Below are 56904 nucleotides of genomic sequence, written 5' to 3' on the forward strand. Positions count from 1 at the left end.
TCTGCCGTCTTCTTGTCGCTCATGTCGAAAAGTGTCGCCCCTGCCACGCTGTCCTCATGTTTGTTTCACACTCTGCCCGGCCGGGCAATCAGCGCGCCGGTGTTCACGAGTTGTTCCAATCTGGCCCCATCCGCCGGAATTTGCAAGCACCGACGTCACTCAGGGCCGGGGCAAAGGATCAGCCAAAATCGTTAAGAAACCGTTTCCCGCGGAACGAGATCTTCTTGACGCGTCGTGCAAACGCTTGCATAAAGCGCATCAAGAGCAGAGGAGAGCACTCATGGATTTCAGCGGATCGCCGGTTGTGCGCTCGGTACGTGTCGTGCCCGTGGCCGGGCGGGACAGCATGTTGCTTAACCTGTCAGGGGCGCATGGTCCGTGGTTCACGCGCAATATCGTCATCCTGACCGATAGCGCGGGCAATACCGGCATCGGCGAGGTGCCGGGGGGCGCGGCAATCCAGCGCACTCTGGAAGAGGCCGCCGAATTGGTGATCGGCCAGCAGCTTGGCGATTACCGCCGCGTGCTGCGCAATGTCCGCACCGCCTTTGCCGATCGCGATGCGGGCGGGCGCGGGCTCCAGACATTTGATCTGCGCACCACGATCCATGTCGCGGCGGCGCTGGAATGCGCGATGCTCGATCTGCTCGGCAAGCATCTGGGCCTGCCGATCTGCGCACTTCTCGCCGAGGGCCAGCAGCGCGACGAGGTCGAGATGCTCGGTTATCTGTTTTTTGTCGGAGATCGCGGCCAGACCCCGCTGGACTACCGCGCCGAGGGCGGCAGCGACGACTGGCTGCGGTTGCGCGACGAAAAGGCGCTGGACGCGGCTTCGGTCGTGCGTCTCGCGCAGGCGGCGCAGGATCGCTATGGCTTCCTTGACTTCAAGCTCAAGGGCGGCGTGCTGCATGGCGAGGAAGAGGCGGCCATCATCGCCGATCTCGCCGCTGCATTCCCCGATGCGCGCGTGACCTTGGACCCCAATGGCGCATGGCTGGTCGAGGATGCGATCCGCTATCTTTCACCGCTGAAAGGCGTTCTGGCCTATGCCGAGGACCCCTGCGGCCCCGAGCCGGGCTATTCCGGGCGCGAGACCATGGCCGAATTCAAGCGCGCCACGGGCCTGCCGACCGCGACCAATATGATCGCCACGGATTGGCGCGAGATGGGTCATGCGATCCGCGCCGGTGCCGTTGATATCCCGCTGGCTGATCCGCATTTCTGGACCATGCAGGGCTCGGTCGAGGTGGCGCAGCTCTGCGACCGCTGGGGCCTGACCTGGGGCTCGCATTCGAACAACCATTTCGATGTCTCGCTGATGATGTTCACGCAGGTTGCGGCGGCGGCTCCGGGCAAGATCACCGCGCTCGACACGCATTGGATCTGGCAGGACGGGCAGCGCATCACCAAGGAACCGCCGTTGATCCGGGGCGGCAAGGTCAAGGTGCCGGACGCGCCGGGCCTTGGCGTCGAAATCGACGAGGCGGCGCTGGAAGCCGCGCATCAGAACCACAAGCGCCTGCCGGCTTCGGCCCGCAATGACGCCGCCGCGATGCAGTTCCTGATCAAGGACTGGCAGTTCAACTCGAAAATGCCCGCTCTGGTGCGCGGCTGAGTTTGCGCCGCAGCAGCATCGCCGCTGCGGCCGGAAGATCCGGGCAGGGAGGAGCCCGTCCCGGAAAACGTGCAAACGATTGCACGATTCAACAAAATGGCAGGTGAGGCTGCCAAGGGGAGGACATATGCTCAAGTCACTTCACGCCCTCGCGGGCGGCGTCGCGCTGCTTTGCGCAACCGCCATGCCGATTGTCGCGCAGGATTATCCGTCGAAGCCGGTGACGGTCATCGTGCCCTTCGCGCCGGGCGGGGCGAGCGACACGATCGCGCGGCTGACGACGCAGATCATGCAGCCGAATTTCGCGCAGCCGCTGGTCATCGAGAACAAGCCGGGCGCAACCGGCGCGGTCGGGGCAGGCGAGGTCGCACGTTCCAAGCCGGATGGCTACACCTTGATGCAGGCCTCGATCGGCACCTATTCGACGAACCTGACGCTTCAGCCCGATGCGACCTATGATGCCCGCAAGGATCTGGACATGCTGACCATCGCGGTCCGCACGCCGAACGCGCTGGTCACCCGCCCCGATTTCCCGGCGAATAACGTCGAGGAGTTTGTCGCCGAACTGAAGAAGAAGCCCGATGCGCTGCTTTTCGCCTCGTCCGGCGCGGGGTCCTCGGATCACCTGACGGCGGAATTGTTCTGGCAATTGACCGGCACCACCGCGATCCATGTTCCCTATAAAGGCGGCGCGCCGGCCCAGACTGATGTCATGGGCGGCCATGCCGATGCCTCTTTCCAGAATGTCGGTGCGATCGCCAATTTCGTGAAGGAAGGCAAGATGAAGATCCTGGCCGTGACGGGCGAGACCCGCTCGCCGGCCTTCCCTGACGTACCGACCTTCAAGGAACTGGGGATCGAGGGCCTGGACGTCTATAGCTGGCAGGCATTCTCGGGTCCGAAAGGGCTTCCTGCCGACATCCGGACCAAGCTGGAAAAGGGCCTGACCGAGGCGCTGAACTCGCCCGACCTGAAACCCAAGCTCGAAGCCATGGGCTATGAGATCGTCGCTAATGACGGTGCGGCTGCCGATGCCTTCGTCGCGCAGGAAATCGACCGCTGGGCCAAGGTCATCAAGGACGGCAACATCAAGCTCGAGAACTGAGTTCCAGCCATTCAAGGGGGCGCGCACCTGTCGCGCCCCCAACTCACTTTCGGAAGGCGATCAAAATGCAGGGCTACCGAACCAAGGATTTCTGGGCGGGCGCAGTCTATGTCGCGCTGGGTCTGACGGCTTTTCTGCTCGGCAAGGGATACTCTCTGGGAAGCGCTGCCCGCATGGGACCGGGATATTTCCCGATGGTGCTGAGCGGGCTTCTGGTCCTGATCGGCCTGATCTCGATCGCGCGCGGGTTCCTTTCCGGCGGAGAGGCCGTGCCGCGCATCCATATCCGACCGGCGGTTCTGGTGATCGGCGCGACCTTCTTCTTTGCCGCGACGATTGAACTTCTGGGCGCGGCCATCGCGCTGCCTGCGGCGCTGATCATGGCGGCCATGGCCAGCCGTCTGTTCCGGATTTCGCCCTTTGCCATGCTTGGGGCTGCCGCTTTCACCATCTTTTGCCTCGCCGTTTTCGTCAAAGGCCTCGGGGTGCCCATGCCGATGTTCGGCGCGCTGTTCGGGGGCTGATACGCCATGGAAATTCTTGCCAATCTCGGGCTGGGCTTCGAGACCGCCTTTTCTTTCTGGAACCTCGTCTATTGCCTTGCCGGGGTGTTTCTCGGCACCGCCATCGGCGTGCTGCCGGGTCTGGGGCCGACCGCGACCATCGCGATGCTTCTGCCGGTAACCTTCGGCCTGCCGCCGGAAACCGCGCTGATCATGCTCGCCGGCATCTTCTACGGTGCGCAATATGGCGGATCGACCACCGCCATCCTCGTCAACCTGCCGGGGGAATCCTCGAGCGTGGTGACCGCGCTTGATGGCTACCAGATGGCGCGCAAGGGCGAGGCCGGAAAGGCACTCGCGACCGCCGCCATCGGCTCGTTTGCTGCCGGAACCGTCTCGACCATCCTGATCGCCTTTTTCGCACCTGCGCTGGCCAGCGTCGCGCTGTCCTTCGGCCCGCATGAATATTTCTCGCTCATGGTTCTGGGGCTGATCGCTTCCGTCGTGCTGGCCAGCGGCTCTCTGCTGCATGCACTCGGCATGATCGTCGCGGGGCTGATTTTCGGTCTGATCGGCACGGATGTGAATACCGGAACCCTGCGCTACACGATGGGCATGCCCGAGCTTGCGGATGGGATCAGCTTCGTGGTTCTTGCCATGGGGATCTTTGGTCTGGGCGAAATTCTGGTCAATCTGGAGCATGAGGGCCAGCGCAGCACCGCCCTGAAGAAGATCACCGGGCTCATGCCGAGCCGCGCGGATCTGAAGCAGATCGTCGCTCCGGTCACCCGCGGAACTGCCCTTGGATCGGTGCTGGGCATCCTGCCGGGCGGCGGGGCGATGCTGGCCTCTTTCGCGGCCTATGCGCTGGAGAAGAAGGCGTCGAAAACGCCCGAGCGTTTCGGCCATGGCGCGATCGAGGGCGTCGCCGCCCCGGAGGCAGCGAATAACGCGGGCGCGCAAACCTCGTTCATCCCGATGCTGACGCTGGGCCTGCCCTCGAACCCGGTCATGGCGCTGATGATCGGCGCGATGATCATGCAGGGCATCCAGCCCGGACCCTCGGTCATCGAGGACCAGCCGGTGCTGTTCTGGGGCCTGATCGTTTCGATGTGGGTCGGCAATCTCATGCTCTTGGTCCTGAACCTGCCGATGATCGGGCTTTGGGTCAGGATGATCTCGATCCCCTATCACTATCTCTTTCCCTGCATCGTGGCTTTTTGCGCCATCGGCGTCTTCAGCCTCGCGAACCAGACCTTCGAGATCTGGCTGATGGGGATCTTCGGGCTCTTGGGTTACGTCCTGCGCAAGCTCGATTGCGAACCCGCGCCGCTGCTGCTGGGCTTCATCCTCGGCCCCATGCTCGAGGAACATCTGCGCCGCGCCATGCTGGTGTCGCGCGGGGATGCGACGACCTTCCTGACCCGGCCGATCAGCGCCGTTCTGATCATCGTCTCGGTGCTGCTTCTGGTCAGCATCCTTGCCCCGGCGGTGCGCAGCAAGCGCGAAGAGGCTTTCGTCGAGGATTGATCCCGGCGAGACCGCTTGGCATATGCGGCAAGATTGCGCTATTCGGCCCCTGGCCCGCAAGGTCCGGTTCCCCAAGACAAAAGGCGCGACATGACGGCGAAGCAGGGCAAGAAAAAGGCGCAACCCGTCACCATGGCAACGATCGCCCGCATCGCGGGCGTCACCCCCTCGACCGTCTCGCGCGCCTTCAACCATCCCGAACTGATCTCGCCCGAGACGGTCGAGCGGATCATGGAGGCGGTGCGTCTGACCGGCTATGTGCCCAATCTTGTCGCTGGCGGGCTTGCCTCGAACCGGTCGCGCAGCCTTGCCGCGATCGTGCCCTCGATCACCAATATCATCTACGCGGCCTTCGTGCAGAATTTCGTCGTGAATGTGCGCGAGCGCGGCTATCAGGTGATGCTGATGGAAAGCGGTTTTTCCCGCCAGACCGAGCAGGAACTGGTCGCCACCGCCCTAGGCCGCCGCCCCGAGGGATTTCTTCTGACCGGGGTCAATCACTCGAACGCCTGCCGCAGGCAGCTTCTTGCCGCGGATGTGCCGGTCATCGAGGCATGGGATCTGACCGAAAGCCCGATCGACATCTGCGTCGGCTTTTCCCATGCCGGTGCAGCCAAGGCCGCGGCGCGCCATCTGGTCGGGCGCGGCTATCGCTCGGTCGCGATTGCGACGATGGATGACGAGCGCGCCCTGCGCCGCCGCGATGCCTTCCTGGCCGAGTTGCGGGCCGCGGGCATCGCCCATCCGCGCGAGGTGACCCTGCCCGGAGGCCCGACGCTGGGAAAGGGTCGCCAGGCGCTTGCGCGGCTGCTTGCCGAGCAAGCGGATGACACCGCCGATACCGCGATATTCTGCAGTTCGGACGTGATCGCCCATGGCATCATGATCGAGGCGCAGAGCCGGGGCCTGAGCGTGCCCGGCGATCTGGGCGTGATGGGATTTGGGGATCAGGAGTTCGCAGCCGATCTCAATCCCGCTCTGACCACCATCCGCATCGACCGGGCGGCGCTTGGCGCGCGGGCGGCCGAGGCGATGATGGCGCGAATAGATGGCCGCGAAGATGTCGAACGGCGCATTGATATCGGCTTCGAGGTCATCGACCGCGCCTCGCTTCTGGCCCGGTGACAAGCGGTCAAATCGGGGCGCGATCCTTCGGAACCCTTGGACAGTCCAAAGGTTGACTCGCTGCACAAGCGGGGCGGCTGGACATGGCACCACGGGCCAACTGGAAGGGCATTCTGAAAATCGCCGAGCTGAGCTGCCCGGTGGCGCTTTACACCGCCGCGTCGACCTCGGACCGGATCTCCTTTCACATGGTCAATCGCGCGACCGGCAATCGCATGCGGCGCGAATTCGTCGATGCGGAAAGCGGCAAGCCCGTCCCGCGCGATGATCAGGTCAAGGGCTATGACACGGGGGGCGGCGAAACCGTCATCCTCGAACCGGACGAGATCGCCGCCGCCCTTCCCGAAAGCGACAAGACGCTTGCCGTGTCGGATTTTCTCGATTGCGGCCAGATCGACAGGCTCTATTTCGACAAGCCCTATTATCTGGCCTCGGCCGATCGCAGCGGGGACGAGGCATTTGCACTGATCCGCGAGGGGATGCGCAAGACAAGCGTCGCGGCCATCGCCCAGACCGTGCTGTTCCGGCGGATGCGAACGCTTCTGATCCGCGCGCATGGCGACGGCCTGATCGCGACCACGCTGAATTTCGACTATGAGGTCCGCGCCCCCGCCGAGGCCTTTGCCGATATTCCTGCCCGCAAGATCAAGGGCGAGATGCTGGACCTGGCCAAGCATATCATCAAGACCAAGACTGGCCGCTTCGATCCCGCTGCATTTGACGACCGTTACGAGGCCGCGCTGGCCGAACTGGTCAAGGCCAAGGCGGCGGGCAAGAAGATCAAGCCTGCGGCGCGGCGCGACAAGGCCAAGGTGGTGGATCTGATGGCCGCCTTGCGCGAAAGCGCCGAGCTTGCGCAGAAGCCCTCCCGGGCTGCCCGGAAAAAGGCGGGCTGAGCCGTGGCGCTGGAGACCTATCGCAAGAAACGAGACTTTTCCGCCACGCCCGAGCCCAAGGGTTCCAAGGCCGCAAAGGCCGGGGATTCCTTTGTCGTTCAGAAACATGCCGCGCGTCGGCTGCATTACGATTTCCGGCTGGAACTGGGGGGCGTGCTGAAAAGCTGGGCGGTCACCCGCGGCCCGAGCCTCGATCCCGGCGAAAAGCGTCTTGCCGTCCATGTCGAGGATCATCCGCTCGATTACGGCGGGTTCGAGGGGGTCATTCCCAAGGGGCAATATGGCGGGGGCTCGGTGATCCTGTGGGATCGCGGCCGGTGGAAACCCATCGGCGATCCCGACAAGGCCTATGCCAAGGGACATATGGAATTCACCTTGCATGGCGAGAAGCTGCAAGGGCGCTGGCATCTCGTGAAGATGCAGAACCGACGCGGCGAAAAGCGGGAAAACTGGCTCCTGATCAAGGGCGATGACGATTTCGCCCGGACTGACGGAGGGTCCGACATCCTCGAGGAGATGCCCCGCTCGGTCGCGTCGGGCAAGCTGGTCGAGGAGCTGGACGCGCCGCCCGTTTCGGCGCGGCCAAAGCCCAAGGCGCGCGGCAAGAAAGTCGCGATGCCCGAATTCGTCGAGCCAATGCTCGCCACCCTGACCACATCCGCCCCGACCGGCGAAAACTGGCTGCACGAGATCAAATTCGACGGCTACCGGCTGCAGGCCCGGATCGAAAGCGGCCGGGTCGCGCTTCTGACCCGCAGCGGTCTGGACTGGACCGCGAAATTTGGCCGCCCCGTGGTCGAGGCCTTGCAGGGGCTCGCCGTGGAAAGCGCCATTCTGGATGCGGAACTGGTCGTCGAGGGCCATGGCGGTGCCTCGGATTTCTCGGCCCTGCAGGCGGATCTCAGCGCGGGGCGCGAAGATCGCTTTCGGCTCTACGTCTTTGACCTGATCTATCTTGACGGACGCGACCTGCGCGGCAAGCGGCTTTGCGACCGCAAGGACATGCTCGCCGGATTGGTCGCCGGACTGCCCGGGGGCGACGAGGGCCTGATCCGGTTCAGCAGCCATTTCGACGACGAGGGCGATATGGTGCTGCGCCATGCCTGCCGCTTGAGCCTTGAGGGGATCGTCTCGAAACAGCGCAACTCGACCTACCGTTCGGGGCGCGGACGGTCCTGGCTCAAGTCCAAATGCTCGGCGCGGCAGGAATTTGTGATCGGCGGCTTCACGCCCTCGACGACCTCGGCAAGCGCGATCGGCTCGCTGGTCCTGGGCGTGCATGAAGATGGAAAACTGCGCCATGTCGGTCGGGTCGGGACCGGGTTCAGCCGCAAGCTCGCGAGCGATCTTTTCGCGCGGCTATATGCCATCTCGATCAAGGCAAGCCCTTTCGCGGGCAAGCTTTCGGCGGATGCGGCCCGGCAGGTCGTTTTCGTGCGGCCCGAACTGGTGGCCGAGGTCGAGTTTCGCGCCTGGACCGCCGACGGGCATCTGCGCCATGCCTCGTTCAGGGGCCTGCGAGAGGACAAGGCTCCCCGCGAAATCATCCGCGAGGCATCGGCGAAAGCCCCGCCCGCACAGCGCCGGACCGTGAAGCTGACCCATCCCGACCGGGTCTATTGGCCCGAGGCGGGCGTGACGAAAGAGGGGCTCGCCGATTACTATGCCGAGGCCTGGCGCCATATCGCGCCCTTCGTCACCGGCCGGCCGCTTGCGCTTCTGCGCTGCCCGAGCGGGATCACGGGGCAGAAATTCTTTCAAAAACACGCCTGGAAGGGGATGAACCCCAAGATCTCGCAAGTCACGGATCCCAAGGACAAGTCCGGCGCGCCGCTGATCAGCATCGGCGATCTGGACGGGCTGATCGGTCTGGTGCAATCCGCCGCGCTCGAGATCCACCCCTGGGGCGCGACGCTCGCGGATTGGGAAAAGCCGGATCTGATCGTGATGGACCTTGACCCCGGCGCGGGTGTCGCATGGAGCGATGTGATCGCCGCCGCGGGCGAGGTGCGTGCGCGACTTGAGGCAGCGGGGCTTGCCGCCTTTGTCAAGACATCGGGCGGCAAGGGCCTGCACGTGGTCTCGCCGCTCAAACCCAAGGCCGACTGGAAGGCCGTCAAGGCATTTACCAAAGCCATGGCCGAGTCCATGTCGCGCGATGAACCCGACCGTTTCGTCGCGACCATCACCAAATCCAAGCGCCGCGGGCGCATCCTGATCGACTATCTGCGCAACCAGCGCGGAGCTACGGCGGTCGCGCCCTATTCGACGCGGGCCCGCGAGGGCGCGCCGGTCTCGGCCCCTCTGGAATGGGATGAGCTTGGGCCCGAGATCGGCCCCGCGCATTTCACCGTCGCCAATATGCCTGCCCGACTCGCGGCGCTGACCCGCGATCCCTGGGACGGGTTCCGCGCGGCGGCCGTGCCGTTGCCGAAGCTCTAGCAGCGTGTCCGGGGGCAGAGATGGTTGAGCTTGCAGGCGAAAGTAATCTTCCCCACCATCTGCCGCCCGCCCCGCCCGAGGTCATTCCCGGCCCCAGTTTCCGCGAGATCGCCCTGCCGTTCTGGACCGGTTCGGCGCGGCGCATGGCATGGTCGCTGACCATCGGCGTCGTCATTGTCGTTTCGGCCAATGTCGCCGTGCTCTTCGCCATCAATCGCTGGAGCAAGGGTTTTTTCGACACGCTCGACAGCCGCCAGATAGACGCCATTCCGCGCATGATTTTCGTCTTTCTGGGGCTGCTGATCCTCAGCGCGCTGATCAATTACTGCATGGTCCGGCTCAGGATGGGGCTGCAGGCGGAATGGCGGCGCTGGCTGACCGGCCGCCTGATCGGGCGCTGGCTCGGCGATCGGACCTATTACAAGCTCGAGGTGGCCTCCAACGGGGTGGATGTCCCCGAGGCCCGGATGTCGGACGATCTGAAACAGGCGCTGACGCCGGTCGTCGATCTTTCGGTCGGTCTGTTCAATGCGCTGCTTGCCACGGTGACGTTTATCGGGGTGCTGGCGCTGGTCGGGGGCGAGGTGCGGATACCGCGGGGCGAGGGCATGTGGACCATTCCCTATGGTTTCGTGGCCTCGGCCATCGTCTATGCGCTGGTCATGTCCTTCCTGACCTGGGTGATCGGCCGGCCGCTGATTGCCGCGGTCGAAGAGCAGAACGCCGCCGAGGCCGATCTGCGCTTTGAAATGACACGGGTGCGCGAAAGCGCCGAGTCCATCGCGCTGATCAAGGGCGAGGACGAGGAAAAGCGCCGCCTGACCCTGTCCCTGTCCCGCCTTGCCAGCGCGATCTGGACCATCGGTGCCAATCATGGCCGCATCACCATCCTGACCAATATGAGCGCCATCATGCTGCCGGTCATCCCTTTGCTCATCGGCGCGCCGAAATACATACAGGGCAGCATGTCTCTGGGCGAGTTGATGCAGGTCTCGGCCGCTTTCGTGCAGGTGCAGATGGCCTTCAACTGGGTGATGGACAATTTCATCGTGCTGGCGGGCTGGCGCGCCGCGGCCAACCGGCTTTCGGTGCTGATCGGCGGGATGGACGAATTGGAGCGCACCATCCACGGCCCGGATGGCTCTCTGATCGAACTGCGCGAGAATGACGGGCAGGAACTGCGTCTGGTCGGTCTGAATGTGCGGCGCGACAATGGGATCGTCGTCATCGACGAGGCCGAGGGCGTCATCTCGCGTGGCGAGCGCGTGCTGGTCGGAGGCGAATCCGGCACCGGAAAAAGCACGCTGATCCGCGCCATTGCGGGTCTCTGGCCCTGGGGCAGCGGCGAGATCGTCCTGCCGCGAAGCTGGCGCATCATGTTCCTGCCACAAACGCCCTATCTGCCTTTGGGCAGCCTGCGGGGTTGCCTGAGCTACCCCAATGCCCCCGCATCGCTTTCCGACGAGGCGGCAGAAAGGGTTCTCGCGCGGGTGGGGCTAGAGCATTTCCTGCCCCGACTGGATGACGAGGACCGCTGGAGCCATGTCCTGTCCGGTGGCGAGCGCCAGCGCATCGCCTTTGCCCGGGTGCTGCTCGAACGCCCCGACCTTGTCGTGATGGATGAGGCGACATCGGCGCTGGACGATGACAGCCAGGCCAAGGTGATGCAAGCCTTTGTCGAGGAACTGCCCGAGGCCGCGCTGATCAGCGTCGCGCATCGACCGGGTCTGGAGCGCTATCACGCGCGGCGACTGGATCTGAAGCGGCTGGAAGGCGGGGTGCGTCTGGTCAAGCGTGACCGGATCGGGCGTCGCCTCGACAATATCGTCAGCCGCCTCGTCAGCACCTATGGCCGGATCCAGCGTGTGGATGCAGCGGTCAAGGGAACGGGCGCGGCCCCCGACCTGCGCAGCAAATTGCCGGGCACGGGTCCGGCCGAGCCGTGACCCCCTCAGCCCGGCTTGCCCTTGCGTTCGGCGGCAAGGCTTTTTTTCAACGCGTCCATGATATTGACGACATTGTCCGGCTTTTGCGCAGCCGCCTTGGGCTTCGCTTTCTTGCGGCCCTTTTTCTTGGCGGCGATGATTTCGAGCAGGTTTTCCTGAACCGGATCGCGGACCATCGCCTCATCCCAAGAGGCCTTGCGATCCGAGATCAACTGCGTGACCAGCTTCATCAGAGCGGGGTCGGGCTTGCTCTTGCCGGAACCTGCAAAATAATCCGTTTCGGGCCGCACCTCATCGCCGTAGCGCAGCGTCCATGCCACGATGCCTGTGCCGCGTGGTTCCAGCATCACCGCCCGTTCGCGGCGATAGAGCACCAGACGCGAGATCCCGACCATGCCCGTGGCCTCCATCGCGTCGCGGATCACCGAGAAGGCCTCTTCGCCCACCGCGTCCGACGGGCTCAGATAATGCGGCTTGTCATGCCAGATCCATTCGATGGAATCAGCCGGCACGAACATTTCGATATCGATGGTCCGGGCGCTTTCCAGCGCGACTGCCTCAAGCTCGTCATCCTCGATCAGGATATGCTCATCCTCGCCGCGGGGATATCCCTTGACCTGATCGTCATCCGCGACGGGTTTTCCGGTGACGCCATCGACATATTGGCTCAGCACCCGATTACCGGTTTTGGAGTTGAGGGTGTGAAAGCGCACTTTCTCACCCTCGGTCGTCGCGGGCGTCATCGTCACCGGACAGGTGACGAGGGACAGTTTCAGATAACCTTTCCAGAAGACCCGCGGCGCCATGTCGTCAGTTTTCCGGAGGGCTACCCGCCGCGGGCGATCCTGCGGGGGCAGGGCCCGGCGGTTCGGGATTGGCACCGCCTTCGGGGGTCTCGGAAGATTCGATGCGGCTGACATCCTCATGCTCGACCGGATCCGCCCCCATCCACCAGAACAGCGCAACGGCAGCAATGGCCAGAGCCACGAGAATACCTAGAATGGCAGCCGGGTGGCGACGCGCCGCCCGCTCTGGATCAGTGTTATGCGACATCGGCTTTTCCTTTCTCGAAGCTGGGGGTCAGAATATCCCGGTCACATAAAGCAGGATGATGACGACGATGGGGACACCCAGAAACCAGGCGACAACTCCCTTCATGATACGCTCCTAAGTTTTTGTTTCCTTGCGTTATGAAGGCTCAACCGGTCAAAAGCGCCAAAGTTCGGACAAGATTTCGCGAGCGGATCGTTTTGCTCTTGGGCGCTTGTGCCGGGGAACCGACGCCCCGGACCGGCGTTTTCCCGGCAAGGAAACAATCGGGGAGAAGTCCCATGATTCCCTATCTTCGTTTGATCCTGATCCATCTCTGGGTGGCGTGCGTCGCGGGAGCGGTGGTCATCGCCGGTCTTGCGATGGGGCAGGTGTCGTTTGCGACCTTCCTGTGGGCCGGTGCGATCGGAGTGCTGCTGGGCGTGCCCGCGGCGCTTCTGAACTGGGCCTACCTGCGTCCCAACCGTTCGCGCCGGATCGGCTGGACATGGAAGATCGCCGACTGGGCGCGTGCGGCCTAGAGCGGCGTTTCCAGATAGGCGAGAAGACTGCGCTCGCTGCTGCGCAAATCTGCAATCTCGGGTCTGGCGAGGCCAAGAAAGGTCTCGGCTCTGAGGGCGGCGGGCGTCTCAGCCAATTCCAGCACGGCTGGGTGGATGTAGGATTTGCGGCAGATGGTCGGTGTGTTGAACAGCCGCTCCGCCGCCGCATCCGCCATCATCCGGCAGGTCAGCCGCGTGTCTGGCGACAGTTTCGACGCCAGTTCGAACGCGGCCAAAGTCCCGCCCCAGGTGCGAAAAGTCTTCGCCGTCATGCCCTCGCCCGCGATCTCCGCGAGATAACCGTTCACATCCTGCGATGTCAGGCTGCGGACCACGCCCTCTTCGTCGAGATAGGTGAAGATATTGCGCCCCGGCAGATCGCCGATGTCCTGAAGGATGCGGTTGAGACGCTTGTCGCGCAGAAGGTACCGGCAGAGCTTGCCACCCTTGGCGCGGAATTTCAGTTCGATCAGCCCTTGCTCGCTCAGGCGCAGATGCCGGGTCAGCAGGGTTGAAGCGCCGAAGCTCTTGTTCGCGGCCGTGTAGGCCGGGTTGCCCACACGCAGGCAGGTCCGGTCCAGAAGCAGAACCAGCGCCGCAAGGCTGAAGTCGCGATCACCGACCTCGCCTTGCAGATCGCGCCGGACACGGCGTCGCAAGGCGGGAAGGGCCGCTCCAAAGGCCGGGAGCTGGTCATATTTCGTCCGCGAGCGGGCCGCGCTCCAGTCAGGATGATAGCGATATTGCTTCCTGCCGCGATCATCCCGTCCGGTCGCCTGCAAATGCCCGTTCGGCAAGGCGCAGATCCAGACATCGCGATAGGCGGGCGGGACGGCGAGGGCCCGCACTCGGGTCAGCTCCTCGGGGCCGAGAGGCTCTCCCCCCGGCCCGCGATAGCTGAACCCCTTGCCGGCGCGACGTCGGGAAATTCCCGGATCGCGATCCGAGACAAAGACCAGTTCGGGGCCCATCTGTCAGTAATTGGCCGGAGGATCGCTGGCGGGAAAGGACTCGTCGGCCTGCTCGTCGACCGCGTCCCAGTCGCGGGGCGGCTCCTCCATCGCCTCGGGACCGGCGTCGCGGACCTTCTCGAGCCGGGGCGTCGGCTGCTCACGGCGCGTATCCAGCACGGTCTTCAGAGCGTAACCCGCGGCGATGCCAAGGCCGAGGCGTATGATCAGATTTCTCATCGCGGGATCCTCTCTCAGATCATCGGCTTGCCGCCGGTGACGGCAATGGTCGCGCCCGAGACATAGCTCGACATGGGTTCGGCCAGCATGACGTAGCTCGAGGCCAGTTCGACCGGCTGGGCAGGACGCTTCATCGGATAGTTCTCGCCGAATGTCGCGACCTCGTCGGCTGGGAAACTGGCCGGGATCAGCGGGGTCCAGACCGGGCCGGGGGCCACGGCATTCACCCGGATGCCCTTTTCGGCCAGCAGTTGCGCAAGCCCGGCGGTAAAGTTCTGGATCGCCCCCTTGGTCGTGGCATAGGCCAGCAGGGTCGGGTTCGGATTGTCCGAGTTGATCGAGGCGGTATTGATGATCGCGCTGCCCGGTTTCATATGCGGGACCGCCGCCTTGGTCAGATAGAACATCGCGTCGATATTGACGGCGAAGGTGCGTCGCCATTCCGCGTCGGAGATCTCGTCGATCGTATCGAATTTCATCTGATGGGCCGCGTTGTTCACCAGAATGTCGATCCGTCCGAAGCGCTCGGCGGCGCGGGCCACGACATCGCGGCAATGCGCGGGATCGGCCAGATCGCCGGGGATCAGCATGCAGTCGCGCCCGGCTTCGCGCACGAGATCGGCGGTATCCTTGGCGTCGTCGCCTTCTTCCAGATAGGCGATCGCGACATCCGCCCCCTCGCGGGCATAGGCAATGGCGACCGCGCGGCCGATCCCGCTATCGCCCCCGGTGATCAGAGCCGCCATGCCGTCCAGACGGCCCGCCCCGCGCCAAGAGGTTTCGCCGTGATCGGGGCGCGGATCCATGGCGCTGAAACTGCCGGGAAGCTCCTGACTCTGTTCCGGAAACGGGGGTTTGGGATAATCCTTCATCGACGGTTCCTCATAGGTCGGGATGGTCAGATGCCACGGTCTCGCGCGGCTGGCGCAAGGGTCGTGGCGCTTGAGAAAAACCCGCGCGCGGCGCCATTGTTCCAAGCGCCGTCGCGGCTAGCCCGCGTCGCGTTTGGGAATGATGCTTATTCCGCCGCTGACCTCGAGCACCGCGGCGTCGATCTCGTCTAGGTTGCGCAAGCCCTGCTGATGGCGGGCGGCTTCAAGCACATCGCCGATGCCGATGCGGGCGCGGGCCATCGCATGGGCGTCGATCCGGCCGCCGCTGATCAGCACGGTCGGCGCGCCGTCGAGCCAGAGGGCAAGATGCGGGGACGAACGCTTGAGATAGGACAGAAGGATATCGACGGAGAACAGCGTCAGGATCAGGATAAGCGCATTTACCAGCGAAAAGTCGTCCCCCAGCAGCGCCTGCTGCGTCGTTTCCGCGATGATCAGCAGCAGGACGAAATCGAAAGGCGTCGACTGGGCCAAGGTCCGACGGCCCGAGAGCCGCGTGATCACCAGCAAGATGGCATAGATCGCGATGCCGCGGATGACCGATTCCATTCGCCTCTCCTATGGCAGCACAAGAATGTGAACCGTCCGGCTTTCGCCCTCGAGTGTCAGCTCGAAGCTGATCCAGCCGAAATGCATCGGACGGGTAGAGATCCGGACGACATGCGGCGGCGCGTCACGGGCAGAAAAGCGCATGACCTGTCCATCCGTGGCGAGGCTGCTCTCTTCGGGTTCGGGACGGATCTGGCCCAACTCGAAGAAATCGAGATAGCGCGACGCGACGCCGATCTCGTGACTGTCCTGTGCGCTCGAGAAGGTGACCGTCCATTCGTCCCACGCCTCCCAGCGGGCGATCCGGGGCAATTGGGCGACGGCCCCGCCCATCCGGATCTCTTGCATGTGAAACAGGCCACCGCTGCCACTGAACCCCAAGAGTGCCAGGACCATCGCCAGCCCATAGCCAAGCCATGAAATGCGCTGAACACGCCAATAGCGCTCTTGAAAGCCGCGATGTTCCTCTAGCTGCAAACCGTCCGCCCGCACCGGCGGAGGCCGGATTTCTTCGGTCATGCGTCACACCTCGCCGCCTTTGAAGACCTGCCGCAGATCCTTGCCCGAAACAGCCGAGCGGCCTGTTGGTTCCGCAAAGAAGGAGATTCCGGATTTGGGAACCTCTGAGCCCGCCCGGCGGTTCAGACCCGGCGCGACGAGCAGCACATACCATGACAGGAAAGGAATGCCCCATGTCGGATGAGGAACAGACCTTCTGGAAGCGCCTGCAGGACATCAACGCCGGGATGCTTGGAACCCACGAGCGGATGAAGCTGGTGCCGATGTCGCATTATGCCGATCCTGACGAAAAGGCGCTTTGGTTCATCACTGCCGAAGGCACGGATCTGGTCGAGGAAGTCAAGGGTGGCGCGAAACCCGCCATCCATGTCGTCGGCGATGCGGCGGGCAAGCTGTGGGCCCGGATCGAGGGGCGGCTTGAACTCTCCGACGACCCTGCAAAGCTTGAGGAAATCTGGAACAGCGTCGCCTCGGCCTGGTTCGAGGAGGGCAAGCGCGATCCCGATCTGCGTCTGCTGCGCTTTGGTCTTTCAGAGGCAGAAATCTGGTCCACCACGGGCGGGATCGGGTTCCTCTATCAGATCGCCAAGGCCAATCTGACGGGCGACAAGCCCGATATCGGCGATCACTTTCAGCTTCGGTTCTGAACAACGTGGGGCAGGAACCCCGGCCTGTCCCAAACGTTTTCCGCACCAAGCCGGGCGGCACCCGAACCGCCCCTTTCCCCACCCATTCGGAAGGCAAAGACCATGGCCAAACCCTATGACAGCACGATCGGCGAAGGCGGCGAAACCCAGCAGCTGGGTTCTGGCGATACGCCGGTGATGACCACCAATCACGGCACGCCACTTTCGGACAATCAGAACAGCCTCAAGGCGGGTGCGCGCGGTCCGACCCTGCTCGAAGATTTCATCCTGCGCGAGAAGATCTTTCATTTCGACCATGAGCGCATCCCCGAGCGCATCGTCCATGCCCGCGGCTCGGTCGCGCATGGCTATTTCGAATGCACCGACCCGATCCCCGATCTGAGCCGCGCCAGCCTGTTTGCCGAAAAGGGCAAGCGAACCGAGGTGATCGTGCGCTTTTCCACCGTCGCGGGCGGGGCGGGTTCGGTCGATACGCCGCGTGACGTGCGCGGTTTTGCCACCAAATTCTATACCGACGAGGGCAACTGGGATCTGGTCGCGAATAATATCCCGGTTTTCTTCATCCAGGATGCGATCAAGTTTCCCGACCTGATCCATTCCGTGAAGATGGAGGCGGATCGCGGTTTTCCGCAGGCGGCCTCGGCCCATGATACGTTCTGGGATTTCGTCTCGCTCATGCCCGAGACGCTGCACACCGTCGTCTGGGCGATGTCCGATCGCGGCATTCCGCGCAGCTACCGGATGATGGAGGGCTTTGGCATCCATACCTTCAAGCTGGTCAATGCCGAAGGGCAGGAGCATTTCGTCAAGTTCCACTGGCGTCCGAAACTGGGCACGCAATCGCTGGTCTGGGATGAGAGCCTGAAGCTGCAGGCCGGCGACAATGATTTTCACCGCCGCGACCTGTGGGACGCCATCGCCGAGGGGGCTTTCCCCGAATATGAATTCGGCATTCAGGTCTTTGACGCGGAACTTGCGGCGAGCCTGCCCTATGACGTGCTGGACGCGACCAAGCTGATCCCCGAAGAAATCGTGCCGCTGCGCATCATCGGCCGGATGGTGCTGGACCGCAATCCGGCGAACCATTTCGCGGAAAATGAACAACTGGCCTTCCTGCCCTCGAATGTGGTGCCGGGGGTTGATTTTTCAGATGATCCGCTGCTGCAGGGACGGCTGTTTTCCTATCTCGACACGCAGAAATCGCGTTTGGGCACGACGAATTTCCATCAGATCCCGGTCAATGCGCCGAAATGCCCCTATGCCAATATGATGCGCGATGGGATGATGCAGACCCATGTCCATACCGGGCGCGCCAATTACGAGCCCAACAGCCTCGCTCAGGCCGGAGAGGAAGGCGGTCCGCGCCCCCGGCCGGACGGGTTCCGCTCGGCCGCGCAACCGGTGGCGGGGGAAAAGCTGCGCATCCGCGCCGACACCTTCGCCGATCACTACAGCCAGCCGCGCATGTTCTGGAAATCCCAAACCGAGAATGAACAGGCCCATATCGCCTCGGCCATCACCTTTGAGCTGTCCAAGGTGGCGCTGGAGCATGTCCGGATCCGTGTCTTGTCGCATCTGCGCAATGTCGACGAGGACCTGGCCGCGCGCGTCGCCAAGGGGCTGGCGATGGATCTGCCCGAAGCGGCCGCGCCCGCAAGCCCGCCGGTCGATCTGGACCCGTCGGACGCCCTGTCGATCCAGAAGCGGTGGCAGGCGACGTTGCAGGGCCGAAAGGTCGGCGTGCTGTTCGACGAGGGGTCGGACAAGGCGAGCCTCGACAATCTGCTTCAGGCGATCCGCGATGCCGGCGGCACGCCCTTCACCATTGCCCCCAAGGTCGGCGGGATCATGTTGAAAGGCGGCGAGATGAAGGCAGATGGCCAGCTGGCCGGCTCGCCCTCTTGGCTTTTCGATGCGGTGGCTCTGGTCCTGACGCGCGAAGCGGCGGAAAAGCTTGCCAAGGACAGCGCGGCGATCGGTTTCGTGATGGATGCCTATGCCCATCTCAAGGCCATCGGCCATGACGATAATGCCCAGCCGCTGCTGGACCGGGCGGGGATCATGCCCGATCAGGGCGTGACGGATCTGGCGGCTCTGCCCAAGGCCGCCACGCTGCGCTACTGGGATCGCGAGCCGAAACTCCGCGATCTGGCCTGAGGCGTGGCATCTGTGTCGGAGGCTTCGGCCCGTACCCGCCGCCGATCCCTGCATGTCGCGAAACCGTTCTGGAGCGCGACACCGGGGATCACGGCGCCCTCGGTCCCGCGCCCCTCGGGGACGGCATGGGACATCGTGATCATCGGCACGGGGATCAGCGGCGCCTTGATGGCCGAGGCGCTGACGCGGCGCAAGCGGCGCGTGCTGATCCTGGATCGTCGGCCACCGGTGCGGGGCTCCAGCCTCGCATCGACGGCGATGATCCAGCACGAGATCGACATTCCCCTGCACCGGCTCGCGGAAAAGATCACGATGGAAAAAGCCGTTCGCGCCTGGCTGCGTTCGGTCCGGGCGGTGCGCGATCTGCAGGATCTGGTGGCCCGGCATGGCATCCCATGCGACATGCAGCCGCAAAGCGCGCTTTATCTCTGCGGCTCGGAGATGGGGCATCGCGCCATGCGCCGCGAATATGAGACCCGGCGCAAGGCGGGCATCGCCTGCGACTATCTGGATCACAAGGTTCTTCGAGAGCGCTTCGGCATGGAGCGGACGGGCGCGATCCTGTCGGATGCCTCGGCCTCGGCCAATCCCGCGCGCCTGACCGCAGGGCTGCTGCGACTGGCGGTCCAGCGCGGTGCCGAGATCGTTTCGCCCTGCGAGATCACCGATGTCGCGGAACCCGGCGAGGGCGTGGCGCTGGCCACATCGGCGGGAAAGATCCTGACGGCGGGGCAGGTGGTGTTCTGCACCGGCTACGAATTCCTGCCGCAAATGGAAAGCCGGTCGCATCGGATCACCTCGACCTGGGCTCTGGCAAGCCGCGCCGGGGTGGCGCGGCCGGAATGGCTGGATCACATGTTGGTCTGGGAGGCAGCGGATCCCTACCTCTATTTCCGAACGGCTCCGGGCGGGCGGATCATCGCGGGCGGAGAGGACAGCAGCGCGCCCGAGGCCTATCAGGATCCGGTCCGGATGCACGTGAATGCCGAGCGCATCCGGGACAAGCTGCAGGCGCTTTGCGGTCTGAATATAGGACGCCCGGCCTATGTCTGGGCCGCGCCTTTCGGCAATACCACCGATGGGCTGCCAATCATCGACCGCGTGCCCGGGTTTCGCCGCAGCCATGCTGTCATGGGTTTCGGCGGCAATGGCATCACATTCTCGATGATCGCCGCCCAGATCACCGCCGCCCGGATCGCGGGGCGGGCCGATCCTGACGCGGATCTTTTCGCCTATCGCTGAGCGCGGATCCCCGACCGGCAAGGAACGATGCCTCCCGCCCGGACCTTTATTCCTGGAACAGAACCCGCATGAGGAAGCAGATGAGCGCCGAACCCGCTTTTTCCCTTGGCATCGAAGAAGAATATCTGCTGGTCGAAGCAGAGACCGGCGCGCTGGCGGATGCGCCGGATGCCCTGATGCAGGCCTGTAAGGCGGAATTGGCCGACCAGGTCAGTCCTGAATTCCTGCGGTGCCAGATCGAGATCGGCACGCCCGTCTCGGCCGATATCGCCGAGGCGCGCGCTCATCTCGCGCGGCTTCGCGCGACGATTGCCCACCATGCCGCAGAATTCGGACTGGCACCGATATCGGCGGCCTGCCATCCGCTGGCTGATTGGCGCGATCAGGACCACACCGACAAGGCGCGCTATAACCGGCTGTCGCAGGAAATGCGTGGCATGGCGCGGCGGATGCTGATCTGCGGCATGCATGTCCATGTCGGCATCGAGGATCAGGCCCTTCGCATCGACCTGATGAACCAGTTCCGCTATTTCCTGCCGCATCTCTTGGCGCTATCTGGTTCTTCCCCCTTCTGGCAGGGCGAGGATACCGGGCTTGCCTCGTATCGCACCACGGTCTTTTCAGGCTATCCCCGCACCGGCCTGCCGCCGGAACTGACGGATTGGAGCGCCTTCGAGCGTGCGACAGGCGCGCTGGTTGATCTCGGCGTGATCGAGGACAGCAGCGAGGTCTGGTGGGATCTGCGGCCCTCGGCCAAGTTCCCGACACTCGAAGCCCGGATCTGCGATGCCTGCCCTCGGCTTCTGGACAGCATCACGATGGCGGCGCTGATCCAGGCGACGCTGCGCATGCTATGGCGCTTGTCGCGGCGGAACATGCGCTGGCGTCAATATGACAATTTTCTGCTGGGCGAAAATCGCTGGCGCGCCCTGCGCCACGGATTGGACAAGGGTCTGATCGATTTCGGCGGCGGTCGCATCAAGCCGCATGACGAACTGGCCGAGGAATGGCTGGCGCTGATCTCGGAAGATGCCGATCACCTGGGCAGCCAGCCAAGCGTGGCAAGATTGCGCGAGATCGTCGCTCAGGGGAATTCCGCGCAACGGCAGAGGGCGGTGCATGTCGCCGCGACATCGGCCGGAGCCAATCGCGAAGAAGCGCATCGCGCCGTCGTCACGCATCTGATCAGCGAATTTCGCGAGGCGCTGGATGAGGGGCCATAGACATTCGGCGTGAGGCGATGACGATCGTGGCATTGGCGCGTGGCGATGGCTCGGAGCGCCCAGATCTTCGCGAGGAGTTCTTGCCAGCCGTCATTTCTAGGCCTGTCTGTCAAAGTCGCGCTGGATCTTGCGCTTCGCTTTGACGACTGCGCTCGCGCCCCGCTGGTCCATCTCGGCCCGCAACCAATCCGCAGCGAAGGCCAAGCCCTCGATCAGCGGTGTGACGCGTTGCAGGTGGTAACGAACGGGGCAGGAGCACGAAAATCTCGCAGGTTGGCGAGCGTGTCGAACAAGGCCGCAATCTTGCTGGTCCATCCGCCGCGTGAGCTCATGTCCTTTGTGCCGCTCGCCATTTGATGAATCTGAAGGATATGGCCGTCGAGCAGCGCCTAGTCGAAATCGGGCTTCCCTCGGATCACTTAGAAAAGGCGCGGTCGAAAATGCCCCTGTCGGTACCTGCGAAAGCGCCGGAAGATGCTGCTGCAGTCCTGGTGGACCGGGCAAAAGAGGCCGGAGTTGCGCCAGAGCTACGCCCGCCTTGGGTCAAGGCTGGCCTCTCAGGTCCGGCGCTATGCCCATGCCCGGCAATTCAAACGCATGCTCAAGTCGCTGCGCCAGATCTCGGGCTATGCTGACCAGATCCGCCGCGATCTGCGCCGGCGAGCACTGGGCCCGCGGGGTTCGCCATAGATGAGCCAGTGCGCGTCAAACCAGTCATGCAGGACGGCCTGGAGATCTCGCGCCGTCTCAATGCCAGTGGGCTGGTCGATTTCCTGAATGTCGTGCGGGGCCATATCGACACCGATCCCGGCCTGACCGACCTGATCCCGATCCAGGGGATGCGCAGCGCGCCGCATCTGGATTTCGCCGGCGAGATCCGCGCCGCGACGGATTTTCCGACCTTTCACGCAGCCCGGATCCCGGATATCGCCACCGCCCGCCCGCCCGCCCGCCCGCCATGCCATCGCCAGCGGCAAGCTCGACATGGTCGGCATGACCCGCGCCCATATGGCCGATCCGCATCTGGTGCGTAAGCTCATCGCGGGCCGCGAGGATGACATCCGCCCCTGCGTCGGCGCGAATTACTGCCTCGACCGGATCTATCAGGGCGGCATGGCACTGTGCCTGCACAATCCCTCGACGGGGCGCGAGATCGAGCAGCCGCACCATATCACCAAGGCCGAGCAGAAAAAGCGCGTGACCATCGTCGGCGCAGGCCCCGCGGGGATGGAAGCCGCCCGCGTCTCGGTCGAGCGCGGCCATGAGGTGACGGTTTTCGAGGCCGCCGACCAGCCAGGGGGGCAGATCCGCCTGACAGCGCTGCAGGAGCGCCGCCGCGAAATGGCCGCGATCATTGCCTGGCGCTTTGCGCAATGCACCATGCTGGGCGTGCAGTTTCATTTCAACCGCTTCGCAGATGCGCAGGACGTCACCAGCACCGAGCCGGACGACGTCATCGTCGCCACAGGCGGCCTGGCGCATAGCGAAGTCCTGGCAGAGGGCAACGCGCTTGTCGTTTCGACCTGGGACATCCTCTCGGGCGACGTGAAGCCGGGACGCAAGGTCCTGATCTTTGACGATGCGGGCGACCATGCTGGTCGTCAGGCGGCGGATCTGATCAGCGCCACGGGGGCCGCGGTCGAGATCGTCACCCCGGATCGCAGTTTCGCGCCCGAGGTGATGGGAATGAATCTGGTCCCCTATCTGCGCGGTGCTGGGCTCGGACTACGGCGATGTCAGCCGGAAACGCGTCGTGGATCAGGTCGTGGTCAATTGCGGCACCCGCCCGATGGACGAGATCTATTTCGAGCTGAAACCCCAATCGAGCAATCTGGGCGAGGTCGATTACGAGGCGCTCGTCACAGGTCGCAGCCAGGCGGTCCTTGCCAATCCGCAGGGCCGCTTTCGCCTTTTTCACATCGGCGATGCCGTCTCTGCCCGCAATACACATGCCGCGATATATGACGCGCTGCGCATCGCGCGGGGCCTTTGACCCCCGCGCGAGACCGGGACCGGGACCGAAGGATCAGCCCGGATCGCGCGGGAACACCCGCCCCTGGAACAGTTTTCGGGCGGTGCGCAGGGTCCCTGCGCCGGTCACCCGGCCTTGGGCATCCTGTTCGATCAGAACCTCTGCGGCACCGGTCGGATGCTCGATCAGAAAGCGGCCGTCGGGGGGCTGCACGGCCAGATCCGCTGCGGGCGAGCCGGGCAGGGTGCAGGCCGTCGCCACGCTGACGGCGGCAAAGACCCCGATCGAGGCGTGGCAGCGATGCGGGATGAAGCTGCGCGTCCCGATCGTGCCTCCCGACACCGGAGCCGAAACCAGCGTCATCTTGGGCACGGATTTCTCGGTGACATCTCTCAGGTTCATCAGCCTTCCGGCCTGCAATCGGATCGCCTCGAGCCGCGCTTTCAGGCCCGCATCGGCGTCGAGAAACGCGGGGCTTTCCTCTCCGGTCAGGCCAAGGTCACTGGCCCGCAAGATGACGCAGGGCATGCCATTATCAATCAGCGTGCAGGACACGCCGTCGATCTTGTCAGATTCTTGCCCGCTGGGCAGCAGCGCCCCGCACATCGAGCCCGCGATATTCTGGAACATCAGCGGAATCGGCGCGGCCGTGCCAGGCACGCCGTCGATCGCCGCCACACCGGCATAGCAGACGCGGCCCCCCGGCGTCTGCACCCGCGACCGCGCGATCTCGCCCGTGTTCAGCATGTGAATGCAGACCGGAGTTTCGTCGCCATTGACCTCGACCAGCCCGCATTCGATCGCGGCAGGGCCGACAGCAGCCAGAATATTGCCGCAAGCCTGCGCGTCCGAGACCAGAGCCTGATCGACAAAGACCTGCAGGAACAGATAGTCCACATCCGCATCCGGATGAGAGGGCGGCGACAGGATCGCGACTTTCGAGGTCAGCGGATCGCCTCCCCCGATCCCGTCGATCTGGCGTGGATCGGGACTGCCCATGATCCGCAGCAGCAGCGCATCCCGCGCGGCAGGCTCGGCGGGCAGGTCCGAGGCCAGAAAACAGGCCCCTTTCGAGGTCCCTCCACGCATCCACAGGCAGGGGATGCCGTCTTGCTCAGCGCTCATCGCAGGCTCTCAATCTTTCTTGTCCAAATATCCTCGGGGGTGAATTGCCCGGAACGGGCAAGAGGGGGCGCGAGCGCCCCCTGATCCTTCAGACATATTTCAGCCCCTTGGATGCGAGCCTCGGGCGCATGTCGTAGATGTCGAGGCCCAGTTCCCCGCTGGTCAGACGCTGGCGCTTGGCCTCTTCGGCATCCATACGCTTGCGGGCGGCGGCCAGCACGGCCTTGGCGTCGGTGCGGCGCACGACGCAGACCCCGTCATCATCCGCGACGATGACATCCCCGGCCTCGATCGCCTGCCCGGCACAAACGACCGGGATATTGACCGAGCCCAGTGTCTCTTTGACGGTGCCCTGTGCGCTGATCGCCTTGGACCAGACCGGGAAGCCCATCTGCGTCAGATCGCGGATGTCGCGCACGCCTGCGTCGATCACCAGACCCCTGCAGCCCCGCGCCATGGCGCTGGTCGCCAGCAGGTCGCCGAAATAGCCATTTTCGCAGGGCGAGGTCGGGGCAAGGACAAGAATATCCCCCTCGCGCAATTGCTCGATCGCGACATGCAGCATCCAGTTGTCGCCGGGCGGCGCGCTGATCGTCACCGCCGAACCCGCGATGCGGGCCCCCGCATAGATCGGGCGCATATAGCTTGCGAGGCAGCCGATCCGTCCCTGGGCCTCGTGGACGGTGGCCACGCCTGCCTCGGCAAGGCCCGCGACGGTCTCGAGATCGGCCCGTTCGATGTTCTGAAGGACAATATTCATGTGCAGTTCCGCTTCCCTTGCTGGGTCGGCCACGCGGGGCTGGCCGGATTGTCGGATATGGTTGGCGTCATTTCGCCAAGCGCTCGACGGTGACCTTCTCGCCGACGGAAATGGTCATCAGATCCTCACCGACCTCGAGCGGGCCGTCATAGGTCGTCCGCGTCTCGGCCACGAGGTCGTCAATGCTGGGCTCGGGGATGTCCTGGGTCGAAAGCATCACGATATGGGTATAGACCGCCAGCCTGGGCGCGACGCGGGCAAAGCCCTCGCCCGCCTCGGCCGGAAGGGTGTGATGGCCAAGGATGCGCGACTGGACAGGCTGCGTCGCAAGCTCGGGACGGGCCATCGCGACCTCGTGGCTCAGCACATCAGCGCCCTTGCTGCTTTCGATCAGGTTCTCGTCGAACTTGGTGTCGCCGCTGATGACGACCGCGTGGCCGTCATGCGCGATGCGGTAGCCGACCGAGGGTTCGATGAGCTCGCCGTGATTGACCGTGAAAGCCGTCACCGTGACGCCGTTCTGATCAAAGACCACGCCTTCCTCGGTGAATTCGCTGACATCCATCGCGACGCTTTCCGGGGTGATTTTTTCATCCTCGATGCGCGTGGTCTTGTCGATCGAGAAGGCCGCGTCGATATGCTGCATCATCTCGCCCGTGCCGCGCGGACCGATCACCCGAAACGGCGTCTCACGCCGACCGTAAGGCGCCGGAATATAGCCGGTCATCCAAAGGTCGGGGATGCCGCTGACATGATCCGAATGGAAATGCGTCACGAAAAGCGCGTCGATCGCGCCGACGGGGATATTTTTCTGCGATAGCCGGACCGGCACGCCGCGCCCTGCGTCAAAGACCAGTCGCAACCCGCCGGCTTCGACCAGGGTGCTCGATCCGCTGCGGTCCGGGCGCGGGGCGGGCGAGGCCGTTCCGAGCAATGTCACCCGGATCGCGGGCTCGGCCTCTTGCGCATGACCTGCGCCGACGCTGATGACGGCCATCAGGCCCGCGGCGGCCAGCGTGGTCAGTTTCGTCATTCGGTTTGCTCCCATTTAGTCCGAGAAATCACAGCTTCTGCACGGGCGGCGTGCCATGGGTATGGAATGTCTCGATGGTCTTCAGGCCCCAAGCCTGGCCCTTCTTGCGGTCGGCCTCGGTCCAGATGACCGGCTGCCAGTCGGGCGCAAGAATCAGCCGCGCGCCGGAATTGGCGAGCTCGACCCGGTTGCCGGCGGGTTCCCAGACATACAGGAAGAAGGTGCCCTGAATCGCGTGCTTGTGCGGCCCGGTCTCGATATGGACGCCGTTCTGCAGGAAGATGTCCGCGGCGCGCAGGATGTCCTCGCGCTGGTCGGTGGCATAGGTCACGTGATGCAGCCGACCCCCTCCTGAAACAATGGGGCCGCCGCCATGTTCCTCGGTGCAGGCGAGGTCATAGGTCTTGTTGTTGACGGTGAACCAGCAGCCGCCGATCCGGCCGTTATCCAACTGGATCATCTCGGTCACGCGGCTGCCGAGGCAGGTCTCCATGAAGCGGCGGAACTCGGTCACGTCCGAAGCGAGCAGGTTCAGGTGATCCAATCGGCGCGGCGCGGCCCCGGTGAAGGCGCTCGCGGTGTTCTTCAGCGCGGCGCGGTCCTCGGCCGGGGCCTGGAACCAGACCGTGTCGTAATAAATCTCGAAGACATGGCCGAAGGGGTCCTCGAAGCGGAAGGCGCGGCCGTGGCTCTGATCGCCGTCCACCCAGCCATGGGTCTTGTAACCCGAGGCCTCGATGGCGGAAACCCGGCGCGCCAATGCCTCGGGAGAGGCCGCGCGATAGGCGATGTGCGCAACCCCGGTCCGGTCCGCGCGGGTCAGCTTCAGCGAGGCATGCTCATAGTCGTCCCATGCCCGCAGATAGGCGCTGGTCTCGTCCTGACCCGAGAGTTTCAGCCCGTAGACGCGGGTGAAGAAATCGAGGCTTTCCTCGAAGCGGTCGGTCAGCATCTCGACATGGGCGAAATGCGCGATGTCGTGGCAATGTTCCATCAGAGTTCGTCCACGGTGCGCGGGAAGACGGATTGGAAGCCTTCGGCGTATTTGCAGTCGCGCCCGCCGGACTGGCCGCCCGAATTGCGCTTGAAGTGGTTGGCGCGCTGCTGGGCGACGCGGGTGTAATAGTCCCACAGATGGACCTGCCCGTTCATGTGCTCCATCGCAGTGCGCTTCTTTTCCCAGACCGGGGTGATGTCGAGGAAGGTGTCGGGCTTCCAGCCCATCTGCTCGGTCTGGTGCGGCTCGAACAGGTAAAGCTGCGGCGCGCCCAACACCTTCTCGCCGGGGTTATGGCCCCAGGCCTGCGCGACCATGCGGCATTCCAGCGCCACCTGGGACATGTACATGTGGTCGGTATTATAGGGATCGTATTGGCTGTGGCTCATCATGAAGCTGGGCTGGACCTTGCGGATCAGATCGACCAGCTTGAACTTGTCCTCGCGTTCCAGATGCAGGGGATAGTCGCCCAGATCGAAGCATTCGAGATGCGCGACGCCCAGAACCTCGGCGGCGGCCTCGGCCTCGGCGCGGCGGATCGCCTTGACCTCGTTTAGCGACTTGCCCTCTTTCCACAGCTTCGCGCTTTCGCCGCGCTCGCCAAAGGACAGGCAGGCGACGGTCACATCGTAGCCCATCTCGGCATGCAGCGCGATCGCGCCGCCACAGCGCCAGACGAAATCGGCGGCATGGGCGGATATGACCAATGCGGTCTTCTTGGCGGACATCTTTCTTCCTCCGGATCAGTTGCCGGAAATCTGTCGCGGGCCGGCCGAAAGGGCAAATTGGAAGCGCGGCATCCGTGATAAGTTTGTGCTATATCACTTTCCGCTATCATCTGAGCGCGCGGCGAATGTCGAATCTGCTATAGCGCAAATTTATGACCGTGGGCTGGCTTTGAATTGGCGGTTTCCGAGGCGGGCGGCGTAATTCCTTCCTATCCGCGGGCGCGCCAGGCGCTCCGCCAAGGGGAGGATAATGATGAGATCCGCATTCAAACTGGCCCTGTTCGGCCTGGCCCTGAGCAGCAGCGCCGTATTCGCCGATGAGTTGAAATTTGCCAACTTCATGCCGCCGACGCATCCTTATGTCCCGGGCGCTTTCGAGCCCTTCGCCAAGGCCGTCACGGACGCCACCAAGGGCGAGGTCACGGTCAAGCTTTACAATGGCGGCGAGCTGGGTGCTGGCCCGGTCGAGCAATATTCCCGTGTCGTCGATGGCGTGGCCGAACTGGCGGTTTCGCTGCCCGGTTATACCGCCTCGCAGTTTCCGCTGACGCTGACGGCGGAACTGCCGGGTGTGCTGGACGAGGCCACCGGCACCGAGAACCTGTGGAAGCATCTGAGCGAATTCGACCATGATTACCGCCGCGTGCAGCTGGTCGCGCTGTGGTCCAGCGCCGAGAACCTGCTCTTCAGCCGTGAGAAGCCGGTGCGCAGCTTGGCCGATGTGAAAGGCATGAAGATCCGCGTGCCCTCGCGCAATACCGGCCTTCTGGTCGAGGCCTGGGGCGGCACGCCGGTCTCGATGCCGGTGTCCGAGATTTACAACGCCATGCAGACCGGGGTGATCGACGCGGCGATGATCGACGGCACCGGGATCAACGCCTTCAAGCTGGCCGAGGTGGCCAATTCCATCACCAAGGGGATGAAGACGACGAACTCGCCCTTCTTCATCATCATGAACCGGGACGCGTTCGACGCGCTGAGCCCGGAACAGCAGGAAGCCGTCAGGACCGCGGGCAAGCAGGCCTCGCTGGACGGGCAGAAGGTGCAACTGACTGTGGCCGAGAAGGGTCTGGCCGATTTCGCCGCCACCTCCGGCAAGGAAGTCATCACGCTGGACGCCGCCGCCGCCGCCGAATTCGATGCGGCCGCCGAGAACGTCACCCAGACGGTGCTGGCCGAAACCGAAGGCGCGCAGGCCATCGCCGATGCGCTGAAGGTCCAGTAACCGCCATGCGCCGGTTTCTTGGCCTTGCCCGGTCGGACTGTCTGGACCGGGCGACCCTGTGGCTGGCGATGCTGGCCGCAGGGGCGCTGCTCTTCATGGTGGCGGTGATCTCGGCGGGCGTCGTGCTGCGCTATGCCTTCGGCATCCCCGTGCTGGGCCTCAACGAGATCAATCAGATGACCGCTGTGGTGCTGGTGATGGCCGCGCTGCCTTATTGCACCGCCCGCAACGGCCATGTCGGCGTCGATGTCTTCGACAATGCGATCGGGCGCTGGGGGCGCTTTGCCGGCGATATCGGCTCACGGCTGCTCTCGGCGTTTGTGCTGTCGGTGCTGGTGCGCCGCGCCGTCGCCAAGGCGCTGGACGCTTATGAATTCGAGGATACGACCAATATGCTCGGCCTGCCCATCTGGCCCTTCTACGGCGTGCTGGCGCTTGGCATGGCGCTTTGCGTGCTGGTCTTCGCCGTGCAGATCTTCGGCCTTCTTCGCGAAGGAGCCCGCTGATGGAACCGACCACGATCGGCCTTCTGGGCATCGCGTTCCTGTTTCTTCTGATGATCTTCCGCACACCGGTGGCCTTTGCCATGCTGCTCTCGGGCTTCTTCGGCATGTGGGCGCTCGAGGGGTTCCGCACCGCCGGCGCGCTGATCATGACCGAAAGCTTTTCGGCGGTCGCGAGCGAGACCCTGATCGTCGTGCCGATGTTCGTGCTTCTGGGGAATATCGCTTCGGCTGCGGGCTTCTCGCGCGGTCTCTATGACGCGGCCTTCGCCTGGGTCGGGCATTTCCGGGGCGGGCTGGCCTCGGCCTCGGTGCTGGGCTGCGCGGCGTTTTCCGCGGTCTCGGGATCTTCGGTGGCGACCGCCGTCACCATCGGCAAGGTCGCGCTGCCCGAGATGCGGCGGCTGGGCTATGCCGACGGGCTGGCGACCGGATCGGTCGCGGCGGGGGGGACGCTGGGTTTCCTGATCCCGCCCTCGACCGGCTTCGTGCTTTACGCCATCCTGACCGAGCAATCCATCGGGCGGCTCTTTATGGCGGGCATCGGGCCGGGTGTGCTGCTGATGGTGCTGTTCATGGCGACCGTCTGGCTGGTCGCCTTGCGCGATCCGGCGCTTGCGCCCGCAGGTCCGAATGTGCCACTCGCCGAGCGCTTTCGCATCCTTGGCCGCGCTGCACCGCTTCTGGTGGTGATGGTGCTGACCATTGGCGGTATCTATGTCGGCGCCTTCACTCCGGTCGAAGCCTCGGGCATCGGTGCGGCGCTGGTGATCTTGCTGGCGCTCGCCAGCGGCAAGCTGGGCTGGCGCGGCTTTTCCGAGGCCGTCATGGACACGCTCAAGACCTCGGCCATGCTCTACATGATCGTGATTGGTGCGAATGTGCTGAACCCGTTCTTTGCGGTGACGCAGATCCCGGCTTTTCTGGGCGAGGGGCTGCAGGGCCTCGGCCTTGGTCCCTATGGCACGCTCACCGTGATCATCCTCGCCTATGTGGTGATGGGCATGTTCATGGACGGGCTGTCGATGCTGGTGATCTCGATCCCGATCGTCTTCCCGGTGATCACCGAGCTCGGCTTCGACCCGATCTGGTTCGGCGTCATCGCGGTGATCGTGATCGAGATGGGCATGATCACCCCGCCGGTGGGGCTGAACGTGTTCGTCGTACGCGGGGTGGCCGGCGATGTTCCGCTGGCGACGGTGTTCCGGGGCGTGATGCCGTTCCTGCTGGCGATGCTGCTGGGGCTGATCCTGATCGTTCTGGTGCCGCAGATCGCGCTGTTCATCCCGAACTCGATGTTCGGCTGAGCGCTTCAGGGTGCGGTCAGCCGTGCCGCGCTTTGGCGCAGGATGTCCAGAAACTCGCGCTGCGCCCGCGTCGGTTCCCAGCCGGCGCGGGTCGTCACGCCGATGGGGCGCATCGCGAAGGGCAGGGGAACGGGCAGGATAGCAAGCGATGCGGCCTCGACCTCGGCCTGCATCCGCGAGACACCGCCCAGATGATCGCTGCCGCGCAGGATCTCGCGCATCATGATCACGGACGAGGTTTCGATCACATTGGGCAGGCTGTGACCGAGCAACAGCGCGTCGAGAATGCCGCGAATGGGGGTCGAGCGGCGTGGCATGACCCAAGGGTAGCTCGCAAGATTAGGGGTCTCGATACCCGAGCGGGACAGCAGCGGATGGTCTTTGCGCGCCACGACGACGACCTCATCGTCGAAAAGGCGCTCCTGCGCGATATCCTCGATCGGACTGGGCAGGCGCAGCGCGCCCAGCATCATGTCGATCTCGCCGCGCCGCAAGCCGGTCAGCAATTCGTCATAGCGCCCGTCGATCACCTCAAAGGGAAAGCTGGGTCGCGCTTTGCGGAATTCCAGAATGGCCGAAGGCAGCCAGCCCGAGCGCGACAGCGGCAGCGCCCCGATCACGATGCGCCCGACCTCGCGCCCGCCAAGCGCGGCAAGGTCCGATTCCGCCTGATCCAGCTCCGCCATGGCAAGCCGCGCGGCCTGGGCCAGATGTTGACCCGCGCGGGTGGTGATCAGCCCATGCGCGGTGCGTTGGAACAGGCTGACTCCGGCGGCCTGCTCCAGTGTCGAAGCGGCGCGATGCACGGTGGGCTGCGCCAGACCCAGCTTGCGCGCGGCAAGGGTGAAATTCTCCATCTCGGTCACGGCGATCAGCGCGGAAAGCTGCGCCCATGTCGCCTGTACCCGAACCGAGCGGGCCATATCGGCCATTACCGTGTCGAGAAGCCGCAGCGCCCGCGTGGCGCGATGGGCCAGGATCTCGCCCGCCTCGGTCACATAGAGGCCCTGCGGGCTGCGCTGGAAAAGCACCTGCCCGGTGTCCTGCCCGAGCTTGGCCATGGCCTGCGTGACCGCCGGTTGCGAGACATGGCAGATCTCGGCGGCCCGGGTGACGGAATTGCTGCGTGCCAATGCGAGAAACATCCTGAGATGGCGAAGACTGGGCAGCATGCGGAAATCCCTGACGATGCTCCGGCCATACAGGCTTTGCCGCATGGGCGCAAACCCGCCCCTTGCGACGCGACCGGGACGGGCCCGCGCCCCGGCCGCCGCTTGCCGAACTTGCGCCCATGGCCGTTTTCCCCGACACAGGGGGCGAACCGGGGAGAGGGAGAGAAGATGAGCAACCGCAAGATCCGATGGGGCGTGCTGTCCACCGCGAATATCGGCCTGACCAAGGTGATACCGGCCATCATGAAATCGCCCCATTCCGAGGTGGTGGCCATCGCCTCGCGCAGCGAGGCCGCCGCCCGTGCCGCGGCAGACCGGCTGGGGATCGCCCGCGCGCATGGCTCCTATGAGGCCCTGCTGGCCGACCCCGATGTGGATGCGATCTATAATCCCCTGCCCAACCATCTTCATGTGCCCATGACCCTTGCCGCGAATGCCGCGGGCAAGCATGTGCTGTGCGAAAAGCCCATCGCTCTCACGGAGGCCGAGGCGGCGCAATTGCGCGGGGCCGACCAGCGGCTGCTGATCCACGAAGGATTCATGGTCCGCTTTCACCGTCAATGGCAGCGCGCCCATGAGATCGCCGCCTCGGGCGAGCTGGGCGAGGTCCGGCTGGTCCGGGCGCTGTTCTCCTATTTCAACGATGACCCCGGCAATGTACGCAACCGCGCCGATATCGGCGGCGGCGGGATCCTGGATATCGGCTGCTATCCGGTCACTGCGGGGCGGTTTTTCTTTGATTGTGAACCGCGCCGGGTGGTCTCGCTGATGGAACGCGACCCCGGTTTCGGCACCGACCGCCTTGCCAGCGTGATCGCTGATTTCGGGGCGGGGCGGCAGCTTGCCTTTACCGTCTCGACCCAGCTTGTCCCGACCCAATCACTCGAGATCGTCGGAACGCGGGGGCGGGTCGAGATCGTGATCCCCTTCAACGCGCCAGCCGATGGTGCGACGGCCCTCCTTGTCGATCAGGGCGCGTCGCTTGACGGGTCGCTTGCGCGGCGCGAGATCCTGCCGCGCTCGGATCAATATGCCGATATGGCCGAGGCCTTTGCGCTGGCGGCGCTGGGACAGGGGAAATTGCGCTGGGGGGTCGAGGACGCGATACGCTCGATGCGCGTGCTGGACGCGATCGCCGAAAGCGAAAAGCGTGGTGGCTGGATCGCGGTCGCCGAGAAATGATCCGGTTTGGCGCGAATGGCAACATATCTGGCGCACAAGGCAAAGATCGGCCCGCCAGACCGGCCCTAGGCTGCGACATCCCCCTTTTGCCGCGGCGTAGGAAGCGGCATCGCAGCCACGAGGCCCATGATGAGCACGAATTCCGAAGGCCGCTCCGGCAGGTTCAACCGCCGCCAGTTCCTGAACGCCACCAGCGGCATCGCCGCGACCGCGATGATCGGGATTGCTGCACGACCGGCGCAGGGGGGCAGCGCGATGAGTGATCCAAGCCGCCTTGGCGTCGTCGATCTTGCCCGCGCGATCCGCGCCAAGGACGTCTCGTGCCGCGAGGTCATGCAGGCCTGTCTGGCGCGGATCGAGGCCGAGAACCCGACCTATAACGCCATCGTCTCGTTGCAGGACCCCGAAAAGCTGATGGCCGCCGCCGACGCGGCCGATCGCGCGCTCTCGCAGGGGCGGGAACTGGGCGCGCTGCACGGCATCCCGCAGGCCCCCAAGGATCTGACCGCGACTGCGGGCATCCCGACGACGCAGGGCTCTGCCATCCTTCGCGACTATGTCCCCAAGACCGATAGCGTCATCGTCGAGCGCGCACGGCGCGAGGGCGCAATCCTGATCGGCAAGACCAATACGCCGGAATTCGGGCTGGGCTCGCACACCTATAACGCCGTCTTCGGCACCACGGTGAATGCCCTCGATCCCCGGCTGTCGGCGGGCGGGTCCAGCGGCGGCGCGGCGGTCGCGCTGGCGCGCCACATGCTGCCGGTCGCGGATGGCAGCGACATGATGGGCTCGCTGCGCAATCCGGCGGGCTGGAACAATGTCGTGGGGTTCCGCCCGACCCAGGGGCTGGTGCCCTATGCGCCCACGGGCGAGGTCTTCGTCCAGCAGCTTGGCTATGAAGGGCCGATGGGGCGCACGGTCGCGGACACCGCCTATCTGCTGTCGGTTCAGGCCGGTTACGACGCCCGCGCGCCCTTGTCGCTGGATATCGACGGACGGCAGTTCCGTGACGGCCTGTCGCGCGACGTCAAGGGGATGCGGATCGGCTGGCTGGGCGATCTTGGCGGCCACCTTCCGACCGAAGCGGGTGTGCTCGAGACCTGCCGCAAGGCGTTGGGTCATTTCACCGCGCTCGGCTGTGAGGTCGAAGAGGCGCGTATCGACCATGACATGGACGCGCTTTGGCAGACCTGGCTGACCCTGCGCAGCTTTACCATCGCGGGCGTGGCGCGGCCGCTTTATGAAAACGAGGCCGCCCGCGCGCAGATGAAGCCCGAGGCGATCTGGGAGATCGAGATGGGGCTGAAGCTCAGCGGGACGGATATCTATGCCGCGAGCGCCGCGCGATCGGCCTTTCACCAGGCGATGCTGGCGGCATTCCAGCGCCACGATTTCCTGGTCCTGCCCACGGCGCAGATTTTCCCCTTTGACGCCAAGCTCGACTGGCCCAAGGAAATCGCGGGCAGGTCGATGGACAGCTATCACCGCTGGATGGAGGTCGTCATTCCCGCAACACTCGCCGGAACCCCGGTCGCGGCGGTCCCCGCCGGTTTCGGCCCAAGGGGGGCAAGCCAGCCGATGGGGCTGCAGATCATCGGCCCGCGCCGTGCGGATCTGGCCGTGCTGCAGATCGCCCATGCCTATGAACAGGCAAGCGGCTTTCCCGGACAGCTGCCCGGCTGAGGCCATGACCTGACGGCGGCGCGGGCGCGATCCGCCCAGCCGACCAGCGGATGATTTCAGGATTTACCGCGCCCTCGCCTGGGTTAGACTTGGCGGGGGCGACCTCTTGCAGTTGGGTTGACTTTTTCCGCGGCCGCGCGGTGAAGCCCGGCCGCGTCCGGACTGATGCAGGAGAGACAATGTCCCGCAAGATCCAGGCCATTTTCCGCTATTTCCACCGCACGATCCCGTTTCGCCTCCGGCCGGCGCTTGCCGCGACCGCCGTGCTGGTCGGGCTGTTGCTTACCCCCACACCTGATGGGCTGACCCCCGAGGCATGGGATCTGGTCGCGATCTTTCTGACGACGATCGTCGCCATCATCCTCAAGGTGATGCCGATCGGGGTGATGGCGCTGATGGCCATCGTGATCGTCTCGGTGTCGCAGGTCACGTCGGACAGTTCGCGCGGCGCGGTCGCGGACGCCCTGTCGAGCTTTTCAAGCGCGCTGATCTGGCTGATCGTCGTGGCGATCCTGATTTCCCGGGGGCTGAAAAAGACCGGGCTGGGCAATCGAATCGGCCTGCTCTTCATAAAGGCGCTCGGTCGGCGCACTTTGGGCATCGGCTATGGTCTGGCGGCCTGCGAACTGGTGCTTGCGCCCTTTACCCCCAGCAATACGGCGCGCGGCGGAGGCATCGTGCATCCGATCATGCGATCCATCGCCACCGCCTTTCGGTCCGAGCCCGCGGAAGGCACCCAGGGCCGGATCGGGACCTATCTTGCGCTCGTGAACATGCATTCGAACCCCATCACCTCGGGAATGTTCATCACCGCGACCGCGCCCAATCCGCTGGTCGTGGATTACGTCGCCCGCGCCTCGGGCGGGAGCCTGCAATTCACATGGACGGCTTGGGCGTTTGCGATGCTCGTGCCGGGGCTGGTCTGCCTGTTGCTCATGCCGCTGGCGATCTTGCTGCTTTCGCCGCCCGAACTCAAACAGACGCCGCAGGCGGTGCAATTCGCCCGCAGCGCGCTTGACCGGATGGGCCCGCTTTCCGGCGGAGAATGGACCATGATCGCGGTTTTCGCGCTGCTGCTTCTGCTTTGGGCCAATGTGCCCGCGATGCTCTTTGGGCCGGCGCTGAGCATGGACCCGACCGCCACGGCCTTCGTCGGGCTTTTCGCGCTGATCATCACCGGAACGATCTCTTGGGACGATGTGCTGGCCGAGAAGACCGCATGGGACACGCTGATCTGGTTCGGCGCGCTCGTCATGCTGGCAGAACAACTGAACAAGCTGGGCGTGATCACATGGTTCTCGGACCTGTTGCGCGACGCCATCCTGGGCGCCGGGCTGGCTTGGCCCGCCGCAGCGGCGGTTCTGGTCCTGGTCTTTGTTTTCTCGCATTATTTCTTTGCCAGCACGACGGCACATATCTCGGCCATGATGCTTGCCTTTCTGAGCGTGGGCGTGCAGCTCGTGCCCGCCGATTACCACGGGCTTTTCATCCTGATGATGGTGGCGGGCTCGACCATCATGATGTCCCTGACCCATTACGCCACCGGAACCTCGCCGATCATCTTTGGCAGCGGTTATGTCGGATTGGGGCGCTGGTGGGGCGTCGGGCTTGCAATGTGCGTGATCGAACTTGCCGTCTACGCCGTGATCGGCGGGGCTTGGTGGAAGCTGCTCGGCTATTGGTAGGATGGGCGTGACCGGAATTTTTTGCCCTGACTGTCGGGCAGCCGACATGTCCGCGACCCGGCCGGGGCTAGGCTAGCATCAGGATGTCGTGGTGGGCGTTCTGCGTAACGAGTGTAACGGTTCTGGTCTGCTGATGAGTGGGGCGACTTGCGTCGCCCTGCTCCATATGCGTTGATGGCACGGGTCGGCCCGGCTTGTTCCTTCTGCTCGCGGCCAAGGACAGTTTCATCTCGGGGCCGACATCTTCATGGACGGAATTCTGCGTCACCAGCTGGACAACGGTCTGCTCCAGGGCATCTCCGAACCGCAGAGACAGGCATTTCTTGCAGATTGCCCCAGCCGCAGCTTTCCCGACGCCAAGGACATCCTGCAACAGGGCCTTTCGACCGAGATTTTCTTTATCATCGCCGAGGGGCAGGTCGAGGTCAGCTATCTCGATCCCGAAGGCAATTCCATCGTGGTTCATATCGCCAGCCCCGGCGAGGTTCTGGGCGAGGTCGAGGCCCTGTCCGGCCGGGATTGCGCCGCGACCTGCAAAGCGCAGAGCGGCGCCCGTCTTCTGGTCTGCACGCCAGACGTGCTGTTCCGGCATCTGCCGCTGGCCCAGCTGATCCGCAACCTTGCCGCCCTGCTGCATGAGCGGCTGGTGCGGGACAACCGTCAGCGCTCGGTCGACAACTTCATGACGGCGGATCAGCGGATCGACCATTATCTGCGCGAATTGACCAGCCCGGCCCAGCCCCGGCTTTGCGTCAGCCAGAGCTACATTGCCACATTGGCGGGCTGCACACGCCAGACGGTCAATCTGCGACTGAGACAGCTTCGCGAAAATGGCGCGATCGAATTCGGCCGGGGCGAGATCCGCATCATTGACCGCGACAGGCTGCATGAGGTCAGGGCAACACAGTGATGCCATCCCGGCGGGTGCCGGTCGCCTTGCCAAAACTGATGGCAGGATTTCTGGAACAATCCCTCTCAACCGCCGGTTACATGATCCGCGCCATTTCAGGCGCTGGAGGAGAGGAAATGTCTCAGGACCAGGATCGCGACCAGAACCAGGGCAATGACCAGGAGCAGCGCCGGAACCAGCAGGGAGGTCAAGAAGGCGGCGGTGGCCAGCAAGGCGACCAGCGCGAGGATCAGCGGCAAGGTCAGCGCCAAGGGCAGGACCAACAAAAAGACGAGCGCCCGAACCAACGCTGAGCGCCACTGTCTGACGCGGCGGCCCGGTCTGGGCCGCCGAGGTTTTCCCTCTGCTTGTCCCGCGCGGCGCAGGGCCGGAATAGTTGGGCGCGACCCGGAAACGCGTCCTCATCCGCTGCGCCGGTTACGGTATTGCCAGCGCTCGCGCCGCGCAAGTTCTGCTGTGCGGGACTGTGCAAGGCAAGCCGATCTGTCCGACTTCTCCCGCAAGCCCAACTCGTTTCAGTCAGCGGCGAGCCATACCCTTGCCCTATCCAGGTCCTCGGCCGAGATATCATGTCCGGCAGGGATCGTGCAGGCCACCAGATCCGCGCCCGTCATCCGCAGGGCAGGTTCGAGCGGCAGGGCCTTTTCGGCCAGCGGATCGTCTTGTCCCGTTATCAGCAGGATCCGGACATCCGGCAGATTTGCCGAGGGCGGGTCATCGAGCACATCGACGGCGCGCAATAAAATGGCCCGCTTGACCAAGCCCGGCTGCAGACGCAGAAACGCGGCCAGCAGATTGGCGCCATTGGAATAGCCCAGAAACAGCAATCGCTCGGGGTTGAGGCCATAGGCCCGGCTGGCGCTGGCGATGAAATCGGCAAAGGCCTCGGCCTCGGCGCGGATATCGCTCTGGTCATAGCGCGTGGCGTCAAGGCGACGGAACCAGCGATTGACGCCTTCTTCGTTCGATCGTCCGCGCACCCCCAGCAATCGGGCCCGTGGGTTCAGACGGTGCGCCAGCGGCATCAGATCGGATTCGTCGCCACCCGAGCCGTGCAGCAGCAGGATGGCCGAATCGTCGGGGTCATTCGGGACGTGAAACCGATGGATGAAGGGCAGATCGCGCATGGGAATCCGCGGCGCGCCCGGCAGCGCGAATTGCGGCAGCATGACGCGCAGATCCTCGGCCTGCGCGTTGTCCTGAGGAGGGATCATGAGAGTCCCGCCCAGATCGTCGGGGGCCTCATCGACCGCGAAACCCGGCCCGTCAGTCGCGTATTCAAGCAGGGTTCCCATCGGCTCGCGGACATAGAGCGACAGAAAATACTTGCGGTCATGGACGTTCGTGACCCCCTCATGCCCCTTCAGGGCAAGACGCATCGCCTGGACGGCTTCGACATTGTTGGCGCGAAATGCCACATGATCGAACATCCCCGTCCCCGGAATTGCCGGCACGAAGCCTTTCGAGGCGCGAATATCGACAAAATCCGTGTCGGATCTCATCCGGAGGAAAGGGCCGTCACGCGATGCCTCGGCATAACCGAAACGGGCGATGAAATCGGCGGTCTGCCGGGCATCCTCGGTCAGGATCGTCACGCTGTGGATGCGATGCGGCGCGGATGCCGGAGGCATCTCCATTCCCACCAGCTTGACGACGATTCCGTCCGGGTCGCGCAGCCGCAAGACCGCTTCGCCCATCTCGCGCGTGGGGCCGGTGACGGGGATGCCAGCCGTAATCGCCCGCGTCAACCAGTCCCCCATCGAATCCTGAGGGACCGAGAAAGCGATTTCGGAGACCACTCCAAGGCCGGTGCGCCCGCGCGCGCCGGCCTCCCAGACGAGAAAAGTTACCAGCGAGCCGGGGCTGCCCAGAGGATCACCGTAAAAGAGATGAAGCTGCCGGGCATCCTCATAACCCCCGGTTTGCTTCACAAGGCGAAGCCCCAGAAACCCGACATAGAAATCGACATTCCTCTGCACATTCGCCGTGATTGCCGTGACATGGTGGATACCGGTGGTCATGGCCCTGTCCTGCGGTTGCTGCTGCGTTCTTGATATCCTTGCCGAAACCTTCGGGCAATGGGCTGGCGTGGTTCGGCACATTCGGGGAAAACAGAGCGTCCCAAGATCCACATCGAAAATCTTGTCCATCAGAAGGGCGTCGAAGAACACGCCCTTGAACGCGGTGCGACGGTCGGCACATCGCAGCCTGACCCGACCGGAGAACAACATTCAACACATTCCCCCGCGCATCGAAAGGTGCCAGGATTTTCGCGCGGCAATGATATTCGCCGCACGACCCGAAAGGCCCACTTGGAAGAGGAAACGCTCCGGATCATCCCGGCCTGCTTGCGCGGTGAAGACAGCATCGCCGAGTCGTGCCGGCGAGAAGGGTTAGCCCAGAGCGTCTGTTTCAGGTGGTCGAGAGAGTTTCTCATCGAGGCATGAGCCACCATCGGTCCGAGGCCATGCCGAACGGAAAGAGACGCGTGGGGGGGCGCCCCGGCCCGGCAGCCAAATAGCGTTGAGGTGAAGCGCATGCCCGCCCGGGGCGGCTGCGCTAAAAAAAGTGGTCGCGGACCTTAAACTTGAGAAGCGATTGGCAATAAAAGCAGGATCGGAGAGGCCACGAAGGCCATTGGTTTCAAGAGAGTGCGCAAACAGTGGCGACGACGCAGGAGATACCATTCTTCAGAGAAAATCGAAATCATCCGGCAGGTGGCGCATCTTGGCGAAGCCGGTAATCCAACCCCCTACCTGTCTCATGTTGGTATGATCGCTAGGTGACAGTCGGCCCCGAGCGACTCGAGGATCGGCAAGCTGGCCAGGCCGGGTCGGAACCGCATCCCAGATAAAGGTATGTTGAGATGGCCCTGGACGGTGAGGGCCTGCCCGCCCTTGGCCAGAGGGCAAGGCCCGAAGGACCTGTCGCCGCAGCAGCTGGTCCGGCGTTTCAGACAGGAAAAGCTACTTCGTCTCAGAAGCTTCCGGCGCATCTCGTGATCGCGGCTGGCGAGGAGTCCAGAAAGAAACCACGAAGCCGAACCAGTCGTGGCAAACGGCTTCACCTCTCTTACGGTCATCAGGTTGCTGGTTCTATCGACCTGCCCCCTGCTGTTCCCACATTCATAACGGGATTCTGGATTGGTTTGCCCCGCCTACCAATTTTGGACCGTCTGAAGCCGGAGTTTCCGGCGTTGGTCACGGCGGCGGGTTGGTGAAACCGCCTAGAACTCGGTCCATAAGTGCTGCAGTCGTCAAGCCAGAGCGCCAGTTTGCGCCATGCGTCGTCCAAGCTGTCGAAGATCTCCGGCGCGGTGCGGATCTTTCAGGACCCGATTGTGGCTGGCACGCACGACATTCAGGAGTTGGCCAAGACCCATGATGCAGCGTCGAGGACCAAGGCTGAGCTGTGGCACCGCATCTTGACCCACTATCTGCCGCTTTACTTTCCGGAAGCCGGCCGTTTCCATCGTAGCTCGCGCATGGACTGGTTCCTGGCCTTTCTCGAGATGTTTCCTTCTCCGCATATGATCTCAGCGTTGACCAGGGAGGAGTTCGCCAAGGCCGCGTGGGCGGGGGTTGGACCCAAGGTCTAGAAGGCCCTCATGTTGTCTCCGTCAGTTTCTGCGCGGCCGGATCAAGATCTCCAAATATGGCAATGCTCGCCTGCGCCGTACGTTGTGGCTGGCATTCGAGCGCGACATCGGGCAGGATCGCCACAATCCAGATCTGCGCCGCCAGGCCTACACCGCCACCGCTGCAAAGATGGCCCGCACCCTTCACGCCGTGATCAAATCCGGCGAACCCTACCGCCCTTCTTCGAACGGACGAGCCCAGGCGAAAGGACCTCTCTCTCAAAGGGCCGGGGAGGCGCATGACGCGACCTCGTAGATAATGTTCGGCGTCGTCGGGGAAACGCCCCACCGGGGCCTTTCCTGATTCTCCTCCAATGGCAGAGACCAATTCCTGACGGCGGAGCCAGCCTGGCGACTATTCTTATGGCACCCGTTCGCTCGGATGCCCCGTGACCTGACGCCCAAAACCGCGTTACCTTCCCGAGCTAGGACATCGTCGGCCCCTATGGTACCGGGCTTGCTGTAGATCCGGATCAGGGTGCAGAGTTCCCGGGCAACCCGCGTACCGGACAGACTGGTGTCCGCCACGAGGCGCAAACACTGTCTCGGGCAGTCGTTGATCACGGCCAAGATACGGACGAAATCGGCAGCTGTCTGGCAGAAGACAATTGCGGTCAGTGTTTTCGACGAGGTTGGCCGCGTGATCTTCGCAAGCCGGGCCAAGTCTATTCGGCATTTTGCAGGACTCAGAGCTGGGTCGGAGTTCTCCCTTTCCTCATTGGGTTCAGGCGTCGCGCTCAATTTCGGCAGGGCCGAGGGTGAAGCGGTTCATGACTTCGCAGGCGAACGCCACTGGTCCGCGAGAGGTTGCGAAGAGTGAGGATTTCGGCAGTCTGACGATCGGGATCCCGTTGCGCGATCCGTTCGCCATCGCGCTTGAGCCGATGGCGCCTCGATGGCTCAGTGTCGACCAAGAGCTTGAGAGGCCCCGAGCCGCGGCGGTTCGTAATCTGGACCGTGATCTTTCGCTGTCTGCGGCTCAGTGGAACAGTCGGGCACGGGCCAGTCAAGTGCGGCCATCTTGATGATACGGCCCAACATTCCAGTCGTCTGTTGCAGCGGAAGGCCGAACCGTGCCAGGGCTTCGCCCGTGCAGGGATGAAAACAGTCCACCGGGTGGTTTTCCGGCGCCCTCACACGTAACCATCAGGCAGAACTCCATTCCAGCATTGCTGAACACCGGCGGACGCGCCGGACAACCCGCCTTGAGGGCAAGCCAAGCCATGTGCTTGTCCAGCCAGGCCCCCAATGGCCTACGCCTCATCAAGCTATCGTTGGAGAGCTTCCAGTTCTTCCTGCGGTAGTGGGCTGGTGCGGACTTCGTCATACTAAGACGTTTAACCTACAGAAATCGCTTGGTGAATGCTGTAGATCGGCAAGTTCTGCTACAACGCCGTTCGGATCGAGGAGCGCTGCTTGCAATTCTGGCAAAGAAGGCAGCGCTGGCAGAAGGGCTGGCTTCGGGAGCGGCGCCATCAAGCTGGCTCTGACATGAACAGCGGATCGGTCTGCCGGTGGTCTGCATTGAGGCGCAGGATGCGCTCGCGGTTTCGTCTATCGGAGCGCCAAGCCGAACAGCGCTATTATCGTCGGGAAGGTCTGGAGGGCATGATCACTATGAGCCCGCTGTCGGCCAGGCTTGCCGGTCGGCATAACCTGCCCTGTCGTGATCGAATCATATCGTCAACGAGCCGGGACGCTTGAGCACTTCGTTTTAGGCCGCCCAGTTCTGATTTTGTAGCTAAGGGGTGTGGGCCTGCTCATGCCTGCCAGATTTCGCTCTGAATTCACGAGAGTAATCCCCAACCCGATTTACGCAACAACGCTCACCGTTACCATTATTTCATAATGGGAACTTCATCGAGGAAGGCCCAATATACCCTGGTGCGCTCTGTCACCGGCTTCTGCGCTCTGAAGCGGCGCCGGACTTAGCCTTCGCTGCGGGATACGGGCTCCTTTTAATCAACTCTAGCAATGCCGCCGAGTTTGCACGGATGTCGTGGCGCTTCAGGACACGTCGTCGGCCCTCTTGGCCCATGACCTTGAGCCGAGCCGGTGCGGTGGTCAGCGCCGCCTCCATCGACCTGGCGATCTCGTCCATCGATCCGGCAGGGATGATCCAGCCGCAATCGTCATCGACCAGCTCGGGAATGCCCGCAATATACGTAGATATGGCCGGTCGGCCCAGAGCAAGGGCCTCCATTATAACGACCGGCAGACCTTCTGCGAAGCTGGGCAACAGAAGCGCGCGGGCACGTCCCAATTCGGCCCTGACGGTCTGATTGTCGCGCCACCCCATCAGAGTGACGTTTTCGGCGACATCGTGACGGGCGATGGCGGCTTCGACTTCGGGCCGGAAGTCGCCATCGCCAATCACGATGACGCGGACTTCGGGATGGGTGGCAGCCACTTTCGCGACGGCCTCAACCACCAGCGTATGCGCCTTTTGCGGACATAGCCGCCCGACCGAAACAAAGGGTGCCGTTTCGTCAAAGGGCGCCTCGCTCGGGGCAAATTCATCGACATCGATACCGCAACCGACGATGTGCAGCTTATCCCAGTAGCCCATCCCCGCTGCCCGGGCCAATTGCACCCTGCAGTAATTGGAAATGGCGATGACGAAGCGCGCCTCGGCCACTTTCAACCCCAGAGAGGACCGGTTCCAATCGACAAATTCGTCCGGACCGTGGGCGGTAAAGCTGTATTCCGGTCCCCCAAGGTGTTTGGACAGCATCGCCACAGCAGCGGAATTGGTCGAGAAATGGGTGTGCAGATGGCTGATACCGTCCTGGAGAGCGCGGCGCTTGAGCGAGACTGCTTCAAGCAGATAGGCCACATGCGGCACGAACCCATGTCCGGCATTGCGCAACAACTTTGCCCATGTCGCGAAAGCGCGGCACATGCCTGCAGGATTCGAGACCGTTTCTTTGACAAAGTCTCCCAGAAGTGCGGGCAGACGTCCGACCAGCAGATAGAAGGTGAGGTCCTTCTCGGCCTTGTCCTGATCGTCGACCAGCGCTTCAGACCAGGGGCGGATGGCGTAGCGTTTGATTTCAGCACCCTGCTCTTCCATCGCGTGAATCTCGCGTCGGATAAAAGTGGTGCTGGTCATCGGATAGGCGTTCATCAGATAGCCTATGCGCATAGGCGTCCCCCCCGGATCTGGCGGCGTGCCTCATCCAGAACGCTTTGAACCGCGAGGGATAGTTCAAGCGGTACGAGGCCGCTTTCGCTGCGTCCTGCCCGGACCAGATCGCGGAAATGGTCTAGCATCGGGGCATATTGATCGGCACCATAGGGCAGAAATTGTCCGGCGGCGGCATCACGCAGGCGCTTTACCCTGCGCAAAAGCGGATTGGCCTTGAGGCGTGCTCTGAGTCCCGGCGGGTGGCCCTGAAGGGCGTCTGATGTGGAATCGCCCGTTTCGAGGTTCATCTTTAAGCTCATAAGCGTTTCCGACCCGACAACCGGCGCGCCGAGCTGCAAGACCCCATGCGTGCAAGAAACCGTGGCCGTGTTGGACGTGTGCGCATTCAGTGCCACGGTGATCTGCGAGGTTGCACCCGACCTGTGCAGAAGGCTGAGGTCACTGGTCAGGTCGATGCCTGCCGGGTCACGCTGTGCGCAGGCCCGGGTCGCGTCGATCGGACCAAGCAGATGGAGGGCCAAAGACACGCCATACACGCCGCGATCCAGCAGCGCACCGCCATCCTCAGGGTCAAACAAAGACGCATGCGTCGCGGGTGTGACAGGATAGCCGAATGCAAATTGAAGCTGCACGGGCTTGCCGTAGCTCTGGCTTTTAAGCCGCTCGCTGAGCCTGCGGTAGGCCGGGAGCGCCAGGCACCAGAGGTTTTCGACCAGCAGACAGGATTTGTCCCGCGCCGCCTCAGCAAGCTTTCTGGCATCGTCCAGATTGGTGGTCAGCGGCTTTTCCACCAGCACGGGTTTGCCTGCCTCGATTGCCGTCAGCGCATCGCCAACGTGCGCGCCCGGACGCGAGCAAACATAGATGGCATCCACATCCGCCTGCCCGGCCAATTCCGCCATCGAGCCAAGCCCGCGCGGGATGCCAAATGCGCTGGCGAATTCCGTCGCGCGGGCGGTGTTCCGCGAGGCGACAGCCTGCACCGAATAATCCGGGGCGGAGGCCAAGGCCTGCATCATCCGCGCGGCCATGCGTCCAGTGCCGACAATTCCCAGTCTGATCTGATCCGCCATTTATTCCTTCATCCCAGCGTCTCGGCCCAGGGCATCGGTGCAATCGGCTCACAGCGCGTCACCATCTGCTGCGCGCCCTTGGTTTCTCCCGCACCCTGAATCGCAAGGGTCACCTCTGTCAAATGCAGAGCCAGGTCGATCGACATGCGCGAGGGACGGCCTTCGGCGATAGCATTTGCCATTTCGGTGACACCTAGGGCAAAATTCATCGAGGCCGCGCCCCATCTGCCTACCTTGGGATGAGTTTCTCGGCCCAGTTTCAATCGCTTGGCAATGGGCGCCTCCATCAGCCTGCGACGCAGGTTAAAACGGCGGCGGAAACGGACCTTGGCCGCGTTGTTCCACGCTTCGTTCAGTTCGATCACCCCGCGGTCGCCGATGATTTTCAGGGAATGATTGTGCGGGCCGATGATCGTGCATGTCAGGCGAGCCACGGCCCCGCTTTCAAAAAACAATGTTGCGACGGAAAAATCCGGCGCGGGATTCTCAACCGGCAGCAAATCGGCGACCTGTCGGGATGACGCGGCCACAACGGTGCGGATCGAACCGAAGATCGAGATCAGCCAGGTCAGGTAATAGCCTGCGTGTTCCAGTGTGCAGCCTACCTCGAATTCATCCTCAGCGGGCCAAGACGTACCGCTTTCGCTGATCCAGTCGGCGTAGCGGGCCTGTGGGATGAAACCATCATCGAGATCGGCGTAAATCACCCGTATCTTACCCGCCACGTTTTCTCGAACAGCCGCGCCGACGGTTTGCGCAGCTTCGCCAAGAAAGCTGCAGGGGGCTGAGGCCAGCATCAGCTTGCGATCGCGCGCCAGATTGCAAAGCGCCTGTGCATCAGAAAGCGTCATGGCCAAAGGTTTTTCGGTATAGACATGACAACCGGCCTCAAGCCCGGCCTTGCCGATAGCGAAATGCGAGGAGGGGTTGGTTAGATTCAGCAGGATGCCGCCAGGGCCAATCGCGTCAAGCAGGGCCTCCTGGCTGCCGAACTGGGGTAATTTCCAGTAACTGCAAAACCGGGCAAGCCGATCGGGCCGCCGATCAAAAGCACCGATCAGCTCGAAATTCGTGCCAAGCTGAAAGGACCGCATGTAAAGATCGGCCACAAACCCGGTGCCTATGATACCAACCCTGATCATGTTTTTACCTGCAACTCTCTCTTGTCAGGAATGTCGATCGTACCTGTTGATTGTCACTGAAAACCGGCCTGGCATTTTCATCAAGGATCGACCCACTTTCTGTTTTGCGCCGTCTGCTAGGTCCTGTTGACAAAAGCCACTCTCACGGGGCTCGACGCATGATTCAAGCTGGTATCTGCGGGTGAGAGCAGAGGATTCAAGGGCTAGGGTCAGGATGCATTGTTTTCGCGCGAACAGCATGATTCACGGCCTCGAAGACGGAGCGGTGACATGAGCGATCTTTTCTGGCTGACCGACGCGCAGATGGCGCGCCTGCCCCTTTCTTCCCCCAGCCTCATGGTAAGCCTCGGGTCGATGACAGGCGGGTTCTGAGCGGGATTATCTTCATCAATCGCAATGGCCTGCGTTGGCGGGATGCTCCTGCCGCCTATGGTGCGCATAAGACGGTCTACAGCCGGTGGAAGCGGTGGAGCGAGAACGGCATCTTTGCCAGGATGATGGCAGGTCTGGCCGCTGAGCACGGCGAAGAGAAGACCGTGATGATCGACGCGACATATCTCAAGGCCCCTCGAACGGCGATCAGCATGGCCGCCAAACAGGGGGCGTGGTCGTCCGATCAGTCGCACCAAAGGCGGCATGACCACCAAGCTGCACGCTGCCACGGTCAGGGACGACGGATCGACCTGTTCGTCACCGCCGGACAGGTCAGCGATTGCATCGGCGCACGCGCATTGCTCAGCGGCCTCCCAAACGTCAAATGACTGCTCGGGGATCGTGGCTATGACGCTGACTGATTTAGAGAAGCGTTGCAGGACAAGGGGATACGCGCCTGCATCCCCAGCCGAAAGAAGCGCAAGACACCTGTCAAACACGAAAAACGCCGATACAAGCGGCGCAATCGCATCGAGATAATGTGCGGAAGGCTCAAGGATTGGAGGCGTGTGGCCACCCGCTACGACCAGTGCCCGAAGGTCTTCCTTTCGGCCATGACAAGGGAGTAGCGGCACGGCTCAGCATTCTGCCGACGGGCCGATTGTCGGCTGGCAGACCGGGCTACGACGCTGACGCGCAGTGTTGAAGCACAGAGATATAAGCGCCCGGCCGGAAGGGGCAAAAGAGAACCTTGTAAACGGGCGCCGCTGCAAAGGACGCAAACCTATCGAGATCATGTTCGGCTGCCTCAGCCACTGGCAAAGCGTCGGGAAGCCGGCCCCCGGACTGTGTGGTGATCCGCCTCTGAGGTCGCGACCCGATGCGCCTTTCTCCTCGCCGCGGCGGTCATTTTCCGACCATGATCAACAACGAACTCTGACCCCGGAGGTCATCTAGGCGGCAAGCTGTTGATCGCGGTCATCAGCGCGCCCGCGGTCTGGACATCCATCGCGCGGTTTCTTGCGGTCAGGGAGCGTCATGGTGCCGTTACAGGGACCGGCCTAATCGACGGGCGTCCATTCCGCCGTGGGGTCGAAGCGCTCGATCGCGGCGGCCTTGTCCAGCGTCTCGGGGCCTAGATCGGCCTGATAGAGAATGCCGGACTCGCCGACCATGAAGCTCATGATACCGCTGTCGCCATAGGCTGCGGGATAGGCCACCAGCGCGTGGCTCGCGACCATGTTCCCGCCGATCATGTAGTCATAGCTCCCGCCCGGCGCGGCGGGGCCTTGGCCCTGCAGGATGCGGAAGTAATAGCCCTCATAGGGTTCCGGCTCTCGGTCCTCGCCCGCATCATCGCTGAAGCCGGTGAAACTGGCGCGGGCAAGGCTTTCATCGAATGGGGCGGGGTCCTCGCCGGCGGCGGCGGGCCAGTATAGGCCGTCCTTCTGGCCCGGCGCGGACAGGATCGACGCCGCGAATTCCAGCACCCCATCGCCGTCCCGGTCCGCTTGGCGGTAGTGCGACTGGATCTGCGGGACGCGGCGCAAAAGCGCGATGACCTGCAATTCGTTGCGGCCGATCCGGCGGGCCAGGACCTCTTCGCGCGCGCCCTCGGCGTCAAAGCTCCAGCCGGAGGCATCCTTGACCAGATCGGCGGGAAAGGGCCACATCTCGCGCCCGGCCATCAGGGTCAGCCGGTCTTGGCCAGCAGGCTCCAGCCGGTGAATCACATGCATGTCGGCAAGGAACTGGCCCCAGATCTCGCGATCCTCATCCGGGTTGCCGGTCGAGACGACATCTTCGTTCTCGGCACCGAAGATCGCGAGCACCTGCGCCCGGTCCTTGGCGTCAAGGGCTGCGACCAGGGTCTCGACGGCGGCCTCGGGGCTGGCAAAGACCTGGGGCGCGGCATATGCCAGCGAGGCCGAGCCAAGCAGCATCAGGCCGGACAAGAGCGCCTTCATCGTCTTCCTCCTCTTCCGCCGCCGCCACGCGGCCGCGAACCCATGCTGCTGCGCCCGCGATGGCTTGCTGCCGAAGGGCGCGGTCCCGAGGGCCGATGGAATGCGCTTGCGGGTCGGCTGGGCGCATGGGCCTTGGGGAGTTTGTGTTGTTTGGGCTTCGAGACATGCGCGCGCGGCGCGGCGTGCTGCCCCGACGGCCGCCGTGTCGTCTCGGGCCGGGCCTGACGGTTTGCCGGGGGCTGGCGCTTGGCCGCCGCCTGTCCGGCCTTTTTCTTGACGGCCGCGAGGTTCGCCGGTTTTGCCCCCGATGCCTTGCGGGCCTCGATCTTTTTCTTAGCCGCCTCGCGATTGGCCGGGGTGGCGATCGGGCGATGGTTCGGGCGACCATCCGGGCCATTGCCGATGGCCTGTTGGATATTCCCGCGGTCGATCCGCGGGCGGTCGCCAGCACCTATGCTGATACGGTCTTGGCCGCCGATCCTGTCGCGGTCGATATTCACGCGATCCCGGTCGATATTGATGTCGCCACGCTGGATATTGCGGTCGCCGCGATCGATGGTGATGTCGCCACGATCCCAGTCGATATCGTCATCGACATCCCGGCCATGCCAATCGTCGTCGTCAAAGATCTCGTCAAGGATGACCGCCCCGCCCAGCAGTACGCCCCCCGTCAGCAGGATGTCGTCCCAGTCGGTATCGTCGGCGGCATAGCTGTAGCCATAGTGATAGGGCGGCTGACCAGAGGGGGCAGGGGTGGTATAGACCACATTGCTGTCATAGGTCGGGACATAGACCACGCCGGGATCGGCGGGCGCGATCTGGATCTTGTCATTGACCGTCTCGACATTCTGGACCGGGCTGTCCGAGAGAAAACCCATTTTCTCGGCCTTGCCGCGCAGCCGCTGGATCGAGGCCAGCACCTCGTCGGTCTGCCCGACCACCGCCTCGCCCGCCTGCTCGGTCCAGTCGATATTGTCGCTCATCCGCGTGACGACATCGGGAAAGCCCGCGGCGAGTTCGCGGACGCTGTCATCCCAGGTCTCGGCGGCGGCCTGTTTCGCACGCTCCTTGTCCGAGGCCCCGGCATTTGCCGCCACGAAATTTCCCGCCTTTGCCACGTCCAGCGGAAAGGTCGTGGCGACAAGCGTGGGGGTCAGAAGCGGGTCGGGAAACAATGCGACCGCCCCGAAAAGTGTGTCGAGCTCATCCGCAGAAAGCGTGCCTTCGGCGCTGATCGCGGCACGCATTTCGGCCGAGGGCATCCGGGCGCAGGGAATGTCGAGCGTCATCCCCACCGCGAGGTTCTCGGGCCGGCCGCCAAGCGCGTCGCGATTCGCCTCGAGGATCAGGCCGTACAGATTGGAATCCCCGTAGACCCGTGCCGCGAGACGGCTCAGCGTCTCGCCGCTGGCGACGACATGCGGGCTGCCGCAGGGCAGGCTATCCTGGGCCAACACGGGACCGGCCATGGAGGTCAGGACAAGGGCCGCGACTGCACCCCGCCCGGCCGATTTTGCAACAGATGGTCGACAGGCGGTTCCGTGAGGCATGCTGCGCCTTTCCAGAGTCCAGCCGCTTCGCGCGCGGATCGCTTTCAAGCTTATTGCGAAAATTGCCATCCGCCAACGGGCTTGTGACGCGGATCAGGATCCGAGCGGCCTGAGGGGCAGCAGCGACAGATTAGCGATAGCGGCAGGGCTCATCCCTCGCTAAGCTCAGGTTGAAATTCGCAGGAAATTTTTCTTTGGATCAGGAAATGACTGCAACGCGATCGGCGCGGCGCGCCCTGATTTCCGGCGTTGCTGGCTATATCGGAAGCCACGCCGCCCTGTGCTTTCTGGATGCCGGCTGGCAGGTTTCCGGGATCGACGACCTGTCGATGGGGCATCGCGATCGCGTGCCCAAGGGCGTGGTCTTTCACGAGCTTGGCATAGGCGCGGATGAGACGGCGGCGCTGCTCGCCCGCGATATGCCAGATGTGGTCCTGCATTTCGCGGCCAGAACCAGCGTCGATGAATCTGTGCGCCTGCCGGGGGGCTATTACGACACGAATACCGGGCAGGCTGCGCGTTTCTTCGCCGCGGCGGCGCGGGCCGGGGTAGGGGCCATCGTCCATTCCTCGACCGCGGCGGTCTATGGCGAGGCCGGCGAAGTCCCGGTCGACGAAGCCTGCCCGCTGCGTCCGGCGTCGCCTTATGGCCGCGCCAAGCTGGCCGCGGAATGGGCGCTGGCGGATGTCGGGCAGGCCAGCGGGACGCGGCATGTGATCCTGCGATATTTCAATGTCGCTGGGGCCGATCCGCAGGGCCGGGCCGGGCCGGGCGATCGGGCGCAGCATCTGATCAAGATCGTGGCCGAGGCCGCTGCGGGCCTGCGCGACCTCGTCCGGATCAATGGCACCGATTACGCCACGCCCGATGGCACGGCGATCCGCGATTTCATCCATGTCTCGGACCTTGCCCGGGCCCATCTGTCGGCAGCCGAATACCTGCTGGACGGAGGCCCGAGCGCGGTGCTGAATTGCGGCTGCGGGCGGGGCTATTCCGTCCGCGAGGTGATTGCCGCCGGGCTGGCGCTTGGCCCGCATCGCTTTGTGGTGACCGAAGGCGCGCGGCGTCCCGGAGATATTGCGCGGATCACCGCGGATCCGTCGCGCCTGCGGCGAATTCTGGATTGGACGCCAGATTGCAGCAGCCTCGACAGGATGCTCGCAACCGCTGTGGCCTGGGAGCAGGCCCGCGCAATCCGGGCCAAGGCGGTATCGTGACGCCGGGCGGCCCTCTGGTCTCGGTCGTCGTCCCGGCCCATGACGCCGAGGCGACGCTGGCGCGCACACTCGAGAGCGTCATGAACCAGAGCCATCAGGCGCTGGACGTGCTGGTCGTCGATGACGGTTCACGGGACCGCACCAGCGAGATCGGGGCGGCGCTGGCGCGGCGCGACCCGCGTCTGCGCCTGATCCGGACACGGAATGGCGGCGTGGCCAAGGCGCGCAATGCCGCGCTTTCCTCCGCCCGGGGCGAGTTCATCGCCTGGATCGACGCCGACGATTTGTGGCATCCCGAGAAACTTGCAAGGCAGCTTGCGCTTTATGCCGCGGCAGAGACCCCTCCGGCCTTTGTCTATGCCGGATACCGGATGATTGATGCGCAGGACCGTATCATCCCGGCGCATCGCCCGTTGAGCGACCTGAGCGGCGACACGCTGTGCTTGCAGATGGCGACGAATTTCTTCAGTAACATCAGCAGTATCCTGACCAGAACAGAGTTCGTGCGCCATCTGGGCGGCCATGAGCCGGGCCTGCGGGCATGGGGCGTCGAAGGGGCCGAGGATCTGCTGATGCAATTGCAGCTGATGCGCTTTGGACCCGCTTTATGTTGCCGTGAGGCGCTGGTCGGTTACCGGATGCATGCGACGAACATGTCGCGCGATGCGCGCCGCGCCGCCGCTTCGAATCTTCGCGTCATCGAGATGGTGGCGCGCGACTATCCGGCCTTGCCCGGCTGGGTCGTCGATCAGGCCCGCGCTCGGGTCGTGGGTTTCGTGCCCCTGATCGCGCTGGCGGGCCATCCGGTCGCCGCGTTGAAGCTGCTGGCCCGGCTCTGGCATGAACAGCCCGGCGCGACGACGGCAATGGCACTGCGGGTGCTGCGGCACGGGCTGCGCCACGGTCGCGGGGCAGGGGGAAAGCCGGACCCGGCCCTGGGGTTGGACTTTGCCGACGCCGACCCGACAAGCGCGGTCTGGTCCCGTCCGATGCTGCTGCCGCCACGTCACGAGATGCGGCTGCACGAGGCCGACCGGCTGGTCCGGCGCGCCTTATCAGGGCGTGATGGCCCGTCATGGTCGGCGCAAGACGGGGAGCGGGTCGCGTGAGCGCCGAAGCTCTGTCCGAACCGGCTTTGCCTTCCGAGCGGGGATCGACGCTGCGGGCGACCTTTGAACTCTCCAAGATTTTTGGTCGGCAACGCTGGCTGATCCTTTTGGTGATCCTGCTCGGAGCCGCAGTGGCGATTGCCGAGACGCTGGGCGTGGGCTTTGCGGTGATGCTGCTTTTCGCGATCCTCGACCAGGGCGAGCAGATCGCGGCAGCGGGCGGAATGCTGGCCGGGCTCTATGCGCGACTTGTGGCCTTTGTCGGAAACAGTCCCACGGTGATCGGGGCGGTATTCTTTGGCCTGATCCTGTGCCAGGCGGGGCTGACCTATGCCAATCAGGCGCTGCTGGGGGTCGTCCTGAACCGGCTGGCCGAGCGCATGCGCGATCTCCTTCATGCGCGACTGATCTGCGCGCCCTATCGCGTCGTCCAGAAGCGCGATCCCGCCGCATTGATGCATACGCTGGGAACCGAAAGCTGGAATGTCGGCGACGCTTATCTCAGCGTCGCGCGAATGGGGGTCGATCTCTGCGCGATTTCTGTTCTGGCGACGGGCATGGTGCTGCTGTCCTGGAAAATCGCTCTGCTGGCCGTCGCCGGCGGGCTCGCATCGCTTTTTCTGTTGCGGCTGGTGATGCGTCCCGTCGAGCGGCTGAGCGACGCCACCCTGTCGGCGCATCAGCACATGGTGCAGCGGATGCTGGTCAGCCTGACCGGGATGCGGACGCTGCGGCTTTTCGCCCGCGAAGATGATCTGCTGCGCCGCTTTGGCGAGGCGTCGCGCAATCTGCGGACGGCGGCCGCGCGGATGGAACGGCTGCGCGCGCTCTCGGCCCCGCTCAGCCAAGTGCTCGGGGCAGGGCTCTTGATCCTGATCGCGCTGAGCGCCCAATGGCTGGATGTCACCCCGCCATTGGTGATCGCCGAGGCGTTGCTGCTGCTGCGCCTGCAACCCTATCTGGCGGAGCTTCTGGAAAGCCGGATGGAGTTGCAGGCTCGATCCGCCTCGATCCACGAGGTCAATGCCTGGCTGAGCGCATTTGCCCCGCTGCGTGATATGGCTGAGGCGGAGGGGGCCGATCTTGCGCGCGGCAAGGAAATCCGCTTCGAGGGGCTGAGCTTTCGCCATTCCGAAAGCGGCTTGGCCGAGCTGCGCGGGCTGAATTTCACCATTCCCCTGTCCGGCTGCACGCTCATCCAGGGTCCGAGCGGTTCCGGCAAGACCACCGTCCTGAACCTGTTGCTGCGGCTCTACCAGCCCGATAGCGGACGGATCCTCGTTGACGGGGTCGATCTGGCCTCGATCCCGCGCCAGCTTTGGTTGCGGCGGCTGAGCGTGGCCGGGCAGGATGTCGAATTGATCGAGGGCACGGTGGCCGAGAATATCCGTTTCGGCCGCCCCGATGCCTCGGCCGAACGCTTGCGCGAGATCTGCGCGGCGGTCGAGATCCTTGCCGATATCGAGGCCTTGCCGCAGGGCTTCGACACGGCAATCGGGGCAGCAGGCTCGAGCCTGTCCGGAGGGCAGAGGCAGCGGCTGGGCCTTGCCCGCGCGCTGATCCGCGACCCCGAAATCCTGATCCTGGACGAATCGATGAATGCTCTGGAACCCGAGCGCGAGGATCGCATTCACCGCCGCATCCGCGAGATGATGGCGGGACGGAGCCTGATCGTGGTGAGCCACCGGCCTGAAGCGCGGAAATGGGCCGACCGGATCGTCAGCATCGAGGCCCCGAAGGATCAGCCCTTCGCCCTTGCCTGAGCGCTGTCAGGCAGGCGGCTGCGACGCTCCATCGCGGCCGGGTTCTCGGTATAGAGAACCTTGAATTCCTGCAGGCCAAACATCCGGCGCAGGCGCTGATAGTTAGCCGGGCGACAGGCCCAGATCACGAATTGCCGCGTCTCGGCATTCCACTGATCGACAATCGCATTGGCGATGTTTTGCCTTGCATAGGCCGCCGGGTTGTCAAAGCGTTCCTGCTCGTCGCGCAGGGCCTGCCAGATGCGCGGATCGCTGACCTGCATCCGCTGGAAATAGCCTTCGAGCCAGGACAGGAAGCCGGGGCGCGCCACCGCGTCGCCGCCCCCCGCTGCGGCGGCCTGGGCACAGGCGGAATTGTCGTGCTGACGGTAAAAATCCAGCACTTCGTCAATGGCGATCACCGGATAGGCCAGGAAGATCTTGAAGTAGAAAGCCTGATCTTCATAGAGCGTCCGGAACTGGTCCTCGAAACCGCCGATGGCCAGCAAGGGGCCGCGCCGGATCAGCAGACTGCAGATCCCCGGCACCCCCGCTCCGTGGCTTTCCAGATATTGGATCACCAAATCGGGCGGTTCCAGTAGCACCAGCGGCGGCACGCCCAGATCATTGCGCAGGTCCATCGACCGCCAGGGGCGAAAGCGCGACTGGCTTCTGCGGTTCCAGCTGGACCAGTAAAGGGTCGGCGACATGGACATCGCGGCTTGGGGATGGGCCTCCATGACCGCGACATGTCGTTCCAGCCGCTCGGGCAGCCAGATGTCATCGGCGTCGAGCAAAGCGACATAGTCGCCCCGCGCCAGTGCAATCCCGGCATTGCGCGATGCGCTCATGCCCCGGTTCTCGTGGCCGGGATGCTCGGCATAGCGGATGCGATGCGGCTCGCGCGTGGCATAGTCCCGGGCGATGCCGCTGGCCCCGTCGCTGCTGCCGTCATCGACCAGAATGAGTTCCCAGTTGGGATAGCTCTGCGCCCGCACGCTTTCGATGGCCTGGGCGATATGGTCTTCGCCATTCAGGAAAATCACGATGCAGGACACCAGAGGAGCTTCCGGCTGCCCTCCGCCCGGCAAAACGTTAGGAAAGGACGTTTCGGTCATCTGCTCCGGTCTCTCCCGCGCGCCCAGGTCGATGCTGCGCAGGCTACCGAGCGGGCCCTGTCCGCGCAATCGCGGATCACGCAGCCGCTTCTGTCGAAAATTCATTGCGCGAAGGCGGCTGGCGGAACAGTAATGAAAGCCAAGTCCCTTGGGCCGGGCATTTCTACTGTTCCTGATCCTTGTGGGTTCTGTTCGTGGATATTCATGCGGGGCGGGATTATTGCAGGACAACGATAGCCGAACTGGCCGGGACGCTTTGCCATTGAGCGCAAGATTGATCGCCTGGGCGGAAAGGACCGCCTTGCGGCTGCCCGATCCGATCGTTTTCCGGCTGCGCGCCCTGCGCAATGGCCGGGCTTTTGCCACACGTCCCGGCCGGGTGCGGATGGGGCAATTGCGCCGGCTGGAGCCCTTTAGCCGGATGTATGGCTGGGATCGCGGCACGCCCGTCGACCGCTATTATATCGAAGGTTTTCTCAAGGAGCATGCCGGGGTCATTCGCGGCCGGGTGCTGGAAGTCTCGGAGAATACCTATACCTACCGCTTTGGCGGGGCGGCGGTGACGCAAAGCGACGTGCTGCATTATGACGATCCCGCCCCGCCCGCGACCATGACGGGTGATCTGACGGATGCGGATCATATTCCCTCCGACAGTTTCGATTGCGTCATCATCACCCAAACGCTGATGCTGATCTATGACGTCCCGGCGGCGCTGCGCACCATTCACCGGATCCTCAAGCCGGGCGGGACGGTTCTGGCGACCCAGGCCGGTCTGACCCAGATCGCCGATCCGGACTGGCGCCATACCTGGTATTGGGGATTTACTCAGGCGTCGTCGCAGCGGCTCTTCGAGGATGCCTTTCCGGGCGGCAGCGTCGAGGCGCGGGCCTATGGCAACATGCTCTCGACAATCGCCTTTCTGGCCGGGCTGGGATATGAGGAACTCGACCAAGCGGAACTGGATCATCTGGATCCCGATTACCAGATGCTGATCGGGGTCCGCGCGACGAAGGCGGGCGGCCCGACCGCGTGATGCCTTCCCTTCGCACCCATTTGCGACTGCAGCGGATGAAGCTCGCCTGGCAAAGTCTTTTCGCGCCCAAGCCCGGCGGAATGATCCTGCTGTACCACCGTGTCCAGGATGTCGCTTCCGATCCTTGGAGAATGGCCGTCCGGCCCGAGGATTTCGACCGGCAGATGGCGTTTTTGGCGCGGCTGGGAACCGCCTGCACCGTCAGCGGGCTGGCCGATCACCTGGCCCGCGGCGCGACAGGCGCGCCGCGGATCGCGGTCAGCTTCGATGACGGCTATCTGGACAATAAAGAGGTCGCGCTGCCGATCCTCGAACGTCACGGGGTTCCGGCGAGCTT

General features: G+C 63.9%; 48 protein-coding genes and 6 pseudogenes (1 of these 54 only partly in view). 31 read left to right on the forward strand and 23 right to left on the reverse strand.

Annotation, left to right across the window (positions count from 1 at the left end; translation table 11 throughout):
* The first annotated feature begins 280 nt into the window (after positions 1 to 280).
* The 8 genes from ESZ60_RS15945 to ESZ60_RS15980 all read left to right on the forward strand — a co-directional run bounded on the left by ESZ60_RS15945 (position 281) and on the right by ESZ60_RS15980 (position 11162).
* Positions 281 to 1615: an enolase C-terminal domain-like protein gene (locus tag ESZ60_RS15945; protein ID WP_134681722.1), complete on the forward strand. Its 1335-nt coding sequence runs from the start codon at positions 281 to 283 to the stop codon at positions 1613 to 1615.
* A gap of 127 nt (positions 1616 to 1742) precedes the next feature.
* Positions 1743 to 2720 carry a Bug family tripartite tricarboxylate transporter substrate binding protein gene (locus ESZ60_RS15950; RefSeq protein ID WP_134681723.1) on the forward strand — a complete coding sequence of 326 codons (978 nt, stop codon included), beginning with the start codon at positions 1743 to 1745 and terminating at the stop codon, positions 2718 to 2720.
* A 65-nt stretch (positions 2721 to 2785) separates the two neighbouring features.
* A complete protein-coding gene (locus tag ESZ60_RS15955) occupies positions 2786 to 3244 on the forward strand; it encodes a tripartite tricarboxylate transporter TctB family protein (RefSeq protein ID WP_134681724.1) in 459 nt (152 codons plus the stop codon).
* A gap of 6 nt (positions 3245 to 3250) precedes the next feature.
* The gene (locus ESZ60_RS15960; protein ID WP_134681725.1) at positions 3251 to 4753 is read left to right on the forward strand and encodes a tripartite tricarboxylate transporter permease; all 1503 of its coding nucleotides are present in this window, start codon (positions 3251 to 3253) and stop codon (positions 4751 to 4753) included.
* Positions 4754 to 4843: 90 nt separating this feature from the next.
* A complete protein-coding gene (locus tag ESZ60_RS15965; protein ID WP_245155729.1) occupies positions 4844 to 5878 on the forward strand; it encodes a LacI family DNA-binding transcriptional regulator in 1035 nt (344 codons plus the stop codon).
* An 83-nt stretch (positions 5879 to 5961) separates the two neighbouring features.
* Positions 5962 to 6774 (forward strand): non-homologous end joining protein Ku, encoded by an 813-nt coding sequence (gene ku / locus ESZ60_RS15970; RefSeq protein ID WP_134681726.1) that lies wholly within the window; start codon positions 5962 to 5964, stop codon positions 6772 to 6774.
* Positions 6775 to 6777: 3 nt separating this feature from the next.
* Positions 6778 to 9216, forward strand: coding sequence for a DNA ligase D (gene ligD, locus ESZ60_RS15975; RefSeq protein ID WP_134681727.1), 2439 nt, complete (start codon positions 6778 to 6780; stop codon positions 9214 to 9216).
* A 20-nt stretch (positions 9217 to 9236) separates the two neighbouring features.
* On the forward strand, positions 9237 to 11162 hold the full coding sequence (locus ESZ60_RS15980; RefSeq protein ID WP_134681728.1) for an ABC transporter ATP-binding protein/permease: 1926 nt from the start codon (positions 9237 to 9239) through the stop codon (positions 11160 to 11162).
* A gap of 5 nt (positions 11163 to 11167) precedes the next feature.
* Here the strand turns inward: ESZ60_RS15980 and ku (ESZ60_RS15985) are convergent, their stop codons facing one another.
* Positions 11168 to 11968, reverse strand: coding sequence for a non-homologous end joining protein Ku (ku, locus tag ESZ60_RS15985; RefSeq protein ID WP_134681729.1), 801 nt, complete (start codon positions 11966 to 11968; stop codon positions 11168 to 11170).
* Positions 11969 to 11972: 4 nt separating this feature from the next.
* Positions 11973 to 12215 (reverse strand): hypothetical protein, encoded by a 243-nt coding sequence (locus tag ESZ60_RS15990; protein WP_134681730.1) that lies wholly within the window; start codon positions 12213 to 12215, stop codon positions 11973 to 11975.
* A 278-nt stretch (positions 12216 to 12493) separates the two neighbouring features.
* Here ESZ60_RS15990 and ESZ60_RS15995 point away from each other — a divergent pair, with 278 nt between their 5' ends.
* Positions 12494 to 12733, forward strand: coding sequence for a hypothetical protein (locus ESZ60_RS15995; protein ID WP_134681731.1), 240 nt, complete (start codon positions 12494 to 12496; stop codon positions 12731 to 12733).
* Here ESZ60_RS15995 and ESZ60_RS16000 read toward each other — a convergent pair.
* The 5 genes from ESZ60_RS16000 to ESZ60_RS16020 all read right to left on the reverse strand — a co-directional run bounded on the left by ESZ60_RS16000 (position 12730) and on the right by ESZ60_RS16020 (position 15905).
* Positions 12730 to 13725, reverse strand: a complete 996-nt coding sequence (locus ESZ60_RS16000) for a DNA topoisomerase IB (RefSeq protein WP_134681732.1) — start codon at positions 13723 to 13725, stop codon at positions 12730 to 12732. The genes ESZ60_RS15995 and ESZ60_RS16000 overlap by 4 nt on opposite strands.
* 3 nt (positions 13726 to 13728) lie before the next feature.
* Positions 13729 to 13944: a hypothetical protein gene (locus ESZ60_RS16005; protein WP_245155730.1), complete on the reverse strand. Its 216-nt coding sequence runs from the start codon at positions 13942 to 13944 to the stop codon at positions 13729 to 13731.
* Between the two features lie 14 nt (positions 13945 to 13958).
* Positions 13959 to 14816: an SDR family oxidoreductase gene (locus ESZ60_RS16010; RefSeq protein ID WP_134681733.1), complete on the reverse strand. Its 858-nt coding sequence runs from the start codon at positions 14814 to 14816 to the stop codon at positions 13959 to 13961.
* Positions 14817 to 14933: 117 nt separating this feature from the next.
* Positions 14934 to 15386, reverse strand: a complete 453-nt coding sequence (locus ESZ60_RS16015) for a DUF421 domain-containing protein (RefSeq protein ID WP_134681734.1) — start codon at positions 15384 to 15386, stop codon at positions 14934 to 14936.
* A gap of 9 nt (positions 15387 to 15395) precedes the next feature.
* Positions 15396 to 15905 carry a hypothetical protein gene (locus tag ESZ60_RS16020; protein ID WP_134681735.1) on the reverse strand — a complete coding sequence of 170 codons (510 nt, stop codon included), beginning with the start codon at positions 15903 to 15905 and terminating at the stop codon, positions 15396 to 15398.
* 173 nt (positions 15906 to 16078) lie between these two features.
* Between ESZ60_RS16020 and ESZ60_RS16025 the strand changes: the two genes are divergently transcribed.
* The 6 genes and pseudogenes from ESZ60_RS16025 to ESZ60_RS16050 form a co-directional block, all read left to right on the forward strand.
* A complete protein-coding gene (locus ESZ60_RS16025; RefSeq protein WP_134681736.1) occupies positions 16079 to 16552 on the forward strand; it encodes a pyridoxamine 5'-phosphate oxidase family protein in 474 nt (157 codons plus the stop codon).
* Positions 16553 to 16654: 102 nt separating this feature from the next.
* Positions 16655 to 18709: a catalase gene (locus tag ESZ60_RS16030; protein ID WP_134681737.1), complete on the forward strand. Its 2055-nt coding sequence runs from the start codon at positions 16655 to 16657 to the stop codon at positions 18707 to 18709.
* Between the two features lie 12 nt (positions 18710 to 18721).
* Positions 18722 to 19951, forward strand: a complete 1230-nt coding sequence (locus ESZ60_RS16035) for an NAD(P)/FAD-dependent oxidoreductase (RefSeq protein WP_134681738.1) — start codon at positions 18722 to 18724, stop codon at positions 19949 to 19951.
* An 80-nt stretch (positions 19952 to 20031) separates the two neighbouring features.
* Positions 20032 to 21174, forward strand: coding sequence for a carboxylate-amine ligase (locus tag ESZ60_RS16040; protein ID WP_134681739.1), 1143 nt, complete (start codon positions 20032 to 20034; stop codon positions 21172 to 21174).
* 513 nt (positions 21175 to 21687) lie between these two features.
* Positions 21688 to 21837 (forward strand): annotated as a pseudogene (locus ESZ60_RS21360) (IS5/IS1182 family transposase); the annotation flags it as partial.
* 56 nt (positions 21838 to 21893) lie between these two features.
* Positions 21894 to 23167 (forward strand): annotated as a pseudogene (locus ESZ60_RS16050) (FAD-dependent oxidoreductase); the annotation flags it as partial.
* A gap of 33 nt (positions 23168 to 23200) precedes the next feature.
* On the opposite strand, the gene ESZ60_RS16055 reads toward ESZ60_RS16050, so the two are convergent.
* The 5 genes from ESZ60_RS16055 to ESZ60_RS16075 form a co-directional block, all read right to left on the reverse strand.
* On the reverse strand, positions 23201 to 24271 hold the full coding sequence (locus ESZ60_RS16055; RefSeq protein WP_134681741.1) for a 4-oxalomesaconate tautomerase: 1071 nt from the start codon (positions 24269 to 24271) through the stop codon (positions 23201 to 23203).
* An 88-nt stretch (positions 24272 to 24359) separates the two neighbouring features.
* The gene (locus ESZ60_RS16060; RefSeq protein WP_134681742.1) at positions 24360 to 25031 is read right to left on the reverse strand and encodes a 4-carboxy-4-hydroxy-2-oxoadipate aldolase/oxaloacetate decarboxylase; all 672 of its coding nucleotides are present in this window, start codon (positions 25029 to 25031) and stop codon (positions 24360 to 24362) included.
* A gap of 67 nt (positions 25032 to 25098) precedes the next feature.
* On the reverse strand, positions 25099 to 26064 hold the full coding sequence (locus ESZ60_RS16065) for an MBL fold metallo-hydrolase (protein ID WP_209021325.1): 966 nt from the start codon (positions 26062 to 26064) through the stop codon (positions 25099 to 25101).
* Between the two features lie 28 nt (positions 26065 to 26092).
* Positions 26093 to 27058 carry a VOC family protein gene (locus ESZ60_RS16070; RefSeq protein WP_134681743.1) on the reverse strand — a complete coding sequence of 322 codons (966 nt, stop codon included), beginning with the start codon at positions 27056 to 27058 and terminating at the stop codon, positions 26093 to 26095.
* Positions 27058 to 27789 (reverse strand): PIG-L deacetylase family protein, encoded by a 732-nt coding sequence (locus ESZ60_RS16075; RefSeq protein ID WP_134681744.1) that lies wholly within the window; start codon positions 27787 to 27789, stop codon positions 27058 to 27060. Before ESZ60_RS16075 ends, ESZ60_RS16070 begins: the two co-directional genes overlap by 1 nt.
* Before the next feature lie 250 nt (positions 27790 to 28039).
* On the opposite strand from ESZ60_RS16075, the gene ESZ60_RS16080 reads away from it, so the two are divergent.
* From ESZ60_RS16080 to ESZ60_RS16090, 3 genes are read left to right on the forward strand one after another with little or no spacing between them, the layout of a single operon-like run.
* Positions 28040 to 29014: a TRAP transporter substrate-binding protein gene (locus ESZ60_RS16080; RefSeq protein ID WP_134681745.1), complete on the forward strand. Its 975-nt coding sequence runs from the start codon at positions 28040 to 28042 to the stop codon at positions 29012 to 29014.
* A gap of 5 nt (positions 29015 to 29019) precedes the next feature.
* On the forward strand, positions 29020 to 29520 hold the full coding sequence (locus tag ESZ60_RS16085; protein WP_134681746.1) for a TRAP transporter small permease: 501 nt from the start codon (positions 29020 to 29022) through the stop codon (positions 29518 to 29520).
* Entirely contained in the window at positions 29520 to 30824 is a 1305-nt protein-coding gene (locus tag ESZ60_RS16090; protein ID WP_134681747.1) for a TRAP transporter large permease, read from the forward strand. Before ESZ60_RS16085 ends, ESZ60_RS16090 begins: the two co-directional genes overlap by 1 nt.
* A gap of 5 nt (positions 30825 to 30829) precedes the next feature.
* On the opposite strand, the gene ESZ60_RS16095 is transcribed toward ESZ60_RS16090, so the two are convergent.
* Positions 30830 to 31996, reverse strand: coding sequence for a LysR family transcriptional regulator (locus ESZ60_RS16095; protein WP_134681748.1), 1167 nt, complete (start codon positions 31994 to 31996; stop codon positions 30830 to 30832).
* Positions 31997 to 32164: 168 nt separating this feature from the next.
* On the opposite strand from ESZ60_RS16095, the gene ESZ60_RS16100 reads away from it, so the two are divergent.
* The 4 genes from ESZ60_RS16100 (at position 32165) to ESZ60_RS16115 (ending at position 37459) form a co-directional block, all read left to right on the forward strand.
* The gene (locus tag ESZ60_RS16100) at positions 32165 to 33178 is read left to right on the forward strand and encodes a Gfo/Idh/MocA family protein (protein WP_134681749.1); all 1014 of its coding nucleotides are present in this window, start codon (positions 32165 to 32167) and stop codon (positions 33176 to 33178) included.
* A 126-nt stretch (positions 33179 to 33304) separates the two neighbouring features.
* On the forward strand, positions 33305 to 34864 hold the full coding sequence (locus tag ESZ60_RS16105) for an amidase (RefSeq protein ID WP_245155731.1): 1560 nt from the start codon (positions 33305 to 33307) through the stop codon (positions 34862 to 34864).
* A 179-nt stretch (positions 34865 to 35043) separates the two neighbouring features.
* A complete protein-coding gene (locus ESZ60_RS16110; protein WP_134681750.1) occupies positions 35044 to 36549 on the forward strand; it encodes a DASS family sodium-coupled anion symporter in 1506 nt (501 codons plus the stop codon).
* A 247-nt stretch (positions 36550 to 36796) separates the two neighbouring features.
* Positions 36797 to 37459 carry a Crp/Fnr family transcriptional regulator gene (locus ESZ60_RS16115; protein WP_134681751.1) on the forward strand — a complete coding sequence of 221 codons (663 nt, stop codon included), beginning with the start codon at positions 36797 to 36799 and terminating at the stop codon, positions 37457 to 37459.
* A gap of 95 nt (positions 37460 to 37554) precedes the next feature.
* Here the strand turns inward: ESZ60_RS16115 and ESZ60_RS16120 are convergent, their stop codons facing one another.
* Together ESZ60_RS16120 and ESZ60_RS16125 are read right to left on the reverse strand one after the other, a co-directional pair.
* A complete protein-coding gene (locus tag ESZ60_RS16120) occupies positions 37555 to 37746 on the reverse strand; it encodes a hypothetical protein (protein ID WP_134681752.1) in 192 nt (63 codons plus the stop codon).
* A gap of 228 nt (positions 37747 to 37974) precedes the next feature.
* Positions 37975 to 39480 (reverse strand): VOC family protein, encoded by a 1506-nt coding sequence (locus ESZ60_RS16125; protein ID WP_134681753.1) that lies wholly within the window; start codon positions 39478 to 39480, stop codon positions 37975 to 37977.
* Positions 39481 to 39717: 237 nt separating this feature from the next.
* Between ESZ60_RS16125 and ESZ60_RS21365 the strand changes: the two are divergent.
* Both ESZ60_RS21365 and ESZ60_RS16130 read left to right on the forward strand, forming a co-directional pair.
* A pseudogene (locus ESZ60_RS21365) lies at positions 39718 to 39894 on the forward strand (IS3 family transposase); the annotation flags it as partial.
* Between the two features lie 875 nt (positions 39895 to 40769).
* Positions 40770 to 41339 (forward strand): annotated as a pseudogene (locus ESZ60_RS16130) (IS110 family transposase); the annotation flags it as partial.
* A 159-nt stretch (positions 41340 to 41498) separates the two neighbouring features.
* Here the strand turns inward: ESZ60_RS16130 and ESZ60_RS16135 are convergent.
* From ESZ60_RS16135 to ESZ60_RS16150, 5 genes and pseudogenes are all read right to left on the reverse strand, one after another.
* Positions 41499 to 41672, reverse strand: a pseudogene (locus tag ESZ60_RS16135) (IS3 family transposase); the annotation flags it as partial.
* 272 nt (positions 41673 to 41944) lie between these two features.
* Positions 41945 to 42423 (reverse strand): annotated as a pseudogene (locus ESZ60_RS21370) (transposase); the annotation flags it as partial.
* 567 nt (positions 42424 to 42990) lie between these two features.
* Positions 42991 to 44223, reverse strand: a complete 1233-nt coding sequence (locus tag ESZ60_RS16140; protein WP_245155732.1) for a glycosyltransferase family 4 protein — start codon at positions 44221 to 44223, stop codon at positions 42991 to 42993.
* Positions 44224 to 44231: 8 nt separating this feature from the next.
* Positions 44232 to 45317 carry a Gfo/Idh/MocA family protein gene (locus ESZ60_RS16145; RefSeq protein WP_134681755.1) on the reverse strand — a complete coding sequence of 362 codons (1086 nt, stop codon included), beginning with the start codon at positions 45315 to 45317 and terminating at the stop codon, positions 44232 to 44234.
* A gap of 8 nt (positions 45318 to 45325) precedes the next feature.
* Positions 45326 to 46459 (reverse strand): Gfo/Idh/MocA family protein, encoded by a 1134-nt coding sequence (locus ESZ60_RS16150; RefSeq protein ID WP_134681756.1) that lies wholly within the window; start codon positions 46457 to 46459, stop codon positions 45326 to 45328.
* Positions 46460 to 46836: 377 nt separating this feature from the next.
* Here ESZ60_RS16150 and ESZ60_RS21380 point away from each other — a divergent pair, with 377 nt between their 5' ends.
* Together ESZ60_RS21380 and ESZ60_RS21385 are read left to right on the forward strand one after the other, a co-directional pair.
* Positions 46837 to 47220 (forward strand): transposase, encoded by a 384-nt coding sequence (locus tag ESZ60_RS21380; protein WP_342365244.1) that lies wholly within the window; start codon positions 46837 to 46839, stop codon positions 47218 to 47220.
* A gap of 45 nt (positions 47221 to 47265) precedes the next feature.
* Positions 47266 to 47460, forward strand: a complete 195-nt coding sequence (locus tag ESZ60_RS21385) for a transposase (RefSeq protein WP_245155733.1) — start codon at positions 47266 to 47268, stop codon at positions 47458 to 47460.
* A gap of 432 nt (positions 47461 to 47892) precedes the next feature.
* Here the strand turns inward: ESZ60_RS21385 and ESZ60_RS16160 are convergent, their stop codons facing one another.
* Entirely contained in the window at positions 47893 to 48798 is a 906-nt protein-coding gene (locus ESZ60_RS16160; protein WP_134681757.1) for a DUF2950 domain-containing protein, read from the reverse strand.
* Positions 48795 to 50267, reverse strand: coding sequence for a DUF3300 domain-containing protein (locus ESZ60_RS16165; RefSeq protein ID WP_167620184.1), 1473 nt, complete (start codon positions 50265 to 50267; stop codon positions 48795 to 48797). The genes ESZ60_RS16160 and ESZ60_RS16165 overlap by 4 nt, the downstream gene beginning before the upstream one ends.
* A 287-nt stretch (positions 50268 to 50554) precedes the next feature.
* On the opposite strand from ESZ60_RS16165, the gene galE reads away from it, so the two are divergent.
* From galE to ESZ60_RS16180, 3 genes are read left to right on the forward strand one after another with little or no spacing between them, the layout of a single operon-like run.
* Positions 50555 to 51565 (forward strand): UDP-glucose 4-epimerase GalE, encoded by a 1011-nt coding sequence (galE, locus tag ESZ60_RS16170; RefSeq protein WP_134681759.1) that lies wholly within the window; start codon positions 50555 to 50557, stop codon positions 51563 to 51565.
* A complete protein-coding gene (locus ESZ60_RS16175; RefSeq protein WP_167620185.1) occupies positions 51562 to 52674 on the forward strand; it encodes a glycosyltransferase family 2 protein in 1113 nt (370 codons plus the stop codon). Before galE ends, ESZ60_RS16175 begins: the two co-directional genes overlap by 4 nt.
* Positions 52671 to 54437, forward strand: coding sequence for an ABC transporter ATP-binding protein (locus tag ESZ60_RS16180; RefSeq protein WP_167620186.1), 1767 nt, complete (start codon positions 52671 to 52673; stop codon positions 54435 to 54437). The genes ESZ60_RS16175 and ESZ60_RS16180 overlap by 4 nt, the downstream gene beginning before the upstream one ends.
* Here the strand turns inward: ESZ60_RS16180 and ESZ60_RS16185 are convergent.
* Entirely contained in the window at positions 54416 to 55534 is a 1119-nt protein-coding gene (locus ESZ60_RS16185) for a glycosyltransferase family 2 protein (RefSeq protein WP_167620187.1), read from the reverse strand. The two genes, ESZ60_RS16180 and ESZ60_RS16185, sit on opposite strands and share 22 nt — an antisense overlap.
* A 262-nt stretch (positions 55535 to 55796) precedes the next feature.
* Here ESZ60_RS16185 and ESZ60_RS16190 point away from each other — a divergent pair, with 262 nt between their 5' ends.
* Together ESZ60_RS16190 and ESZ60_RS16195 are read left to right on the forward strand one after the other, a co-directional pair.
* A complete protein-coding gene (locus ESZ60_RS16190) occupies positions 55797 to 56567 on the forward strand; it encodes a methyltransferase domain-containing protein (RefSeq protein WP_134681763.1) in 771 nt (256 codons plus the stop codon).
* Positions 56567 to 56904: the 5' end (the start) of a polysaccharide deacetylase family protein gene (locus tag ESZ60_RS16195; protein WP_134681764.1), read on the forward strand. 706 nt of this gene lie beyond the right edge of the window; only the first 338 of its 1044 coding nucleotides appear in the window; it begins with the start codon at positions 56567 to 56569; the stop codon falls past the right edge of the window. Before ESZ60_RS16190 ends, ESZ60_RS16195 begins: the two co-directional genes overlap by 1 nt.

The sequence above is a fragment of the Paracoccus ravus genome (assembly GCF_004522175.1).
Classification (GTDB): Bacteria; Pseudomonadota; Alphaproteobacteria; order Rhodobacterales; family Rhodobacteraceae; genus Paracoccus; species Paracoccus ravus.

Bases quoted from the DNA above. Each gene is read 5' to 3' on its own strand.
- ESZ60_RS16005 (WP_245155730.1), bottom strand. From the start codon at position 13,944: ATGAGAAATCTGATCATACGCCTCGGCCTTGGCATCGCCGCGGGTTAC.
- ESZ60_RS16185 (WP_167620187.1), bottom strand. From the start codon at position 55,534: ATGACCGAAACGTCCTTTCCTAACGTTTTGCCGGGCGGAGGGCAGCCG.
- ESZ60_RS15960 (WP_134681725.1), top strand. From the start codon at position 3,251: ATGGAAATTCTTGCCAATCTCGGGCTGGGCTTCGAGACCGCCTTTTCT.
- ESZ60_RS16090 (WP_134681747.1), top strand. From the start codon at position 29,520: ATGGAACCGACCACGATCGGCCTTCTGGGCATCGCGTTCCTGTTTCTT.
- ESZ60_RS16065 (WP_209021325.1), bottom strand. From the start codon at position 26,064: ATGACGAAACTGACCACGCTGGCCGCCGCGGGCCTGATGGCCGTCATC.
- ESZ60_RS16010 (WP_134681733.1), bottom strand. From the start codon at position 14,816: ATGAAGGATTATCCCAAACCCCCGTTTCCGGAACAGAGTCAGGAGCTT.
- ESZ60_RS15955 (WP_134681724.1), top strand. From the start codon at position 2,786: ATGCAGGGCTACCGAACCAAGGATTTCTGGGCGGGCGCAGTCTATGTC.
- galE (WP_134681759.1), top strand. From the start codon at position 50,555: ATGACTGCAACGCGATCGGCGCGGCGCGCCCTGATTTCCGGCGTTGCT.
- ESZ60_RS16115 (WP_134681751.1), top strand. From the start codon at position 36,797: ATGGACGGAATTCTGCGTCACCAGCTGGACAACGGTCTGCTCCAGGGC.
- ESZ60_RS16105 (WP_245155731.1), top strand. From the start codon at position 33,305: ATGATGAGCACGAATTCCGAAGGCCGCTCCGGCAGGTTCAACCGCCGC.
- ESZ60_RS16025 (WP_134681736.1), top strand. From the start codon at position 16,079: ATGTCGGATGAGGAACAGACCTTCTGGAAGCGCCTGCAGGACATCAAC.
- ESZ60_RS16040 (WP_134681739.1), top strand. From the start codon at position 20,032: ATGAGCGCCGAACCCGCTTTTTCCCTTGGCATCGAAGAAGAATATCTG.
- ESZ60_RS16165 (WP_167620184.1), bottom strand. From the start codon at position 50,267: ATGGCCGGTCCCGTGTTGGCCCAGGATAGCCTGCCCTGCGGCAGCCCG.
- ESZ60_RS16055 (WP_134681741.1), bottom strand. From the start codon at position 24,271: ATGAGCGCTGAGCAAGACGGCATCCCCTGCCTGTGGATGCGTGGAGGG.
- ESZ60_RS16110 (WP_134681750.1), top strand. From the start codon at position 35,044: ATGTCCCGCAAGATCCAGGCCATTTTCCGCTATTTCCACCGCACGATC.
- ESZ60_RS16020 (WP_134681735.1), bottom strand. From the start codon at position 15,905: ATGACCGAAGAAATCCGGCCTCCGCCGGTGCGGGCGGACGGTTTGCAG.
- ESZ60_RS15950 (WP_134681723.1), top strand. From the start codon at position 1,743: ATGCTCAAGTCACTTCACGCCCTCGCGGGCGGCGTCGCGCTGCTTTGC.
- ESZ60_RS16030 (WP_134681737.1), top strand. From the start codon at position 16,655: ATGGCCAAACCCTATGACAGCACGATCGGCGAAGGCGGCGAAACCCAG.
- ESZ60_RS16015 (WP_134681734.1), bottom strand. From the start codon at position 15,386: ATGGAATCGGTCATCCGCGGCATCGCGATCTATGCCATCTTGCTGGTG.
- ku (WP_134681729.1), bottom strand. From the start codon at position 11,968: ATGGCGCCGCGGGTCTTCTGGAAAGGTTATCTGAAACTGTCCCTCGTC.
- ESZ60_RS16140 (WP_245155732.1), bottom strand. From the start codon at position 44,223: ATGAACGCCTATCCGATGACCAGCACCACTTTTATCCGACGCGAGATT.
- ESZ60_RS15990 (WP_134681730.1), bottom strand. From the start codon at position 12,215: ATGTCGCATAACACTGATCCAGAGCGGGCGGCGCGTCGCCACCCGGCT.
- ESZ60_RS16145 (WP_134681755.1), bottom strand. From the start codon at position 45,317: ATGGCGGATCAGATCAGACTGGGAATTGTCGGCACTGGACGCATGGCC.
- ESZ60_RS16125 (WP_134681753.1), bottom strand. From the start codon at position 39,480: ATGACCACCGGTATCCACCATGTCACGGCAATCACGGCGAATGTGCAG.
- ESZ60_RS16070 (WP_134681743.1), bottom strand. From the start codon at position 27,058: ATGGAACATTGCCACGACATCGCGCATTTCGCCCATGTCGAGATGCTG.
- ESZ60_RS16100 (WP_134681749.1), top strand. From the start codon at position 32,165: ATGAGCAACCGCAAGATCCGATGGGGCGTGCTGTCCACCGCGAATATC.
- ESZ60_RS16075 (WP_134681744.1), bottom strand. From the start codon at position 27,789: ATGTCCGCCAAGAAGACCGCATTGGTCATATCCGCCCATGCCGCCGAT.
- ESZ60_RS16085 (WP_134681746.1), top strand. From the start codon at position 29,020: ATGCGCCGGTTTCTTGGCCTTGCCCGGTCGGACTGTCTGGACCGGGCG.
- ESZ60_RS16000 (WP_134681732.1), bottom strand. From the start codon at position 13,725: ATGGGCCCCGAACTGGTCTTTGTCTCGGATCGCGATCCGGGAATTTCC.
- ESZ60_RS16080 (WP_134681745.1), top strand. From the start codon at position 28,040: ATGATGAGATCCGCATTCAAACTGGCCCTGTTCGGCCTGGCCCTGAGC.
- ESZ60_RS15965 (WP_245155729.1), top strand. From the start codon at position 4,844: ATGACGGCGAAGCAGGGCAAGAAAAAGGCGCAACCCGTCACCATGGCA.
- ku (WP_134681726.1), top strand. From the start codon at position 5,962: ATGGCACCACGGGCCAACTGGAAGGGCATTCTGAAAATCGCCGAGCTG.
- ESZ60_RS16060 (WP_134681742.1), bottom strand. From the start codon at position 25,031: ATGAATATTGTCCTTCAGAACATCGAACGGGCCGATCTCGAGACCGTC.
- ESZ60_RS16095 (WP_134681748.1), bottom strand. From the start codon at position 31,996: ATGCTGCCCAGTCTTCGCCATCTCAGGATGTTTCTCGCATTGGCACGC.
- ESZ60_RS15945 (WP_134681722.1), top strand. From the start codon at position 281: ATGGATTTCAGCGGATCGCCGGTTGTGCGCTCGGTACGTGTCGTGCCC.
- ESZ60_RS15980 (WP_134681728.1), top strand. From the start codon at position 9,237: ATGGTTGAGCTTGCAGGCGAAAGTAATCTTCCCCACCATCTGCCGCCC.
- ESZ60_RS16150 (WP_134681756.1), bottom strand. From the start codon at position 46,459: ATGATCAGGGTTGGTATCATAGGCACCGGGTTTGTGGCCGATCTTTAC.
- ESZ60_RS16160 (WP_134681757.1), bottom strand. From the start codon at position 48,798: ATGAAGGCGCTCTTGTCCGGCCTGATGCTGCTTGGCTCGGCCTCGCTG.
- ESZ60_RS15995 (WP_134681731.1), top strand. From the start codon at position 12,494: ATGATTCCCTATCTTCGTTTGATCCTGATCCATCTCTGGGTGGCGTGC.